This window comes from Polaromonas sp. P1_H6 (genome assembly GCF_056405195.1).
On sequence record NZ_JBFUCN010000033.1, the window covers coordinates 1 to 51,573 of the forward strand.

Genomic DNA, 51,573 nt, shown 5'->3' on the forward strand with positions numbered 1-51,573 from the left:
TGAACCGAGCACCGCAGGTTGCCCGTAGCGCAGCGAAGGGACGCAGCAACCAGGGTCGCCTTTTCTTTTGCTTACTTTTCTTTTGGCGAAGCAAAAGAAAAGTGAGTAGCCGCCGGGCTACCCCCGGCCAGCAACACTCAGCAGAGGGCGAGGGCGCGGAAAGCCGGCACAAGACCCGGCTAGGCATCCCCCAGCCCGATGGGAGCCGGCGCCTCCCTCACGATGCGCGAGAAGAGCCGGTCGTACACCGGGTCGGCCGCCTGCCGGCTGGCCAGCGGATCGCGGTTCTGCAGGAAGTCCGCGTCCAGTTCCTTCCAGTCGGCCTCGCCCAGCACCTTTTCCGCCTCCGGCAGGATGACCGATTCTTCCAGCCGCATGTGTTCCAGGTAGAACTCCACATAGCGTTTGCAGTGCAGCTCAAAAGCTGGCTTGCGCGGCTCGCCCAGCAGTTCCCAGGCCAGCAGCAGATGCTGCAGTTCGCGCACGGCCTTCTCACCGTTCATGTGGTCGCGCTCCAGCCGTTCCACGATGGGCATGACCGCCGGCGCCAGTCGCACCACGCGCGGGAACAGCAGGTTCGATTCTTTGGGGTGGTGCAAGCGCTCGGGAAATTCATCGATGTAGAACAGCATGGCCCGCAGCACGTCGAAGAATCTCTGCGCATGGTCGCCCGGGCCGCGCGCCACCATCATGAGCATGGAGCGGAGCATGGCGGAAAGGGATGCGTGCTCATCGAGGATGATCTGCACGCTGGCATGTTTATGGATGGCGGCCTCCGGCGGGTGGGGTACTCCGCCAAGAATGCCTGAAACACCGCCGTCGGCCTTGACGAAGATCAAGCGCCGCGCATCCGCTCCGCAAATTTCAGGATTCGCCGGAATCTCCGGATCGGTCCGGCCGCGGAATCTTCTTGAACTTGATCAGCCGGTTGGTCTCAATCTTGTCTTTCTTCACCTGCCGCTCGGCATCGAGCAACCGGCCGGCGGCCAGCCATTCCGCGTATTCGGCGGGCGTCTCCAGCGTGATGCGCCCCAAAGTGGCGCCGCGGAATTCGTAAATCACGATCTCGGCGGCTTTTTGCAGGTTGACCCGGCCCTTGGACAGCACCGCGCCGCGCTTGCGGCCTATCTCTTCGAGCAGCTGCTCGTCGGTGATGCCGGGCGTCACCTCCACCTTGTAGCGCGCCTCCAGCAAGCCGGGGTAGTGCTTGATGAGGTAGTCGAGCAGCTCGAGCGCCACCTCTTCCTCATCGAAGGCATTGCGGCCGATCGCGCCGCTGGCGGCCAGGTTGTAGCCGCTCTTGGCAACGATGATGCGCGGCCACAGCATGCCGGGCGTGTCCCATAGGTAAAAACCATCGGCCAGCACCAGGCGCTGCTCGACCTTGGTGATGCCGGCTTCGTCACCGGTCTTGGTGGCGCGCTTGCCGGTCAGGGTGTTGATGAGTGTGGACTTGCCGACGTTGGGAATGCCGCAAATCAGCACCCGCATGGGCTTGACCATGGTGCCGCGCGTGGGCGCGAGCCCGTGGCAGGCGTCGATGAGGCGGCGCGCGGGCGTGGTCTCGCTGGCGTCCAGCTCGATGGCGCGGGTGTTGGGCAGGCTGTTGTAGTGGTCCAGCCACAGCGGCGTGCGCGTGGGGTCGGCCAGGTCGCGTTTGTTGAGCACCTTGAGTGCGGGCTTGCCGCTGGTGAGTTCGGCCAGCATGGGGTTGGCGCTGGAGCCGGGCAGGCGGGCGTCGAGCAGCTCTATGACCACATCAATTTCCTTGATGCGCTCGCTGATGGCTTTTTTGGTCAGGTGCATGTGACCGGGAAACCACTGGATGGCCATCTGGATCGTTTCTTTCTTGGGTTCGGGGGTTGGCGGGCATGAGCGCCGTGGCGATGCCCTATTGTCGCCGCTGCGGCCCCGGTGCCGCCATGCCGCAAAATACGCGGCGTCCTACGCCTGATTTGTTGCCTGAACTGTTAATAAGTGATTAATCGGCCCTCGGCACGATCAGTGCCTGCCGCCCCACGGCCCCGCCCACCCCAAGCAAACCCCGATAGAGGATTTTCCGTGCACCTGCTGCTGGTAGAAGACGACGCGATGCTGGCCGAAGCGGTGTGCGACGCCGCGCGCCAGATCGCCTGGACGGTGGACCACGTCGGCGACGCCACATCCGCCCGCCTGGCGCTGGTCGACCATGTCTATGAAGCCGTGCTGCTGGACCTGGGACTGCCCGGCGATTCGGGCCTGACGGTGCTGCGGGCCCTGCGCGGGCGCTACGACGTGACGCCGGTATTGATCCTGACGGCGCGCGGCCAGCTCAGCGAGCGCATCCTGGGGCTGGACGCGGGCGCCGACGACTACCTCGTCAAGCCCTTCCAGGTCGACGAACTCTGGGCGCGGGTGCGCGCCGTGATACGCCGCAGCCAGGGCAAGGTGGTGCCGGTGCACACTTACGGCGACATCAGCCTGGACCGCAGCAAGCGCGCGGTGACGCGGGCCGGCGCGCGCGTGGCCCTGAGCGCGCACGAATACCGCACGCTGCTGGCGCTGCTGGAGCGCCCCGGCCACGTGGTCACGCGCGACCACCTGGAAGACGTGGTCTACGGCAGCACCTCGGCGATTGAAAGCAATACGATCGCCGTGTTCATCCATCAGCTGCGCCGCAAGCTGGGCGAGCACCTGATCACCACCGTGCACGGCCAGGGTTACATGATCGGCGAGGCCAAGCCGTGAAGTGCCGCTTCGCCGCGTCGCTCAAGGGCCGCGTGCTGGCGGTGCTGGGCCTGGCCATCACGCTGTGCTGGGCGGTCGCGCTCAGCGTGCTGCTGGTGTACACCCTGCGCGGCCAGGGAAGCCATTGGGACAGCAAGCTGCAGGCCATAGGCACCAAGATACTGATGGCCATTCCCAGCGGCGCGAAGCTCAAACCCTCCTTCAGCCACGGCCTGCAATTGCGTGACGAGAACATACCGCGCGACGTCAACCTGACCTTCCAGGTCTGGACGAACCGCAAGGAGCTGATCGTGCGAGCGCCGGATTCACCGCGCGTCCCGCTGCTGCCGTCCTTCCAGGACGGTTTTACCAGCGCCGCCGTCAACGGCGAGCGCTGGCGCATCTTCTCGGTGTCCGACAGCACCGGGGAGGTCAGCGTGCAGGTGGCCGTGCGGCACAGCGTGATCGACCAGGAAATACGCCACAAGATCTTTGCGATGATGGGCCTGACGACGCTGCTGCTGACCGTGGCGGGCCTGCTGATGTGGTTCGCGGTGGGCAAGTCGCTGCGCCCCCTGACGGCGCTGGAAGCGGCCGTGCGCAGCCGCCGCAAGTTCGACCTCACACCGCTGCCGGTGGCGCAGCTGCCCACCGAGATCCGCCCGCTGGTCAAGTCCTTCAACCACCTGCTGGACCAGCTGGACCAGGCCATGCAGGGCGAGCGCCGCTTTATCGGCGACGCGGCCCATGAACTGCGCACACCGCTGTCTGCGCTGCAGGCGCAGGCCCAGGTGGCCTTGCGCGCCTCCACGCTGGCCGACAAGGACGCCGCCCTCGTCAAGCTGCTGGCGGTGGTTGAACGCAGCACGCGCCTGTCCGACCAGTTGCTGGACCTGGCGCGCATGGACGCAGGCGTGAACGCGCCGCAGAAAAGCCTGGCCGACCTCAGCGAGCTCATCCTGTACGTGAGCCAGGAGTTCGACATGCAGGCGCAGCAGCAGCGGCGCGCCATCATCCTGGCGCTCACGCCCTGCCCGATTGAATGCGATGTCGACGAGATCGGCATCCTGCTGCGCAACCTGCTGGACAACGCGCTGCGCTACACACCCGAGGGCGGTCGCGTGAGAATCAGCTGCGGCTACCGCCAAGCGGCCGGCCGGGACCAGGTCTGCCTGGAGGTGGCCGACAACGGCCCGGGCGTTCCCGAAGCCGAGCACCAGGCGATCTTCCGGCGCTTTCACCGCGTCGCGGGCAACGGCGGCCGCGGCAGCGGCATAGGCCTGTCGCTGGTGGCCGGCATCGCGCAGCTGCACGAGGCCGCCATCGAGACCGGGACCGGGCTGGACGGCAGGGGCTTCAGCGTGCGGATTCTGTTTCCGCTGCCGGCAGCAACCGCCGGCTCAGGTGGGGATGGCGTGGCGCCTGCGCAACCGGCTTAGCGTTCGTATCCAGCCACGCCAGGCAATTTTCTTCACAAGGTAGAGCGTGTGGGTTTGCATGCTTCATGACTCCTTCAGATTGCGGGCCGCCGATTGAAGTGCAGGGCCGCGGCCCGGTCTGGGCCCTGCGAGCTCTGCGCTACTTAGAAGCGATAGAGGTAACCGACGCGCACACCCGTCTGGCTGGATTTGTCGACAAGGGGGCTGTCCTTGATGCTGGAACCGAGTTTGGTGGTGCTCAGGTCCAGAAAGACGCTTTGCCGAGGCGCGATCGCATAACCCACACGCAGCCCGGCCTCCAGGTTGACGGCCGAGCTGCCCTGGTAAAAGGGCCGGCCGGCGCGCACTTCGGCTGCATTCACGCCGTAGTAATAAGACACGTATTTGTCGTCGAGCCGGGTCGCGGACAGGCGCGGCGTGATGTCGAAGCTGCCGGCCTGGAAGCGGCGGTCCACGGTCAGCTTGAGCTTCGTGCCCTTGCTGTTGCCCGAGGCATCGCCCAGCAGTTCAGCCGAGAGGTTGGCGACGTCGTTGCGCCAGATCGCCGCGCCGCCCAGCCAGATGCCGTCCTTGCGCTCGTCCATGCCGGCCAGGAAGGGTGAATCGGAAGCCTCATAACCTTCCATCGAGTAACGCGCGCGCAGGCGGAAGGACACCGGGCCGGCCGAGGGCAGCTTCAGGTCGGCGGAGAGGCCGGAGAGGCTGATCCATTTGCTTTCATAGGTGAGCAGCGGGAGCAGTTTGGTCTTGTTGTCAAAGTCGCGGTAGGGCTTGCGCTCCGCGCCGACGCCGACGCCCAGGCCCCAGGAAGAGGCCTCCTCGGCCTGGCCCTGTACGGCTTGCTGCTGGGCTGCGGCTGGTTGCGCGAAGGCCGCCAGCAAGAAAAGCGAGAACAGCGGGAGCGAGGCTTTGGCCGCCGCATCGCCGGGCTTGGCGGCCATTGGCTTCACGGCGGGCTTGGCGCGGGTCGATGCGGACTTTTCGGCGGATCGCGATAGGCGAGAGGTCATCTTCAGTTTCTCCAGGTGGTTAAGCTGGAACGGATCATGCCGACGCGAATTTAAGGACTTCTTAGCGCTATTAAGAAATCGTTAAGCGCGGCTGCTCCAGCACGGGAGCCGGCCGCGCCGCGGGTCATGGGCCTGTTACATCCAGGTCCGGCGTGATGAAGGACAATCGGGGAATCGCGGCGCCAAATCTGGCAGATCCGCCGGAACGCACAGCAGGGCCATCGAGCGCCCCTGCAACCCATCCACTTATCGAGCCCCTCATGCCCCTGCCCGCCGCACCTGACCAGAAACCCGTGATTCCCGCTCGCCGCCTGGCCGCTTCCGCCCTCAAGGCCAACAACGAACTGATGATCAAAGGCGTCCTCTGCGTGCTAATAGGCCTGGGCGTGCTGGTCTCGCCCTACTTCATCAGCTCACCGGGCATGCAGGGCATCGTGGCCAAGTCCTCACTGGTGGGCTGGTTCGCGCTGGTGCTGGGCTGCGCCTTCATCGGCCTTTACGCCCGCCGGCGCATGGCGGCGGCGGCCAAGGCCTGACATTTCCCCGGGCCGATGCCGGACAACACCGACCGCGACGCCGCGATGGCGACGTTCGCTGCCTTGCAACGGCGTGCCGCCGAAGCCGGCATCACGCTGCGTCAACCACCTTCCGAGCCCGACAGCTGCTGCGGCCGCGGCTGCAACGGCTGCGTGTGGGAGGGCTGGTATGAGGCTGTGGACTATTGGCGCGAAGAGGCGCTCCTGAAGCTGGCCGATTAAACGGCCGCGCGGCCCAGCTCGCCGAACATTTCGCCCTGGCGGAACAGCACGGGCGCCGGTTGCACAAGCTCCAGGCGCCGGCCTCGCGCAGCATGACGACCTTCGGCTGCCTGGCTCCGGCGTCGCCCAGCATCGCTTCAGGCGTGCCCTGCTTGTGCTCAACCTGTGGGTGCCGCTGGGCGCTAACGGTATCATGCGAGCCTGCAGAAGTTAAACAAAAACATGACTACAAGGTAATCGGATGGGCGGGCTTCGTCTTTTATTGGCACTCATGGTGGCAATCAAACATCTTGAGTTGCGGCAGCCATTGTTTGACTCGCGATTCGCAGTACAGATGTTTTTCTTGATCTCTGGCTTTTATATGGCCATGGTCTGGAATGAGCGTTACCGCCACTATAAAAATCCCGTGCGTTCGTTCTACATATCCAGAGCACTGCGGATCTACCCCGTCTATCTCCTTGTCCTGTTAACGACGATTCCAATCGCCTGGTACGGCCTCATCCAAGGTTACGAATCCCCTTTAGTCGCCCCCATAGATGCACCTTTGACCGGATGGGCGTGGGCTTTTGTTTATGTCCCCCAAATCACATTGTTTGGGATGGACTTTCAGATGTTTGCATACCGAATTGCGGATGGAACTTTGCAACTAACCAGTGATGTTCGTAGCCACCCCTTACCTTGGCTTCTTCACTATCAATTTGTCCCACAGGCCTGGACGCTGGCCTGCGAACTGACTTTCTATCTGATTGTCCCGTTCGCTATCCTCCGTTGGAGAGTAGCCGCTGCATTATTTGTCCTGTCTATTTTGTCGCGGGTAATCTTCTGGACTTATCACTCATCGCAAGAGGCATGGGGCACGGGATTTTTTCCATTCGAGCTTGCACTTTTTTTGGCTGGATCGCTGTCTTACACCATCTGGACCCATTTAAAGGAAAAAGTACTGAAAGCGTTCAGTTCCAGATTTTCCGTAGCGCTGGTGGCCATGTCTCCGATTTTGATGGCTCTATCTTTCAATGTCATTCACAACAAGTTGGGCGAAGCCGCGTATTGGGTTTGCTACGCTTATGCGGCCCTGACTATCCCTCTGCTGTTTGAGTGGTCGAAGCATTCGGTACTTGACAAGCAACTTGGGGAGTTCTCTTTCCCCGTCTACATCTCCCATTTTTTAGTGATTGATGCTCTTTTGTCAGTTGGGATTAACCGCCCCCCACTACAGGTGTTGCTTTTCACTTTCCTGCTCAGTATTTTGCTTGTTGCGGTCCAAAGGAAGATCGATGCTTATCGCACATCGTTAAATCGAAAAGCTGCAGTTTGTTGAAACGGCACCGCATACCAATAAATCATCCGTCCTTTTCAATAGGCGTCCGAGGTTTCGATCTTCTTTTGCGCCTGGACGGACTCCTCGGTCAGCACGGCAAAGCGGGCAAGCTCGTCCGCGCCCAGGGGCTGGGCCTGCAGAAGGGCCTGCGTTTGCAGGGACTGCGCGCGCGAACTTGACGAAGGAGTTGTCGTGCTTGCCGGCCATGGCCGCCAGCACGCGGGCCGAGGGCAAGGTGGAGGGGTCGAGCAAGGCGGCGCTGGCGGCGGTCAATGTGTCGCTGTATTGCGTGCCGCCGTGCGCGGCGTCCAGGGCGGCGGCAGGCAGTGCAGCAGGAACACATCGAGGAAACGCATGGTCTGCGCGTTGATGCCGACCGGCTCGAAMGGGTCCAGGTCCACGCGGGGCCGTCGCCGGCGTCGCGCTGCGTCAACCACCTTCCGAGCCCGACAGCTGCTGTGGCCGCGGCTGCAACGGCTGCGTGTGGGAGAACTGGTATGGGGCCGTGGACTATTGGCGCGAAGAGGCGCTGTTAAAGCTGGCGGACCAGGCTGAAGCCTGCCAGCTCCCGGCGGGCCCTTCGCGAGCGCCTCTGCAAAGTCCCCCGCATAGGAGATTCCAATACCCTCATCGAAACTTCCTGCTTGAGCCGGCTGCGGATCGCCCGCACCATCGGCATCCTGTTCAACCACCTTTTACAGGATCAAAGTGGATACATCATTGAGGGGCAGTCATGTTGTGGTCGTCGGGGGCAACTCGGGCATGGGCCTGGCCCTGGCGCAGGAACTCCTGACCCAGGGCGCGGCGGTCACGGTAGTCGGAAGATCGCTTGCCAAGCTGGAAGCGGCGCGCGAGCAGCTGCGGGCCCACGGAACACCGCAGCTTCAACAGGCCGACGTAACCTCCGAGCAGGAAGTGCAGACCCTGTTCGAGCGTATCGGCCGCCTGGACCACCTGGTCTGCACCGCCGCCGATATCGGCGGCTCTTACGTCATGCTGCAATCGCTGGAGCGTAGTGCGCTGGAGCGCGCCATGAATTCAAAAATCCTGGCCCCTATCCTGCTGGCCAAATACGCGTCACCCCGGTTGCCGGCGCGGGGATCGATGACTTTCGTGTCCGGTATCGCGGCGTACCGCCCCAGGCCCAAAGGCGTTGCGGTCGCGGCGATCAACGCGGCCCTTGAAGGCGTTGTGCGCGCGATGGCGGTTGAACTCGCGCCCATCCGGGTCAATGCGGTTTCGCCGGGGTGGGTTAGAACGCCGATCTGGGAAGACGTTGCCGGCCCTGACGCCGACCAGATGCTGGCCGCTATGGCGCAGCGCCTACCTGTGGGGCGTGTCGGCACACCCGAGGACATCGCCCACGCCATGGTCTTCCTGCTGGGTAACGGCTACACCACGGGGACCGTGCTGCATGTCGACGGTGGGCATCGCCTGGTCTAACCCCGGTATCCGCGCCCGCAACATCCCAACGAAGGCCGACACGTGAAGAGGCTCGCGCCGATGCGTCCTGGCGGGCCTGACCAGACACACCGGCAGGTCCCGAATGGCGCCGTCCAGGCGCACAGCCCTGACACCGGCGCCGGGCAAGGCGCTTCTGAAGGCCAGCCGCGGCAGCACGCAAACGCCGAGCCCGGCGGCCACCATGCCAATCAGGCTCCGAACGCTTTCCGCTTCAAAGCTGATACCGGGCATGTCCCGGTCTGATGGCAAAAGCGCATCCAGGTAAGCGCGGTAGCTGCAACCCGGCGTTGTCGCACCCAGCCTCTCTTCAGCGAAATCGTGGATGGAGACGCTTTGGCGCCGGGACAAGGGGTTCCCCGACGGCACGACCAGCACGGGCTCGTCACGGCTGAGAATTTCGCTGGTCAACGAGGCGGTGTGCGCGGGCAACCCATGCAGCAGGCCGAGATCCGCCGAACCGTCCTTGACTGTTGACAGGGTGTCCGTCGAGTTCCGGGTCAGGAGCGTCAAGCTGACATTGGGGTAGCGTTGGGCGTAATCGGCCATGACCGGCGTAAAAACCGTGAGGGTGAGCGTCTCAGGCGCAACCAGTGTGAGGCTCGCCGCGGTGGCCGCTGCATCGCCCTTCACCGCGTGAAGGGTGTCATCCGCCATGGCCAGCAGTTCGCGCGCCCGCGTCAGGAGCTTGCCGCCGGCGTCCGTCAGCGCCAGCGCGTTGCGTTGCCTGGCGAAAAGGGGGCGGCCGACGGCATCTTCCAGCGCGCGGATCTGCTCGGTCACGCTGGGCTGCGTTAGATGCACTCGCTCCGCCGCGCGGGTGAAGCTCAGCGTTTCGGCCGCGGCGACGAATGTCCTTAACTGTCTAAGCTGGAACATGGCAACTTCCGTCGCAGAGGCGGTTTCTCAGCAGTCATATGGACGCCATCCGGCTGCGCCGCTCCGAAGCGTAATCAGATGGCCACGGCCTCGCGGCCCGGCATGCCCAGGCGCTCGGCCGAGACATACTGCTGCCGGTAAATCTCGAAGGGCATGGTGTCCGAGGCTTCGATCTTCTTTTGCGCCTGGATGGACTCCTCGGTCACTACGGCAAAGCGGGCAAGCTCCTCCGCGCCCAGGGGCTGGGCCTGCAGAAGGGCTTGCGTTTGCAGGGACTGCGCACGCGCAAACTTGACGAAGGAGTTGTCGTGCTTGCCGGCCATGGCCGCCAGCACGCGGGCCGAGGGCAAGGTGGAGGGGTCGAGCAAGGCGGCGCTGGCGGCGGTCAATGTGTCGCTGTATTGCGTGCCGCCGTGCGCGGCGTCCAGGGCGGCGGCGCCGACCGGCTCGAACGGGTCCAGGTCCATCAGGCGCACTTCGATGTATTCGACGCCGCGCTCGCGCAGCGCATGCAGCGGGCGCTCGCCGGGATGGATGACGCGCTTGGGGCGGATGGTGCCGTAGAACTCGTTTTCGATCTGCAGCAGCGTGGTGGCCAGCTGGTTGTAGTCGCCGCCCGGGTTGCGGATGCCGACAGCCTCGTAGGCCGGGTAAGGCCGGGTCAGCGCGTCCTGCAGCGAGGCGCCGTAGCCGTCCAGGCTGTTGTAGCTGACGGCCAGAGAGGCCTGCGCATCGCTCTGGTAGCCCAGCCGACCCATGCGCAGCGAAGTGCCGTGCGGCATGTACATGGTGCTGTCGCTCAGGGTCTGCAGCTCATGCTGGCGGCCGGCGACAAAGGTCGAACACACGGCGGGCGAGGCGCCGAACAGGTAGAGCAGCAAAAACGCCTGGCGGCGGAAGTTGCGGATCAGCGCGAAGTACTGCTCGCTGCTCACGTCGGGCAGCGACCAGTTGTAGTGGATGCCCGAAATCGTCTGCATGCGCCGCCCGTAGCGGTGCGACAGGCCCATGCGGTAGACGCTCTTGGCGCGCCCGACGTTGGACGAGCCGAAACGCGCGATCGGGATGGTTTCGTCGGTCGGCAGGCCGCAGGGCATGCTGGAAACCCACAGCATCTCGTCGCCCAGCGCCTTCATGGTGCTGTAGGTGAACTGGTGCAGTTGCGTGAGTTCCTGCAGTGTGGCTTCGGGGCTTTTGTGGGCGCCTGTGACCAGTTCCACCTGCGACTCGCTGAAGTCGGTGGTGATGGTCGGGTGCGTGAGGGCCGAACCCAGGGCGGCGGGATGCGGCGTGAGGGCCAGGCCGCCGCCGGGCTGGGCGCGCAAGCTTTCCTTCTCGATGCCGCGGCGCATGCCCTTGAGCCGGGCGGGGGTGAGCGCTTTCAGGCGGCCCTGTAGCGCGCCCGCAGGCGCCTGCAACTTGGTCATATCGTCATTCCCCCAGGTTCTTGAATTGGCGTGGAAGTTATCACAGCCCGCCGCTTTACGCTGGCACGGGCGGGCTTGCCAGCACAGGCCGGGTGGGGTCTGGCGACCCCGCCGGCAGGCCGGCCGGATTTCGGCCATGCATCTCCGTTTCGGGCACAAATCCACACTTTAGCCATTTGGATGTGGAAAGCGAGCGACGCCTTCCCGCCAACTTGTTGAAACTTCCTTGACTTGTCAGTCAAGCTGGACGACGATAAAAAACATTCAGTAACACCTCTGTTTTCACTTCATACGCTTCCAGACTCACCGGTTTTTCGAGGGAAGAGTTGGGGTCAAACTGCGAGGAGCCGCACCAAAAATGAAAAATTTGATAACCAAACTGTTTGGCGGGTCACCTCATGGGACCTCGGCCAAACGCCCGCCCGCTTCCAGCCGGGACAACCCGCTGACCATTGAAGACGGTTCGGACAACGCCACGCGCCGCCAGCTGGTGCAGGTGCTGCTGCGCGACGCGCTGCGCAAATACGGCATTCCGCCGCGCTGGATCGACTGCCAGATGCTGCTGGTAAACAGCCGCAGCAGGGGACCGGGCATGTATGTGCGCCTGGTCGTGCGGGAATGGGACGCCCGCCTGATGGACTACGCCTTCGCGTTCCAGAATGCGCTCATGGTCGAGATCACCCGCTTTGAGCCGCAGGCCAGCCAGTGGCTGCACGGCATTTCATGGCAGCTGGACGTGGCGCAAACCTGCCCGCACCGCAGCATGCCCGACAAATCCTTTTGGGCCGACCCGGTCGTCCCCCCAGTCCGGCCGGTCCGCCCCGCCCAGCCCCTTGTCCAGCCCATCGCTCCATTGTTCGAACCCATGAGCGCGGCCACTGCGGCAGCCGCCGCAGCCCCCATCCTCGCGTCGCTGGGCCAGGCGCAGGCGCCACAGGCTGAGCACACCACGGCGGCCGCATCCGCCGAAGCGGCCGCCCAGCGCGCACCCGCGGCGCCTGATGGCGACGCCATGAAGGATCTTGAGCGCCTCTTCCGCATCCGTGACCAGGAACTGGGCATGCGGGCTGATGGCAACCCTGCACCCGTCGGCTACGAAGCCACGCAGCCTTCGCCGCTGTAGGAACGGCCAGCCCGCCGCATCCATGCGGCGCGCCGGCAAAATTCGCGCAAAACCGTCGCCGCTCCACGGCGCCATGACGTCGCGCACTATTTTCAGCAATCAAAGTCCAGCGGCGGACAATTGACCCGCGCATACGCGGCGGCCTCCAGTACGGTCCAGATGTTCCCAAAAAACATCCAGACCCGCCGCCATGAATTTGCAGCACCAGGCTGTGGCCGCCCCCGTCGCGACCCCATCCAAAATCCCCCGCAGACCCCCTTCACGAACCAAGCCACCGGGCACCGGCGCGCACCGCTTTGCAGCGCACCCGCTTCCGCGCGGTATTACCCTGATCGAACTGCTGGTGGTCCTGGCCATCATCGCGATTGTTGCGGGCTTTGCGATTCCCTCTTTCCTTGGATTGGTCGCCAGCACCCGGATCTCCTGGACTGTCAACGCCTTCGTCTCTGACACCCGCTATGCACGCGGCGAAGCCATGCGGCGCGGGAAAACCGTCACCCTCTGCAGAAGCGCCGATCCGGCGGCCAAGCCACCCAAGTGCTCCACCGGAACCGGCCTTGCCGCCGGCGGCTGGAAGGAAGGCTGGGTCGTTTTTTGGGACGAAGACGGCGACGGCGCATTCGACAGCGCCATCGACACCGTGGTTCGGGTGCAGGAGGCTTTCGCGAACACCGGCAATTTTCTGGCGGTCAACAATGCGGGTAGCCCCGTCAACAACCGCAACCACATCAGCTACGACGCCACCGGCCGAGCCGTGGGCCTGCAAAGTCGCTGGCTGGTGCAGGCGCCAGGCTCGCTGGGCAAGAACAGCAGCTACACCCGCACCCTGTGCATGAATATAGTGGGCCGGGTGCGCGTGCAGGCCGGCGAAGCCGCCTGCGCATAGGTATCGGGCTGCAGCGCTGCCTCGCCCCTGCGGCGCGGCAGCGACTGGTGTACGCTAGGCCGATGAGCCCTCCCTCTCCATCCACCGCCCCCACAAGCAACGCCCCCGAGGCCGCCTCTTCCCTCATCGATTCCCGCTATGCCGTGATGCGGCTGATGGTCACGCTGGCCATCATGACGGTGGGCGCCTGCGGCATGTATGTGGTGGCCGTGGTGCTGCCCGCGGTGCAGGCCGAGTTCGGCGTCTCGCGCGCCGATGCGTCCATTCCCTATACCTTGCTGATGATCGGTTTCGGCGTGGGCGGCGTGATGATGGGGCGCCTGGCCGACCGCTTCGGCGTGATGGTGCCCCTGCTGATTGGCGCGTGCGGGCTGGGCCTGGGTTTTGCGCTGGCGGCCATGGCCACCAATGTGTGGATGTTCTCGCTGGCGCATGGCCTGCTGATCGGCTTTCTCGGTTCGGCCGCCACCTTCGCGCCGCTGCTGGCCGACACCTCCCTGTGGTTTGTGCGCCGCCGCGGCTTCGCGGTGGCGGTCTGCGCCAGCGGCAACTACCTGGGTGGTGCAATCTGGCCGCCCATCGTGCAGCACTTCGTGGAAAGCGTGGGCTGGCGGCAGACCTACCTGGGCCTGGGCATTTTCAGCTTTGTGGCCATGGCCTCGCTGGCCCTGCTGATGCGCAAGCGACCGCCGGTGGCCGTGGCCTCCAGCGTTGGCAACAGCGCCCTGGCGGCCACGACCAGCAGCATGCCTTTCGGCCTGACGCCGGGCTCGGCGCAAACACTGCTGTGCGTGGCCGGCGTGGCCTGCTGCGTGGCCATGGCCATGCCGCAGGTGCACATCGTGTCGTACTGCACCGACCTGGGCTACGGCGCGGCGCGCGGCGCCGAGATGCTGTCGCTGATGCTGGCGTGCGGCGTGGTCAGCCGCCTGGTGTCCGGCGCGATCTGCGACCGCATAGGCGGGCTGCGCACGCTGATGCTGGGCTCGGTGCTGCAAGGCATCGCGCTGCTGCTGTTTTTGCCCTTTGACGGGCTGGTGTCTCTTTACGTCATTGCCGCGCTGTTCGGCCTGTTCCAGGGCGGCCTCGTGCCGGCTTACGCCATCATCGTGCGCGAATACTTCGAGCCCGCCGAGGCCGGCGCGCGCGTGGGCACGGTGATCATGGCGTCCTTGCTGGGCATGGCGCTGGGCGGCTGGATGTCGGGCAAGGTGTTCGACCTGACCGGCTCCTACCACGCGGCTTTTCTGAACGGCGTGGCCTGGAACCTGCTGAACTTCAGCATCGCATTTTTCCTGCTGTGGCGCGTGCGGCGCATGGCGCGGGATGCGCGAGGCGCGCAGCCGGCCTGAGCGTTTGTCCTTTTTAGGCCAAGACCTTTAACAGCCACTTCTCGAGGTCGACGATCTCCTGCGGGCACACCGAGTGCTCCATGGCGTACTCATGCCATTCGACGGGATAGCCCATGGCCGTGAGCGCATCGCGCGTGGCGGTGGCGCGCGGCAGTACGACCACGCCGTCGCGCGTGCCGTGGGCCAGGAAAATCGGCACATCCTGGTTGACGGCGCTGCGCTCGGCGGCGGTCTTGTCGGCCAGCGGCAGGTAACCTGACAGCCCTGCGATGCCGGCCAGCCGTTCGCCGTGGCGCAGGCCCGTCATCAAGGCCATGGCACAGCCTTGCGAGAAGCCCGCGATCACGATGCGGCTGGCAGGAATGCCGCGCGATGTTTCATGGGCAATCAGTGCCTCGATGTCGGCCTGCGACTTGCGCAGCCCGGCCTCGTCCTGCCGGCTCACCAGGTCGGCGCCCAGCAGGTCGTACCAGGCCGGCATGACGTAGCCGCCGTTGATGGTAACGGGGATGGACGGCGCGCTCGGGAACAGGAAACGCACATCACCCACGCTGGAGAGATTGAGCTGCTCGGCGATCGGCAGGAAGTCGCGCCCGTCGGCCCCCAGGCCGTGCATGATCAGGATGGTGGCGGTGGGCTTGTCGCCGGTCTGGGCTTCAATGACTTCGAGGGACATGGGTGGCGGGTCCAGGTGATTTAAGGAGCATGGGGTTTGAACACGGCGGGCTTGCGGCTGCAAGCAAACCAGTCGGGATTTTAGGCGCGTCTTCCCGAGCCCTTTCTACGCTTAAGGCCGGCCTAAGCCGACCCGCGAACAATGGTTTCCAGCGGCATGGAACACCCGGCGCGCAAAGCCTGATACGGTGTGACGACCCTTTTTGCGGAAGGAGCCTGTTGAAATGAAAACCTTGACACGCAAGGCCACCTCTGTGGCCGTCCTCGGTGCGCTGGTGACCCTCGTAACGGGCGCTGTGCTGGCCCAGGCCAGCGCGCCCTTGCCGCCGGTGCAGACCAGCGGCCCGGTTGAATACCTGAGCGGCGGCATAGGCGCCGACGAATCCGCGGCGATGCGCCAGGCCAGCGCGCAGTGGCCGCTAGCGCTCGAATTCGCCATCCAGGACAAGCAGCGCGCCGACTTCGCCGCTGACGTGAAGGTGCGGATACGCGACGCCCGGGGCCAGGAAGTTCTTCAAGCCACGTCCGAAGGCCCCTTCCTGTTGGCGCGGCTGGCACCAGGCAGTTATGCCGTGGAGGCCACACTGGCCGGCCAGACCCTGCACCGGAAAGTGGACGTGAAGGCGGGTCAATCCTCCAGGGAAGTGTTTCTCTGGGCCGCGGGCGCGGATAAAACCAGGCCGTGACACGCCGGACCTGATCATTCTGAAAAGGCAAACCATGCGCACCCTCACCGAACTGGTACGCGCAATAGACGACGGCACGCTGCAGGATGCCGAAAAGCGGCACCTGCTGGCGGCGGCAACCGGTATCGCCGCCGGCGCCGGCCTGCTGGCCGCGGCCTACCCCTTCGCGGCCAGCCTTGCGCCCTCTGAAGCGGCGCGCGCCGAAGGCGGGCCGGTGCTGGTGGATATTTCCACCTTGGCGACGGGCGAACTGCGCACCGTCGCCTGGCGCGGCAAACCCGTCTGGCTGATGCGCCGCAGCGATGACATGGTGCGCGCGCTGCAACAGCCCAACCCGGCGTTGGCGGACCCGCAGTCCAAGCGCTCCGAGCAACCGAAATCATGCGCCAACCCGACCCGCTCCGAGCGCCCGGAACTCCTGGTGGCGATCGGGGTGTGCACGCACCTGGGCTGCTCCCCGAGCCTGCGCCTGGACGACAGCGCGCTGAACGCCGAGTTGCATGCGCCCGGCGGTTTTTTTTGCCCCTGCCACGGCTCCCGCTTCGATCTGGCCGGCCGCGTGGTGAAAAACGTGCCGGCACCGACCAACCTGGAGATCCCCGACTACCGCTTCATCGGTGATTCCCAGCTGCAGATTGGCTAGCCGGCGCTGCGGGCAACCGCCCTTGTGAGCAGTCTCGCGGCTTGCTAGTATCTGGCGTCAGCATCTTCTGACGCAGCCTGGAGATTCGCATGAAACTCATCATTGCCGCCGTGGCACTTGCCACTTCCTCACTGGCTTTTGCCCATAACTGCCCCAACGAGATGAAGGCCATAGACGCCAAGCTGATGACCAACCCCAAGCTGTCGCCCGCCGACATGAGCAAGGTCAAGGAACTGCGCGCCGATGGCGAGAAGTTCCACAAGGAAGGCAAGCACGACGACTCGATGAAGGCGCTGGGCGGCGCCAAGAAGATTCTCGGGATCTGAGCCACACGGGCGTTCATCACAGCGCCCCCGATAATTCCCCTGCCGACCGCCATCGCCGGGCGGTCCCCAGGAGAAACCAGCATGACATCTTTCCCGGGCCTGGGCTACTACCAGGTCGACGTGTTCACCCATGAGGCACTGGCCGGCAACGGCCTGTCGGTCTTCCTGCCCGAAAGCCCGCTGCCGGCGCGCGCGATGCAGCGACTGGCGGTGGAGATGCGGCAGTTCGAAAGCATTTTCATCACGCCCGACGGTCCCGGCAGCCGCTTCGAAGCGCGCATCTTCACGATGGAGGAAGAGCTCGACTTCGCCGGCCACCCGCTGCTGGGCGCGGCCGGCCTGCTGCATCACCTGCATGCCGCCGGGCAACCGGCCGCCGACTGGACCCTGATGCTGGGCACGCGCGCGGTCGCCCTCAGCACCACGCGGCTGGAGGGCACTGCTGCCACCTACAACGCCCGCATGAACCAGGGCAAGGCCACGCTACAGGCCCCGCTGGGCCGCGCCGAAAGCCAGGCCTTTCTGGCCGCGCTCAACCTCGAGGCCTCGCAGCTGGACATCCGCTTTCCGCTGCAGGTCGTGTCGACCGGCCTGCCCTACCTGCTGGTGCCCGCCGCGGGCGGACTGGACCGCGCGCGCGTCGTGCACCCGGCCTTCGAGGCATTGCTGGCCACCGTGGGCGCCAAGTTTGCCTACGTGCTGGACGTGGCGGCGCGCGAAGGCCGCACCTGGGACAACGCCGGGCTGGTGGAAGACATCGCCACCGGCAGCGCGGCCGGCCCTGTGGGCGCCTACCTGCTGCAGCACGGCGCGGCGGCGGCGGGCGAGCTCATCACGCTCAAGCAGGGACGCTTTGTCGGGCGCCCCAGCAAGATCACCGTGCAGGCCAATGCGACCGGTGAAATCCTCGTCAGCGGTGGCGTCGTGGTGCTGGCGCGCGGGCAACTCCTTTAAGAGCGGCTCCAGGTCGAAGAGGTACATCTGCGGCGCCGCGGACTGCGTACTTCCAGGCAAGTTGCGGCATGATGGCGCTGCCGGCACCGCGACAAAGGCTGCCCCAGGAGGAAAACCATGAACATCTGCATACACCTTGCTTCGGCGCAGCTGCGCGGTCTGCTCACCGCCGGGGCTGCGGCCCTGGCGCTGCTGCTTGGCGCCGCGCCGACGCAGGCCGCACCGTTTACGGCGGCGGACGAAAAAAGCGTGCGCGGCGTGATCGAAAGCCAGCTCGCCGCGTTTGCCAAAGACAACGCGGCCAAGGCATTTTCATTCGCCGCACCCAATGTGCGTGAAGCCGTCGGCAACGCCGCCGGTTTCATGGCGATGGTGCGCAGGGACTACCCGGTCGTGTACCGCCCAGGCTCGGTGGCATTCCTGAAAGCCGAGGGCAAGGACGACCAGGCCATCCAGCGTGTGCAGATGACGGATGCCGGCGGCGCTTCGTGGCTGGCGGTCTACAGCCTGGAGCGGCAACGAAACAAAGCGTGGCGCATCACCGGTTGCGCGGTGGTCGAAAACCGGAACCGCATGACCTGATGCACGGACGCCGGCTCAGTGTCGGCGCCCCCGTTGGTAGAGCGCCGGCATGGGTCAGCGCCCAGGCAGGCGCCGCCGCGCCGTCGAAACTGCCGCTGCAGGATGGCTTCCTCGCGACAGGGAGTCGATACACGGTTTACAGCGGGTTACCCGCGCGGACCCCGCCAGCGGCTAAGGTGGCCGGTACTGCTGCGTTGCGGCACTTCGGAAGCCACCATGAACATGCCTGCCAGCTCACTTGAACTCCCACGCCTGCCGGTTGAACCGGCTTCACCGTCCCGCAGGGAAGGCCTGCCAACGCCGCGCCAGGCGCCGCTTCAGGGCGCCACGCTGCCCGGAGAATCGCCACTCAAAGTCAGGACCCGCTGCCCCGGCTGCCTTTCAGGCTCCCTGTCCCTTGTCTACCAGGAGCCGTACACCGGCGCGGGTATCCAGGCGTATCTCGCAAGACACTATGAAGGCCATGCGTCCGCCACAGCCGACGCGGGCGTCTATGCCCTCGCCCGCTGCGACCATTGCGGCCTGGTCTTCCAGCAACAGGTGCCCAACGACCCCTTGCTCGGCGAAATCTACAACGACTGGGTTCCGGGCACCGAGCTGGAGCGCGAACACCGCAACTACAGCCTGGACGAATACCGCTACCTCGCCGAGCAGGTCCAGTTCATCATCCAGCACTTCGGGCTGCCGCCGGGTGATCTCGACATGCTGGACTTCGGCTTCGGCTGGGCACACTGGTCGAAGATGGCCATGGGCTTCGGCTGCAATGTGTGGGGTGTTGAATTGTCCGAGGAGCGCGCCCGCCATGGCCGGTCCGTCGGGCTGCGGGTCGTCGGCCTGGGCGACCTGCCGGCCAGGAGGTTCCGTTTCATCAATACCGAGCAGGTCTTCGAACACCTGACGGAACCCCGGCTGGTGCTCGAAAAACTGCGCGACGCGCTGTCGGGCGACGGCGTCATCAAGATCAGCGTTCCCGATGCGGCGGCCGCGTTGAAAAAAATCAGCCAGGGGAAAAATTTCGGCGCGCTTTCAGCCGGCGACCAGATGCCGATCGCCCCGCTGGAGCACATCAACGCGTTCAGCCACGATTCTCTGGTGGCCTTCGGCAAGGAGTTCGGCCTCAAGCCGCTGCACCCCAGCTTTTACCGGCTCTACAACAGCGCCTCTGGGATGCTGCAACCCAAAAACCTGGCACGGGTGCTTGCCCGCCCCCTCTACCGGCACGTCTTCCCGCAGACAACCTTCGTCTACTTTGTGCGGGCTTAGAGCTCATTTTAGTTACATATAGAAACAATTAGCGGAGCAAGCGTTCCACGCAGCGCAAACGCGGTATGAGTCCTTCGGGCAGGACGTGACGTTGAGACTGACGCGCGACGATGAGGCAGCTTCCCCTCTGAGACTTCCCATTTTGACGCGTACAAAAAGACAGCGTTCAATTCATGTTTTCATGAAAAAGTTCCGGTTTTAAAAGTTCATCCGCTTGACTTGGGGACGGGGTTCGCGGACATTGTTAACACCTTGTAACATATGACGCCGACCCTCTGGCCCAGCGTGAAACACGCCCTGCCAGCCGGCCGGCGCCACAACACGATGCCCGCACATCATGAAACTCAACCAGCTCTTTGGAACAAAAAGCGAACCTGCAAGGACCGTCGGCGCCAGCCTCCCTGAATCGGAGGGTTCTCTCCCCGGCGAAGAGAATTCCGCCCTTGCCTTGCGGCGGCAGCTCATCCAGGTGCTGTTGCGCGATACCGCCCGGCGGGCGGGCATCCCGTCGCAGTGGCTGGACTGCCAGATGTTGCTGACCTCCAGCCGCCACGGTGAAGGCATGCACGTGCGCATCATCATGAAACACTGGGACCAGCGCCTGCTGACCTACGCGGTGGCGTTCGAGAAAGCCCTGATGGCCGACCTCAAGCGTTTTGAGCCGCATGCCGATGACTGGTTGCATGGCATTTCATGGCAGCTGGACGGAGGCGCCAGTTGCCCCCACCAGAAGCTGCCCGACCCCAGCGTGTGGACGCAAGCCCACTGACGCAAGGCCGTCGGCAGGCGCCCATCCGCGGGCGCCTGCGATAAATTTCAATAGCTTCCGATGTAGTCCTTCTTGCCCACTTCCACGCCGTTGTGGCGCAGGATGGCGTACGCCGTGGTGGTGTGGAAGAAGAAATGCGGCAGGCCGTAGTTGAGCAGGTAAGACTGGCCCGTGAAGCGCTTTTCCTTGGGCGTGCCGGCCTGCGTGACGATCTCGCGCGTGGCGGCTTCGTCAAACTTCGCCGCACCCAGTCCCTCGATGAAGGCCAGTATGCTGTCTATGCGCGCCTGCAGTTCGGCAAACGTGGTTTCCTTGTCTTCGATTTTTGGCACTTCCACGCCGGCCAGCCGGGCCGACACGCTCTTGGCGAAGTCGCTGGCCACCTGCACCTGGCGCAGCAAGGGAAACATGTCGGGGAAAAGGCGCGCCTGCAACAGCGCGTTGGGGTCGATGTTCCTCGCGGCCGCGTGGGCCTCGGCCTTGGCCAGGACGCCCTTGAGGCCGCCCAGCATCTGCTTGAAAACGGGAATGGAGGTGGTGTAGATGCTGCTGGTCATGGGGAAATGCTTTCTGTGAGGAGTAAATGGCCGGGGCGGCGCATGCCGCGAGACGCATTCTCGCCGGGTTCAGCCGCAGCCGCTTTCCGGGCGCCGGGTACCCGCAAATGCCGCCAACGTTTTGCGCGTACTTTTACATCCGGGTACCGGACAGCGCTTTTATGCTCATAAAGACGTAGGACGCCATCGCGACACGCACTCTGCGTACGCAGAAACTCCTAATATCAATATCAGTAAGCCATGGCTGCACCCCGCAGCCGGCGCTACCAGCGTGAGGTACCCATCATGTTCACCCTCCCCAAAACCCTTGTTGCCCTGGCGGCCAGCAGCGCCATCCTGCTGTGCGGCGGCCCCGCCTTCGCGCAAACCACCAGCAACCCCGAAGGCGCCCGGCTGGCCGCCAACTACAGCGCCTTCGCCGGCTCACCGGAAAACGCCCGCTCCATGGTCAACGGGCTGCGCACCGGCACCGCCATCACCCTGGGGCCCAGCCTGACCGGCCCCAACGCCACGGCGCCCGCCGCCAGCCTGTCGCCGTCCACCGGCAAGATGGGCTACGGCAACGTCAACATCGCCATCTCGCTCGCCAAGACCTCGCTGGCGCAGCAAGGCATCAGCAATCCGACGCCGGGGCAGCTCTCGGCCGCACTGGGCGGCGTGCTCGGGCAAAGAAGCGAGGGCATGGGCTGGGGGCAGATCGCCAAAGGCATGGGCGTGACGCTGGGCTCGGTCGTCAGCGCTTCACACACCGACAAGAGCGGCAAGGCATCCAGCCATTCCGCCAAGGCAGACAGCGTTGCCAAAGCCGACATCGCGGGCAAGGGCCTGGGCACCGGCAAAGACGCCGGCCATGGTGGCGGCAAGGGCAACGGTAACGGCGGCGGCAATGGCGGAGGCAACGCGGGCGGCAACGGAGGTGGAAACGGCGGTGGTGGTGGCGGTGGCGGTGGTGGCGGCGGGAAAAAATAAGACTGCCGGCAAGCGCCCACACCTTCCCAGCCACTCCTGGCTGCACAACACCGCTGCATCACCCGATCCGGCGGTTTTTTTTTGCCCGGGCGTAGCCAGCGGCCCGGACAGGATGGCGTGCGCGCAAAATAGTATGCTGTCATACAATTTTCCGGCAATGCCCTCGCCCTCGCTATTCCTCCGGCCGCCGCCGTTCTGAAACCACGGCATCGCGCCGCACCACAAAGGCCCACCATGAATGCCCCCCTTCCCAACGCCACCCGCAGCGCCGTGCAGGCCGCCGACCTTGCCGCCCTGCCGCTGATTGAAAAATGGGTGTCTTTTGCCTCCGTCTCCCGCGACAGCAACCTGCCCCTGCTCGACTGGACGCAGGCGAAGCTTGAAGCCCTGGGCATTGAATGCCGCCGCACCTATGACGACAGCGGCAAGAAGGCCAACCTCTGGGCCACACTGCCCGCCGAAAACGGCGAAACCAGGCTGGGCGGCCTGGTGCTGTCGGGCCACACCGACGTGGTGCCGGTCGACGGCCAGCCCTGGGACACCGACCCCTTCGCGGCGCAAATCATCGGCGACAAGCTCTACGGCCGCGGCGTGACCGACATGAAGAGTTACGGCGCGACCGCGCTCATGATGGTGCCCGAGCTGCTCAAGCGCAAACTCAAGCGCCCGGTGCACCTGGCCTTCAGCTACGACGAGGAGGTTGGTTGCATAGGCGTGCGCCGCATGATTGCCGACATGGTGGACCAGGGCTACAAACCCGCCGGCTGCATCGTCGGCGAGCCCACCGGCATGCAGGTGGTGATCGCGCACAAGGGCAAGCACGCCTACAAGACCTCGGTGCGCGGCTTCGAGGCGCACTCCTCGCTCACGCCGCTGGGCGTCAACGCGGTGGAGATCGCCTGTGAATTCGTCGCCCACCTGAGATCCATGCACCGCCGCCTGGTGGCCGAAGGCCCCTTCGACCCGATCTACGACGTGCCGCACACCACCATTCATACCGGCGTGATCGCCGGCGGCACCGCCCTCAACATCATCCCGCGCGACTGCGACGTGACCTGGGAGATTCGCCACCACCACATGAATTCGCCGGTCGAACTGTTCAACGAGGCCAAGGCCTTCGCCGACAGCCTGGTCCCGGCCATGCAGGCCGTGGCGGCCGATACCGGCATCACACACAAGCTCAACTCCGTGCTGCCCGGCTTCGCGACGGAAGCCGACAGCGAGATCGCCCGGCTGTGCTTCAAGTGCGCCGACGTTGATTCGAGCTCGGGCGCTGGCAAGGTGTCGTTTGGCACGGAAGCTGCATTGTTCCATCAGGTCGGTGTGCCGACCATCGTGTGCGGCCCCGGCCACATCGCGCAGGCACACCAGCCCAACGAATGGGTCACACTCGACCAACTCGCCTGGTGCGAGCGCTTCATGCGCCGCCTGGCCGATGAAATCTGCGTGAACTGAAAACCTGATCCGAACCGCAACCACCCTTCACCCGAAAGAAACCATTCCATGATGCAACGCCGAGATTTCCTGGGCACCGGCCTGGCCCTTGCCGCAGGCGGCGCCCTCGCCCAGTCCAATGCCAAGATCGCGCGCATCGTGGTGCCTTTTGCGCCGGGCGGCGTGCAGGACTTGCTGGCGCGCGCCATGTCCACCGAGCTCGGCCTGGCGCTGGGCCAGACCGTCATCATTGAAAACCGGCCCGGCGCCGGCGGCACCGTGGGCACGGCCTTTGTCGCCAAGTCGGCGCCCGACAGCGGCGCCATGGTGCTGGGCGCGGCCAGCCACAACATCGCCGGCACGCTGTACACCAAGCTCAGCTACGACCCGCAAAAAGACTTCGCCCCCATGGCGCACATCGGCACCGCCGACTACGTGCTGATGATCCACCCCGACGTACCGGCCAGAACCGCCGCCGAGTACATCCGTTACGCCAAGGCCAATCCCGGCAAGCTCAACTACGCCACCGCCGGCGTCGGCAGCGCCACGCACCTTTCAATGGCCTACTTCAACGGCCTGGCCGGCATCGATGTGGTGCACGTGCCGCTCAAGGCCACGGGCGAGGCGATCAACGAAGTGATCTCCGGCCGCGCCCATGCCGTGATCGCCGCCAGCATAGGCGCGCTGGCCTTTGCCAAAGACAGCCGCATACGCCTGATCGGCGTGACTTCGCCCAAGCGCTCCAAATATTTGCCCGATGTCCCCACCATCGCTGAAAGCGGCCTGCCCGGCTACCAGTTCGATTCATGGTTCGGACTGCTGGGCCCCGCCGCCACACCGGTGGGCGAGGTCAACCGCGTCAACGCGGCCATGGCCAAGGTCCTCAAAGACCCGGTGGTGCTGGAGCGCCTGGACAAGCAGGGCATCGAGCCACTGGCCATGAGCAACGCCGACTTCGCGAAGCTGCTGGCGGTCGACTACAAGCGCATGGCGGAAGTCGTCAGGGCCTCGGGCGCCAAGGTCGAATAAACGGCGAAGCGGCGCCCTGGTCGGCGGGCGCAGCCCGCCGAAGCATGGCATGATAAATGCGTCATCCATTAGCTATTTGAAAGTCGCTTCATGCGGCTTTTTGTTTGCGGGGAGCACGAGACGCCTGGTCAAGGGCGCAGTTGCGATGAAAGTCTGATACATGACCTGGTCCCTCATCGCGCGCGATTCATCGGGCGCGTTCGGCGTGGCGGTTGCCAGCAAATTTTTTGCCGTGGGCGCACTGTGCCCGCACGCACGCAGCGGCGTGGGCGCGGTGGCCACGCAGGCGCTGGTCAATCCGCTGTATGCCGCGCCGGCGCTGGACGGCCTGGCCTTCGGCCAGTCTCCCGACTACATCATCAAGCGACTGACCTCGGCCGACGAAGGCCGTGACCACCGCCAGGTGCACCTGATAGCCGCAAACGGCCAAACCGCCGGCTACACCGGCAGCGCCTGCATAGACTGGTGCGGCCATACGGCAGGTGTTGGCTACTCCGTCGCCGGCAACATGCTGGCCGGCCCGCAGGTGGTTGAAGTCACGGCGCTGGCCTATGAGGCCAATGCTCAACTCCCTTTTGCCGAACGCCTGATCACCGCCCTCGCTGCCGGCGAAGCCGCGGGCGGCGACAAGCGCGGCAAGCAGGCCGCCGCACTTTTGATTTACACCACAGAAGACTACTGCGCACTGGACATCCGCGTGGACGACCATGCCGAGCCCCTGCAGGAACTGCGCCGCCTCTATGACAAAAGCCTGGAGCGCTACCAGCCCTTCAGCACCTGCCTGCCTTCGCGCCGCAGCCCCGCAGGCATCACCGACCGTGCCGTGATCGAGGCCGAGATCACACGTTTTCACGCACTGCGCAGCGGAGCCGCCGAATGACGGTTTTGCTCGAGGTGAGCGGCCTGCGCACCAGCTTCAAGCTCGAAGGCGGCGGCGAATTCGCCGCGGTGGACGGCATCAGTTTTTCCGTCTCCTCCGGCCGCACGCTGGGCATCGTCGGGGAATCAGGCTGCGGCAAAAGCGTGACCTCGCTGTCCATCATGGGCCTGCTGCCCAAGGGCCAGGGGCGTGTCTCCGCGGGCTCCATCCGCTTTGAGGGCACCGACCTGGCCACGCTGGGCCCGGACGCGATGCGCGCATTGCGCGGCAACCGCATGGCCATGATCTTCCAGGAGCCCATGACCTCGCTGAACCCGGCCTTCACCATCGGCGACCAGCTGATTGAAGGCATACGCTGCCACCGCGACATCAGCGCGGACGAGGCCAGGGAGCATGCCATCGCCATGCTGCGCCGCGTGCGCATTCCCTCGCCCGAACAACGCATCGACGAATACCCGCACAAGCTCTCGGGCGGCATGCGCCAGCGCGTGATGATCGCCATGGCGCTGGCCTGCGAACCGCAGTTGCTGATCGCCGACGAACCCACCACCGCCCTGGACGTCACCATCCAGGCCCAGGTGCTGGACCTGATGCGCACGTTGCGCGAGGAAACCGGCACCGCCATCATCCTGATCACGCACGACCTGGGCGTGATCGCCGAGCTGGCCGATGAGGTCGTCGTGATGTATTCCGGCAAGATCGTGGAGCGCGCGCCCGTAGCCCGCCTGTTCGCCGAGCCGCAGCACCCTTACACCATCGGCCTGCTGGGCTCCATCCCGAAACTGCACCTGGCGCAGGACCGCCTTAACGCCATCGAGGGCCAGGTGCCCACCCCCATGACGCGCATGGACGGCTGCCGCTTCGCGCCGCGCTGCCCGTTTGCCATCGACAAATGCAGCCAGGAAGTGCCGCCGCTGATGGACATGGGCGACGGCCACGAAGCAGCTTGCTGGCGCGCGCCGCTGGATGCAGGCATGGCAACCCGCCGCGCCGCCGCCGCCGTCACCAGCGAGGTGATGCCGTGAGCGCGCTGCTGAAGGTCGAAAACCTGATCAAGCATTTCCCGGTGCGCCCGCACCTGTTCAGCCGCTCCAAGGCGGTCGTGCATGCGGTCGACGGGCTCAACTTTGAACTGAACACCGGCGAGACCATGGCGCTGGTCGGTGAATCCGGTTGCGGCAAATCCACCGTGGGACGGCTGGTGCTGCGCCTGCTGGACGCGACCTCGGGCCAGGTCTGGTTTGACGGCGAGGACCTGATGGCCCTGCCGGCCGGCCGCCTGCGCGCCAAACGCCGCGAACTGCAGATGATCTTCCAGGACCCGTATTCCTCGCTGAACCCGCGCATGACGGTGGAGCAGGCGCTGACCGAGCCGCTGGCCCTGCACGGCCTGGCGCGCGGCCGGCACCGCGAACGCGCCGCCGAGCTGCTGGACCTGGTGGGCCTGGCGCCGCAATACCTGCAGCGCTATCCGCATGAATTCTCGGGCGGCCAGCGCCAGCGCATCGGCATTGCGCGCGCGCTGGCGGTGGAGCCGCGGCTCATCGTCTGCGACGAGGCGGTGTCGGCGCTGGACGTGTCCATCCAGGCGCAGGTCGTCAACCTGCTGCAGGATTTGCAGCGCCGCCTGGGCCTGGCCTATGTCTTCATCGCGCACGACCTCGCGGTGGTCAAACACATCGCCTCGCACGTGGCGGTGATGTACCTCGGCCAGATCGTCGAATACGCCGACAAACAAAGCCTGTTCGCGCAGCCCCGCCATCCGTATACGCAGGCGCTGCTTTCCGCGATCCCGGTGCCCGAGCCGGGTCTCAAGCGCGAGCGCACGCTGCTGCAGGGCGACGTGCCCAACCCGATCACGCCGCCTTCGGGCTGCCGCTTCAGGACGCGCTGCCCCCACGCTCGAGACCGTTGCGCCGAGGAAGTGCCCGCCCTGCGTTCGCAAGGCGGCCACGCCGTGGCCTGCCATTTCTGGGAAGAGATCAAGGCGCCGGCCGGCATTACCGGCGGCGCCGTCGTGAACGAGAGGCTGCTCCGGCTCCAGGCGGCCTTTCATGCGCAAGCGGCCTGATGGAGACCCATGATGTTCATCCCAACCCCAGATATCTCCGGCGCAAGGCAGCCGTCCAAGCCATCCATCATCGCAATCGACAACCGTGAAGGAAGAACCATGAGCACCAAAATCCTGCTGGCCCTGACATTGGCCGCCACCGCCTGCGCCACGCAAGCCCAAACCCTGCGCATAGGCCTGGCCGAAGATCCGGACGTGCTGGACCCGACGCTGGCGCGCAGCTTCGTGAGCCGCATTGTGTTTTCCTCACTGTGCGACAAGCTGGTCGACATCGATGAAAAACTCAACATCGTGCCGCAGCTGGCCACCTCTTACACCTGGTCGGCCGACAACAAGGCGCTGACCCTGAAGCTGCGCAGCGGCGTGACTTTCCATGATGGCGAAAAATTCGACGCCGCCGCGGTGAAGTTCAACATCGACCGCCACAAAACCCTCGCGGGCTCGAATCGCCGCGGCGAGCTGGCGCCCGTCACCACGGTAGACGTCATCGACGACCTCACCGTGAAGATCAATCTGAGCGCGCCCTTCTCTCCGCTGCTCAGCGTGCTGGCCGACCGCGCCGGCATGATGGTTTCGCCCAAGGCCGCGCAGGCCGCGCCCACCAACTTCGGCACCAGGCCGGTGTGCTCGGGCCCCTTCAAATTCACCGAACGCGTGGCGCAGGACCGCATCGTGCTGGAACGCTATACCGGCTACTGGGACAAGGCCAACATCCACTTCGACAAAGTCGTCTTCCAGCCTATCGTCGACGCCACCGTGCGCCTGGCCAACCTGCGCTCCGGCCAGCTCGACTTCATCGAGCGCGTGGCACCCTCCGACATCGCCTCCATCAAGGCCGACAAAAAGCTCTCCTTCTCGCGCATCACCGAGCTGGGCTACCAGGGTATCACCATCAACACCGGCAAGAGCGACCAGGCGCAGAAGAATCCGCTGGGCCGCGACCCGCGCGTGCGCGAGGCTTTTGAGCTCTCGCTGGACCGCGCCGGCATCGTGCAGGTCGCCATGGACGGCGAAGCCACGCCGGGCAACCAGTGGGTGCCACCCGCCAACAGCTTCTATGCCAAGAACGTCCCCATTCCCAAGCGCGACATCGCACGCGCCAAACAGCTGCTGAAAGAAGCGGGTGTGCCCAACCCCGTTTTCACGCTGATGACGCCCACCACCTCTGATGCCCAGCGCGTGGCCCAGGTGGTGCAGGCCATGGCCAAGGAGGCTGGCTTTGACGTGAAGATCCAGTCCACCGAATTCGCCACCTCGCTGAACCTGGCCGACAAGGGCCAGTTCGACGCCTATGTGCTGGCCTGGAGCGGCCGCGCCGACCCGGACGGCAACCTGTTCAGCTTCTACGGCTGCAAGCAGCCGCTGAACTACAGCGGCGAATGCAGGCCGCAATGGGACGAGTTGCTAAACCGCTCGCGCAACACGCTGGACACCGCCGGGCGCATCAAGGTGTTTGCCACGCTGGCCGCGGAAGCCGACAAGGTCAAGCCTGTTGTTTACCTGTTCCACCGCAACTGGCTGTGGGCCTACAACAAGAAAATCACCGGCATGCGCACCGTGCCTGACGGGCTGGTCCGCATCCAGGGTTTGAAGATGTAAAAGCAGGCCGCGCCCGACTCACATGCTCCAGTACCTCCTCAAGCGGCTTGCCGCGATCATCCCGACCGTGTTCTTTGTCACGGTCATCATCTTCGGGCTGCAGCAACTGCTGCCCGGTGATGCCGCGTCGGTTCTGGCCGGGGAAAACCAGGACCCCGAGGTGATCGCCTACCTGCAAAAGAAAATGCACCTCGACGAGCCGCTGCCCATGCGTTACGCCTACTGGATTTCCGGCGTGTTCCACGGCGACCTGGGCGAATCCATGCGCATCCAGCAGCCGGTGCTGGGCCTGATCAAGGAGAAGCTGCCGGTCACGCTGCAACTGGCGGCCATGGCCATGGTGATCGCGCTGCTGATCGGCATCCCGGCCGGCATCGTCTCGGCCGTCGGCAAGGACTCGGCCTGGGATTACCTGGCCAATGTGATCGCGCTGTGGGGCTTGTCCACGCCCAACTTCTGGCTGGGCATTTTGATGATCCTGGTGTTCTCGGTGCAGCTGGGCTGGTTGCCGGCCTCGGGCTATGTCAGCCCCTTTGAAGACCTCGGGGCCAACCTGGCGGCCATGATCATGCCGGCCTTTGTGCTGGGCAACGCGATTGCCGCCGTGCTGATGCGCCACACGCGCAGCGCCATGCTGCAGGTGCTCAATGCCGACTACGTGCGCACCGCGCGCGCCAAGGGCCTGACCGAGCGGCGCGTGGTGCTCAAGCATGCGCTGCGCAATGCGCTCACGCCCATCATCACGCTGGGCGCGCTGGAGTTCGGCACGCTGCTGTCGGGCGCGGTGCTGACCGAGCAGGTGTTTTCGATTCCCGGTTTCGGCAAGCTGATCGTGGACGCGGTGTTCAACCGCGACTACGCTGTCGTGCAGGGCGTGGTGCTGTTCACCTCCAGCGTCTACATTTTGCTGAACCTGCTGGCCGACCTCGCGTATTTTGTGGTCAATCCACGGCTGAGGGGTTGAGGCATGAGCGCTGTCCTGCCCGCCGCCATTCCGCGTGAGGCCACACCGGCCCGCCGTGCGCTGCGCCGCCTGATGCGGCGCCGCGGCGCCATGCTGGGCCTGGCGATCGTGCTGATTTTTGTGACACTTGCGCTGTTTTCGCCATGGATCGCACCCTACGACCCGATTGCCACCAGCTGGAGCGCCGTGCGCAAGCCGCCCAGCCTGCAATACCTGTTCGGCACCGACGAAATCGGCCGCGATGTGCTCTCACGCGTGGTGTGGGGCGCGCGCGCCTCGCTGATGGCGGGCCTGGTGTCGGTTTGCATATCGATGGTGCTGGGCGTACCCATAGGCCTGCTGGCGGCTTACGTCGGCGGCTGGACGGACGGCCTGATCTCGCGCTTCACCGACGCCATGCTGGCCGTTCCCTTCCTGATCCTGGCCATCGCGCTGGCTGCCTTCCTGGGCCCCAGCCTCAGCAACGCGATGATCGCCATCGGCGTGTCGGCCACCCCCATCTTCATACGCCTCACGCGCGCGCAGGTGCTGGCCATGAAGGTGGAAGACTTCGTCGAGGCGGCGCGCGCCGTCGGCAACCCGCACTGGCGCATCGCGCTGCGCCACATCCTGCCCAATGTGCTGCCGCCGCTGATCGTGCAGGCCTCGCTGGCGATTGCCGCCGCCATCATCGCCGAGGCCAGCCTGTCCTTCCTGGGCCTGGGCCAGCAGCCACCGGCGCCCAGCTGGGGCAGCATGCTCAACACCGCCAAGAATTACGTCGACAATGCCCCCTGGATGGCGATCTGGCCCGGCCTCTCCATCTTTTTGCTGGTCCTGTCCTTCAACCTGCTGGGAGACGGCCTGCGCGATGCGCTGGACCCCAAGCACAAATAAAATAGACCTGCACCAATACGGCGCGCTTTTCCCTCATCCATCATGCCTACCTTCGACGCCCTCCACTACCCCTATGCCTCCCGCCGCAACGTGGTCTATGCCAACAAGGGCATGGTCGCCACCTCGCAGCCGTTGGCCGCGCAGGCGGGCCTGCAGGTGCTGCAGGCCGGCGGCAACGCGATTGACGCGGCGATTGCCACGGCCGCAGCGCTCACGGTAGTTGAGCCCAATGCCAACGGCATAGGCGGCGATGCCTTCGCGCTGGTCTGGCACGGCGGCAAGCTGCATGGGCTGAACGCCAGCGGCCCGGCGCCGCGCGGCATCACGCTCGACAAACTGACCAGCCAGGGCTTGACCGAAGTGCCCAAGTACGGGCCACTGCCGGTCACGGTGCCGGGCACGCCCGCCGCCTGGGCCGCATTGGCGCAGCGCTTCGGCAAATTGCCGCTCAAGACCTCGATGGCACGCGCCGTCGAACTGGCACGCGAGGGCTTTCCGGTCTCGCCCACCGTGGCGTCGGCTTGGCAGCAGGCCACGGCGCTGTTCCGTGAAAAGTTCAAGGAACCGTATTTCAAGTCCTGGTTCGACACCTTCGCGCCGGAACGCGCGCCGCAGCCGGGTGAGATCTGGCGCTCCGCCGCGCATGCCGACACCCTGCAATCGATTGCCGACACGGCCGCCGAAAGCTTTTACCGCGGTCCGCTGGCCGAGCGCATCGCGGCCTTTGTGCAGTCCGCCGGCGGCTACCTGGCCCAGGAAGACCTGGCCGCCTTCCAGGTCGACTGGTGCGACCCGATCAGCGCCAACTACCGTGGTTATGACGTCTGGGAGATCCCACCCAACGGTCACGGCCTGGTCGCGCTGATGGCGCTCAACATCCTCAAGGGCTATGACTTCATCGAGCGTGACAGCCTGCGCACCCACCACCTGCAGATCGAAGCCATGAAACTGGCTTTTGCCGACGGCCTGGCGCACATCGCCGACCCGGCGCACATGCGCGTGTCCGTGGCCGACCTGCTGTCGGACGCCTACGCGGCTGAGCGCCGCGCGCTCATAGGTGAGCGCGCTCTGCAGCCCATGCCGGGTGAGCCTTCGCGCGGCGGCACGGTCTACCTGAGCACGGCCGACGGCGAAGGCAATATGGTCTCGCTGATCCAGAGCAACTACATGGGCTTCGGCTCGGGCATGGTGGTGCCGGGCACCGGCATTGCGCTGCACAACCGCGGCAACAATTTTTCACTCGACGCCAAGCACCCCAACTGCCTGGCACCCGGCAAGCGGCCGTACCACACCATCATCCCGGGCTTCCTGACCCAGGGTGGCCGGGCCATAGGCCCCTTCGGCGTGATGGGCGGCTTCATGCAGCCGCAAGGCCATGTGCAGATGGTGATGAACACCGTGGACTTCGGCCTGAACCCGCAAGCTTCGCTGGACGCGCCGCGCTGGGAATGGGAAAGCGGCAAGCGCGTGAGCATAGAACGCTCCACACCCGAGCACCTCTTCCACGGCCTCGCCGGCCTGGGCCATCAGGTGGCATGGTCCGGCAACCGCATGGGCTTCGGCCGCGGGCAGATCATCTGGCGCAATGCCGAGGGCGTGCTTTGCGGCGGGACGGAGCCGCGCGCAGACGGCTCTATCGCCGCCTGGTAAAACTCCCGGCGCTCACCTGAGCGCAAGGCCGGCCGTGCTGGCCAGGTATTGCTCCATCACCGCCAGTTCGGCCACGGTGGGCGCACCCTTGCCTGCGATAACCGCGTACAGGTTTCCCCGGAAACCTTCACGCGGGTAATAGCTGATGTAGCCGCAGCCCATCAGCATCTGGGTGAAGGCGCTGGGCGCGAAGGTCGCTGCGCTGCTGCCGACTTCGGCGGAATTAAGGCGCAGCTTTTGCGCGCCGGCCACCGATGCCAGCGCCAGCACTGCCGGTGTGTTGACGGCGAGCCTGGCCGGCGCCAGCAACTGCACCGTCTGGCCCTTGGAGTCAATCCACCGGGCGCGCGGCTGGCCGTTCAGAAAACCCAGCTCCGAGGTCTGCGGGTCTTCCGTCTTGGAGGCCTGGAACACCACACCGGTGTTGGTAGCCACGGGAACGCTGAGGGCCGCGATGGCGAAATGCGCGTCTTCCAGGTTGTAGGGCACGCGGTTGCGCGGGTTGGGCTGCACGCCGGCCATGCGGCTGGATTTTTTGCACCAGAATCCGAAAGACTCGGGCACGCTGTGGTCGGAGTTCTTTTTGCCGTTGGTCACGCGCATCACGGGCACCGACATCGGCCCCGCAGCGCCGTTGTCCTTGTTCATCCAGTTGATCATCTCCAGGGCATTGCCCGGGCTGGATCCATAACCTGAATCCGACACGGCGCGCACCACCTGGCCCGCCGCGGCCGGCGCGCCCAGCAGGTAGTCGGTGTAACCGTCGGCCAGTTCCCATTTGCAGGCGCCGTACTTGGCGACGATGGCCAGCGCTGCGTCGGCAAGATTGGTTGCGGCATAGCCTGCCGGGTCCGTCAGCGAAAACACCTTGCGCGGCGGCGGCACCTGGCCGCCCAGTTGCCCATCGCTGGTGTAGCTCAGGGTCGCGATCTGGTTGGCGGCGGGTGTGTAAGTGAAGCTGTCCTGCCCATTGGCGCCCGCGGGAATCGTCAGGCGCGATTTGCTCAAGGTTCCGCCCTTGTTGGACGCCACCGTGAGCACCACCGGCTGGGCCAGGTTGCCGCGCGCATAAACGGTGATCGTGATCGGTGTTCCCGCCGGCGCATAGCCGGGCCCGTCGTCGAACAGGGTCGCCTGCACAATGCCGGCCGCGGCCTTGAGCACGCCCGAGACCGACGACTCCAGCGTCTTGCTCTGGTGCCAGCCGGGCACATGGTTGATGGCGTAGTTGCGGATCGGCCAGTGGTTGCCGCCCATCCAGGTGTAGACCTCGCAACCCGATTGCGCGGCGTAGACCGCCGTTTGCGCGAACATCGCCTCCCAGCGCGGGTCGTCGATCGGCATGCCGACCTCGGTGAGCGCCAGCTTCACGCCTTTGGCCGCAGCCCAGTCGACCGCGATCTTGAGCCGGTCCGCGCCGGTGGAGACCTTGATGGGACCGGTGCCGAAACCGGCGCTGTAGTTCTTGGCGACCTCGGTGTCGTAGTCAAAAAAGGCTCCGTTGCTGAAGGCGTCAAGGTACACGTGCACTTCATAAATCAGGTTGGTCCCCGTTAGCGGAAAGCCGGGATTCTTGGTGCCTATGGACATGGCCGAGTCGTACTGGTTGCCCGCCACATAGATAGGGTTGACGGTGTCGACCGCGCGTATCGCCTGGATGGCCGCCTGCGCGAACGTGGGCCAGATCGTGAGGTCTTCGCCGCCCTTCACGGCTTCCTCATTCGACGCGATGACGCCGCCCGGCTTGGGCATGTCGTGCGGCTCGTTCATGAGGCCGTAACCGCCGAAGCCCGGGTGGTTCTTCCACTTGGTCGCCGCGCGCGTCCAGAAATCGCTGAAGTGCGCGATCTTGAGCGTCGCGCCTGGCGCCAATGAAAAAATCCGCGACTGGATCTGCACCGCATCGGTGGTGTAGGGTCTGAGCACGCCGCCTGGCGGCACGGTCAGGCCTATCACCGAGCCGTCGGGCTGGAAACGAAAATCCTGGTAGCGGCCGTAGTTGTGGTTGTCGATGATGCAGCGCGTGCCGGCGGCCGCATGGGCGTCGAGCACGCCGGTGATGAAGGCCTCATAACCCGCATGGAAGGCGCCCGGGTTGCCGATGGCCGCCTTCGCGGCCGCATTGGCCACCGTGTCGTGCAGCATGGGCTGCAACAGCTCCCACTGGATGGGCAGCCGGTTCTTCATGAAGCCGCAGGCGGCCAGGTAGGCCACGTCGGCCTTGCGCGGCACGGTGAAATGCAGGTTGGGCGCCGAGCTGGTGTTGGCCCGCAGGCCGGGCTTGGCCCATTCCATGCCCGAAAGATTGGTGCCCATGGCGGGCATGCCGGCCGCGGCGCGCGCGACGGCGGCTTGCGCCTGCCGGCTCACGCCGAGGGGAAGGGCCGCCAGGGCGCCGGCCGCCAAAGCGGTTTTGGAAAATTCGCGTCTTTGCATCGGAAGGCTTCTCCTGTTGCTGCATGTCTTTGAAAGACTCAGGTTAAGCCCGGTATTTCCGCTTCATTACAGTTTGAAGCAACACAATGCCTCGCTTACATTTGGCCCCTGTCAAGGCTGACAGGTTTGGACAGTGCGAGCGCGAAAACGCGAGGTCGGTGACAATAGCGCCAGGTATTTTTTGCCGCCACGGCCCTACCCTGGCAGCTTTCACAACACCGGTTTCGTGCAGGGGCCAAGAGCCCGCTGTCAATAGCACGAACGGCCTGATCTTTTTCCTTTCATGACCAAAAGTTTCTTCCGGGCAGCCCTGGTGCTGGGTTTGCTGTCCGCCATCGGCCCTTTCGCCATCGACATGTACCTGCCCGCCCTGCCCTCCATCGGGCAGAGCCTGGGCGCCTCCATGGGCGCGGTGCAGGCCAGCCTGATGGCCTTCTTCATCTCGCTGGGCATAGGCCAGATTGTTTACGGCCCGGTGTCCGACATGGTCGGCCGCAAGGCGCCGCTCTACTTCGGCCTGCTGCTGTTCGCCGCGGGCAGCATAGGCTGCGCGCTGGCCCCGGACATCCACACGCTGGTGGTGCTGCGTTTCATACAAGGCCTGGGCGCCTGCGCCGGCATGGTCGTGCCGCGCGCCATCGTGCGCGACCTGCACACCGGCCATGACGCGGCGCGGCTGATGTCGCTGCTGATGCTGGTCTTCAGCGTGTCGCCCATCCTGGCGCCGCTGGCCGGCAGCATTTTGATTGAGACCTTCGGCTGGCGCAGCGTGTTCTGGGCCGTCACGGTAGCCGCCGCCGCCGGGCTGCTGCTGGTGGGCTTCACCCTGCCCGAAACACGCCCGCCCGAGCAGCGGGTGGACAGCAGCTTCGGCAGCGCGATCAAGGCCTACGGCGTGCTGCTGCGCGACCGCCACTTCATGGGCCTGGTCTTCATAGGCGCCTTCGGCATATCGAGCTTCTTCGCCTACCTGGCCAACTCCTCCTTTGTGCTGATAGACCACTACGGCCTCACGCCACGCCAATACAGCATCGCCTTCGCCGTCAACGCGGCCTCCTTTATCGGCGTCTCGCAATTCACCGGCAAGCTGGCCGCGCGCTTCGGCCTGGTGCCCATCGTGAAGGTGGCGGTCACCGGCTACGCCGCTGTGATGGCGCTGCTGCTAATCGTCAACCTGGCCGGCATTGAACGCCTGGACGTGATGATCGCCCTGCTGCTGCTGGGCTACGGCTTCCTGGGCCTGGTGGTGCCGACCACCGCCGTGCTCGCGCTCGAAGAGCACGGCGCGATCGCCGGCACGGCCTCGGCCCTGATGGGCACCTTGCAGTTCGTGACCGGCGCGGTGGTGATGGCGACGGTCGGCGTGTTTGCCGACGGAACCGCCCTGCCCATGGTGGCCGGCATCGCGGGCTGCGCGCTGCTGGCGTATGCGATGTCGCGCGGCACGCTGGGTGGCGTACGCACCGCACCCGCCCCGGCGCGCCAAGAGCAGCTCTAGGCCTGCATGCGCAGGCGCCTGGCTGCTTCCTCAGCGCGTGCATCGTCGATTTCACCCATCACCGCACCCAGGTTGACCGGGCCGGTCTTGTGCGTGAAGCGGCCTGTCAACGCCGTCTCGGGCTGCAGCACGCCGCGCTGGTACAGGTCCCAGATCTCGCTGCCGTAGTCCGTCTGCAGCAACTCGGGCGCGAAACGGCCAAAAAAGCCGCGCATGTTGGCCACGTCGCGCAGCAGCATGCGGCCCGCGTGGTTGTTGCCGGCGGCGTCCACCGCCTGCGGCAGGTCGATGATCACCGGGCCGGGCCGGCCATCGGTCACGCCCAGCAGGATGTTGAACTCCGACAGATCACCGTGCACCACACCGGCGCACAGCATGCGCACCACCTCCGTGAGCAGGGTCGCGTGGTGCAGGCGCGCGTCTTCGGCCGTAAATTCGACGTCGTTCAAACGCGGGGCGGCGTCACCGTGCTCGTCGGTCACCAGTTCCATCAGCAACACGCCGTCGCAAAAGTTGTGCGGTTTGGGCACACGCACACCGGCCGCGGCCAGCCGGTAGAGCGCATCGACCTCGGCGCTTTGCCAGGCTGCCTCGGTCGCCTGCCGGCCGAAGCGCGTGCCCTTGGCCATGGCGCGCGCCTGGCGCGTGTTCTTGACCTTGCGGTTTTCGGTGTAGTCCACCGCCTGGCGAAAGCTGCGCTCGGTCGCGTCCTTGTAGACCTTGGCGCAGCGCGTGTCGTCACCACAGCGCACCACGTAAACCATGGCCTCCTTGCCGCTCATGAGCTGGCGCACGACGCTGTCGATCAGGCCTTCTTCGAGCAGGGACTGCAATCTCTGGGGTGTTTTCATGAAGGCCTTTTCAGCGAGCGGATTTCGAAATATTCAGGCCAATTCTGGCAAAGGCCGGCGCACAGCGGCTGGTTCAAGCACGCAGTCCTGCAGCGCCCCCGCCAGCCAGGCTTCGACCAGCACCGGGTCGTTGATCGTCTTGATCGCCTGGTAGGCCGTTTCCGCCTCGGGGAAACGCCGCCGCAAAAAATTGAGCCATTGCTTGAGCCGCCCAGCCCGGGCGCGCGTGTCAATCCGCGAACACACGATGCGCCAGAAATCTTCAATCAACGGCAGCAAGGCGGGCCAGCTGACATCCGCCTGCGCGCCCCGCCTGTCGGCCTTGATCGCCAGGCCCAATCCCGGGTCGCGCACCGCGCCGCGGCCAATCATCAAGGTATCGCAGCCTGAGAGTTCGCGGCAGCGCCGCGCGTCCTCCACCGTCCAGATCTCGCCGTTGGCGACGACCGGGATTTTCACCGCCGCGCGTATGTCGGCAATGCGCTCCCAGTAAGCCGGCGGCCTGTAGGCCTGGGCTTTGGTGCGGCCGTGCACCACCAGTTCGCCGGCACCGCCCGCTTCAATCGCGAGCGCGCATTCGACGGCACGCGCATCGTCGTCATAACCCAGCCGCATCTTGGCCGACACGGGCATGGAAGCCGGCACCGCGCGGCGCACGGCACCGACCACGGCGGTCAGGGTGTCAGGCTCCCTGAGCAGTGAGGCCCCGCCGCCGTGGCGGTTGACGACAGCCGCCGGGCAGCCGAAGTTGAGGTCTATGCCGTCCGGCCCCAAGCCCGCGAGCCGCGCGGCGTTCTCTGCCATGCAGTGGGGATCCGAGCCCAGCAGTTGCGCGCGCACCGGCACGCCGGCCAGTGTGCGGCCGCCATGGTGCAGCTCGGGCACGATGCGATAGAACACGCGCTCGGGCAGCAGCTGGTCGGTGATGCGGATGAACTCGGAGACGCAGCGGTCTATGCCGCCGACCCGCGTGAGGATGTCGCGCAGCACAAAGTCCAGCAGCCCTTCCATGGGGGCCAGCAGGACAGTGGCGTGTGCTTCAGCTTTCATCGCGCCCTCCATCGCATCCAAAGGCTACTTGGCGCCCAATCGCCACAGCGAGGTCACTTCGGCCGCGCGCGCCGCATGCAGCGCGTCGCCGGCGTCCGAGGCTTTGGGATGCTGCGGCTGCGCGTCAAGCCGGTCTATGACCTTGAGGCCTGCGGCATCGATGGCGGCCAGCAGCCAGGCGCGCGTGCGCAGGCCCAGGTGCTCGGCAAAGTCCGACAGGATCAGCCATCCTTCGCCCTTGGGCTCGAGGTGCGCGGCCAGGCTGTTGAGAAAACCCAGCAGCATGCGGCTGTCTTCGTCATACACCGCATGCTCGACCGGCGAGCCGGGGCGCGCGGGCAGCCAGGGCGGGTTGCAGACAATGATGTGGGCGCGGCCTTCAGGAAACAGATTGGCCTCGCGCACCTCAATCTGCGGAAAACCCAGCCGTTTGAGGTTGTCGCGCGCACAGGCCAGCGCGCGCGGATCCTGGTCGGTCGCAATGACACGCTGCACGCCGCTGCGCAGCGCCAGCACGGCGGCCAGCACGCCGGTGCCGGTGCCGATGTCAAAGCCCAGCAGGTCGGCCGTGCCTTCAGGCACAGGCGCCTGGGCCACCAGGTCTATGTACTCGCCGCGTACCGGCGAGAACACGCCGTAATGCGGGTGGATGCGGTTGTGCGGCCCGTCTTCGCCCAGCGCGGGAATCGGCACGCCTTTGCGGCGCCATTCGTGGGCGCTGATGAAGCCCATCAGTTCACGCAGCGAAGCGACTGAAGAACCGTTACCTTCTTTCGCCGGCCCCCAGGCTTCGGCGCAAGCCTTTTTTGCGTCGGGTGCACGGCGCAGCGGGATGCTGTAGTCCGCATCAAATGGGATGAGCACCATGGACAGCACACGGGCACGCTGCGCCTGGGCCTGGCGGTGCAGGTGAAAAGCTTCGGGAAACACCGGCGCCGGCGCTTCAATCGGGACACTGGCCTGCGCGGCCTCACCAGCCTTCTGGGCCTTGACGCGTTTGTCGCGCTTGGGTTTGGCCGGTTTGTCGACACGTCGCGCCAGGGCTTGCACCAGCATGCGGGCATTCTGGAAGTCGCCGCGCCACAGCAGGCCCGTGCCCTCGCAAGCCAGGCGATAGGCGGCATCGGCGCTCAGGCTGTCGTCGGCGATGACCACACGCTTGGGCGGCGCGGCGCCGCGCTCGGAACGCCAGCGCGCGGAACGGGCTTCGCCGCCTTCCGTCCAGTGAATGAGCGCGGGCGCGGTAGATGAAGAGGCGGGAACGGCAGGGGAGGCAGGTGAAACAGGCATCGGGGACAAACACAGCAAAGGGAGCCAAGTGTTTTAACAGATGCGGCCTCCTGTTTGGGCTGAATGCCCTTAAAACGGCCTGCCAAAGCTGGAAATCGCCGCTTTTCCGGTGAAACACCGGTCAAGGCCCAGAGATTGGCGCTTGCGCGGAAAGGTCATCACGACCTGCCCGGGTTGCCTGGATTCCTTGGCCTGATCGCAGTGCTTCACAGCATTCGCTCCTATTTTCAGAAATCCACCTTCAATGTTCCGTGAGCGGACATTCGGCGTGAATGGCTGCCGTCAAAGCTCCTAAGGTGCGGCTTCTGGAGGGAATACGCCGCTGTCAGGCGTATCAAAAAACCATGCCATTTGAAATCAAACCGATTGACCAGCAGACTTTTGACGCGGTCTTCACGCCAAGGCTCACGAACCAGCTGAGCGGCCTTATTCACCCGACACGGGACTGGTTTGACTTGAGCCGCCGGCGGTGGATGGTGGAACAGGCCCGGGATATCTACTTCCTGGAAGCCAGCCTTGCCGGCCACTTGGACTGGGCCTTCAGCTATGTGCTGATCCAGAACGGCGATTTTGCCTTGGTCCGGACGGAAGACCACTTCCATTACTCTTTCGTGAAAGTCTCCGCGGGCTTTTTTCTCCGGATCGACGAGATCAAAGACCTGGTCGCGCAAGCGCTGCGCGTGGGCGGGATCTTCCTGGACGGCTGCTACGACCTGCCTCCCGGCTTCGGCATGAACCTGCCCAACATCAATGCCGTACCCCGCACACAATTCGTCCCTCACAGAACACGCAAAGCGAAATAAGCGCGTCGCCCGCCCCCTCTTCCAAAGCGGGGGGGCGCGGAACTGTCTTTGCCAAACCACCAGCGGTGCACTCTCTTCTCAAGCGGGGGCCGGGGTCCGGCTTTGCCGGCCCAAAGGCGCCCGTCCCCTGCAAGGGGAGAGGAAGCTACACGAAGTGAGCTTCAACAGGGGTGTACCTATCCCCCGTCCCCTGCAAGGGGAAAAGGCACTACACGAAGTGAGCGCCGATAGGGGTGTTCAGCCCGTCCAGCCGCCGCCCAAAGCCCGTATCAAGCCCACCGTGGCCAAATACTGCGCGGCCTTCACCTGCAAAGCCTGGCGGCGGTTGCGCAGTTCGCTGCGCTGGGCGTCCAGCAGCTCGAGCTGGCTGACAAAGCCGTTGCGGTAGCGTGAGTCCGACAGCACCGTGGCGCGCGTGGCCGAGGCCACCGAGCGCGACTGCGCTTCGGACTGTTCGGCCAGCAGGCGCAGGGCCGAAAGCTGGTCTTCCACGTCCTTGAAGGCGACGAGGATCTGCTCGCGGTAGTTGGCCAGCGCGATGTCGAGCTCGGCATTCGCGTTCTGCACGCCGGCCTGGCGGCGGCCGCCGTCAAAAATCGGCAGCGACAGCAGCGCGCCCACACCCCAGGCCTGGCTCGAGACCTTGAACAGGTCCTTGATCTCGGGCGCGGCATAACCGCCGTTGGCCGTCAGCGAGAAGGTCGGGAACCAGGCGGCCTTGGCCACACCCACGCGGGCCTGCGCGGCCTGCATGCTGCTCTGCGCGGCCGAGACGTCGGGGCGGCGTTCCAGCACCGTGCTGGGCACGCCGGCCGGGATGACGGGCAGTGCGGTCGACCACTCGGCCGGCGCGACGGCAAAATTCGAAGCCACCTCGCCGACCAGCACGGCCAGCGCATGTTCCAGCGCGGCGCGGCGCTGGTCCAGCGCCAGCGCGTCGGATTCGGTCGAGGCAACCTCGGCGCGCACGCGGGCGACGTCGAGCTCGGCCACGTCGCCCTCGCGGAAGCGCACTTCCGTCAGGCGCAGCGTGTTGCCGTACGCCTTCAGGGTGTCGCGCACCAGCGTGCGCTCGGTGTCCAGCGCGCGCAGGTTGAGGTAGGCCTGCGCCACGTCGGCCTGCACCAGCAACTGGGTGCTGCGCAGCAGGGCTTCGCGTGACTGGGCGTCGAGCGAGGCGGCATCCGAGTTCAGCGAGAGCTTGCCGATCAGGTCGACTTCATACGAAAAATTCGCGGCGGCCGTGACCGTGGTCTGCGCCACGCGGTTGGTCGTGATATTGCTCTGGCGCACGGCGCCGCCGCTCAGGCCGACCTGCGGCAGGCGGTCGGCATCGGTATTGCGCAGGATGGCGCGCGCCTGGGCCAGCCGGCCCGCTGCCACCTTGACGCTGTTGTTGTTGGTGGCCGCCCGCTCGACCAGCTGGTCGAGCACCGGGTCGGAAAATACCTTCCACCAGGCGCCCTGCGATTGCGGGGCGGTGGTGGTTGTGGCGCTTGCGGTGCTTGCCGTGGCGGCATTCTCTTTATAGGCCGCGGGTGCGGCGGGAATGCTGGCGGGGTCAACCGACGCGCTGGTGGCGCAGCCGGCCAGCACCAGGGCAGCCAGCAGAGGCAGCAGCGCGGTGCGCAGTTTTGACGATGTGTGGTTCATGATGAACTCCTTGACGTGATGCTTGTTGTTATTCGTGAAGCTTGACGGGTGCCGCCGGCTGCGCATGCGTACCCGCGCCGCCGCTGCCCGCGAAGGCCTCGATATGCGGCACTTCGCCGTGCAGCTTGAGCGGGCGGTTGCCCGTGAGGCGGCGCAGGGTGACGTAGAACACCGGCGTGAGGAACAGGCCGAAAGCCGTCACGCCAATCATTCCCGAGAACACCGCCACACCCATGGCATGGCGCATTTCGGCGCCGGCGCCGGTCGACAGCACCAGGGGCAGCACGCCCATGATGAAGGCCAGCGAGGTCATCAGGATGGGGCGCAGGCGCAGGCGGCTGGCTTCGATCGCGGCCTGCAGCGGCGTGCGCCCGGCAAACTCGAGCTCGCGCGCGAACTCCACGATCAGGATGGCGTTCTTCGCCGACAACCCCACCAGGACGATCAAGCCGATCTGCGTGAAGATGTTGTTGTCGCCGCCGGTAAGTTTCACGCCCAGCATGGCGGCCAACAGGCCCATGGGCACGATCAGCACGATGGCGATCGGCAGGGTCAGGCTTTCATACTGCGCGGCCAGCACCAGGAAGACCAGCAGCAGCGCCAGCGGGAACACCCACATGGCCGAGTTGCCGGCAATGATTTCCTGGTAAGTCAGGTCCGTCCACTCATAGCTGATGCCGGGCGGCAGGGTTTCGGCCGCGATGCGGGCGACCGCGTCCTGCGCCTGGCCCGACGAATAGCCGGGCGCTGCGCCGCCGTTGATGTCGGCGGACAGGAAGCCGTTGTAACGCATGGCGCGTTCCGGGCCGAAGCTGGGCGTGACCTTCATCAGCGCCGACAGCGGCACCATCTCGCCGGTGGCCGAACGCACCTTGAGCAGGCCGACATCCTCGGCGCGTGCGCGATAAGGCGCGTCGGCCTGGACCCGCACCGAGTAGGTGCGGCCGAACTTGTTGAAGTCGTTGGCGTACAGGCTGCCCAGGTAGATCTGCATGGTGTCGAACACGTCGGTTACCGGCACGCCGAGCTGGCGCGCCTTGGTACGGTCGATGTCGGCATACAGCTGCGGCACGTTGACCTGGAAGCTCGAGAACAGCCCCGCCAGTTCAGGCGTCTGGTAGGCCTTGGCCATGAAGGCCTTGGTGGCGGCGTCGAGCGCGGCATAACCCAGCGAGCCGCGGTCTTCCAGCTGTAGCTTGAAGCCGCCGGTGGTGCCCAGGCCCTGCACGGGCGGCGGCGGGAACATCGCGATAAAGGCTTCCTGGATGCCGCCGAATTTTCCGTTCAGCTGGCCGGCGATGGCACCCGCGCTCAGGTCCGCGCTCCTGCGCTGGTCGAAGGGCTTGAGCGACAGAAACACGATGCCCGAGTTGGAGCTGTTGGTGAAACCATTGATCGACAGGCCCGGGAAGGCAATCGCGTGTTCCACGCCGGGTTGCTTCATGGCGATGTCGCTGATCTTGCGGATCACGTCTTCGGTGCGGTCCAGCGTGGCGCCGTCCGGCAGCTGCGCGAAACCGATCAGGTACTGCTTGTCCTGGCCGGGCACGAAGCCACTGGGCACAGCCTTGAACAGGCCCGTAGTGGCCAGCACCAGCACCAGGTAGACGCCCAGCATCACGGCCTTGCGCGAGATCGCGCCCTTGACGCCGCGGCTGTAGTTCTCGGAGCCGCGGCTGAAAGCCTTGTTGAAGGCGCCGAAGAAGCGGCCGAAGATTTTGTCCATGCCGCGGGTCAGCGCGTCCTTGGGTGCATCGTGGCCCTTGAGCAGCAGGGCAGCCAGCGCGGGCGACAGCGTCAGCGAGTTGATCGCCGAGATCACGGTCGAGATGGCGATGGTCAGCGCGAACTGCTTGTAGAACTGGCCCGACAGGCCGGTGATGAAGGCCAGCGGCACGAACACGGCGATCAGCACCAGGGCGATCGCGATGATGGGCCCGGACACCTCGCGCATGGCGCGGTAGGTGGCGTCGCGCGGACTCAGGCCCGCCTCGATGTTGCGCTCGACGTTCTCCACCACCACGATGGCGTCGTCGACCACGATGCCGATGGCCAGCACCAGCCCGAACAGGCTGAGCGCGTTGATCGAAAAGCCGAAGAGGTGCATCACCGCGAAAGTGCCGATGACGGAAATGGGCACGGCCAGCAGCGGGATGACCGAAGCGCGCCAGGTCTGCAGGAAGATGATCACGACCAGCACCACCAGGGCCACGGCCTCGAGCAGCGTGTGCACCACGGCCTCGATGGACGAGCGCACGAACTGCGTGGTGTCGTAGACGATCTCGTAGTCCACGCCTTCGGGCATGCTCTTCTTGAGCTCTTTCATCACGGCCTGCACGTCATCCGAAATCTGGATGGCGTTGGAGCCCGGCGCGGCGAACACCGGCACCGCCACGGCCTGCTTGTTGTCCAGCAGCGAGCGCAACGCGTAGTCCGATGCGCCCAGTTCCAGGCGCGAGATGTCGCGCAGGCGCGTCACGGCGCCGCCCCTGTCGGTCTTGACGATGATGTCGCCAAACTCTTCCTCGCTCTGCAGGCGGCCTTGGGCGTTGATGGACAACTGCATGTCCACGCCGGGCAAGCCGGGCGAAGCGCCCACCACGCCGGCGGCGGCCTGGATGTTCTGCTCGCGGATGGCCCGCACCACGTCGCCGGCGGACAAGCCGCGCTCAGCCACTTTCTGCGGATCCAGCCAGACGCGCATCGAGTAGTCGCCCGAACCGAAGAGCTGCACCTGACCCACGCCGTTGATGCGCGCCAGGCGGTCCTTGACATTGAGCACCGCGTAGTTGCGCAGGTAGGTCATGTCGTAGCGATCGTTGGGCGAGAGCAAATGCACCACCATGGTGAGGTCGGGCGAGCTCTTGATGGTGGTGATGCCCAGGCGGCGCACTTCCTCGGGCAGGCGCGGCTCGGCTTGCGAGACGCGGTTCTGCACCAGCTGCTGCGCCTTGTCGGGGTCGGTGCCCAGCTTGAAGGTCACGTTGAGCGTCATCAGGCCATCGGTGGTGGCCTGGCTGCTCATGTAGAGCATGCCGTCGACGCCGTTGATGGCTTCCTCGAGCGGCGTGGCCACGGTTTCGGCGATCACCTTGGGGTTGGCCCCCGGGTAATTGGCGCGCACTACCACGGTGGGCGGCACCACGTCGGGGTACTCGGCGATCGGCAGCGAGCGCAGCGCGATCAGTCCGGCGATGAACATCAGCAGCGACAACACGCCGGCAAAGATGGGCCGGTCGATAAAAAACTTGGATAGATTCATGGCGATTCTTCTTGTTCAGGTGAAGGGGCGGCTCAGGACTTGGCCGCGACCTTCACGGCTTTTTCGGTGAGTTCGGCCTTGGCGGACATTTCCACCGCTTGCGGCGCGACCAGCGCGCCGGGGCGTATGCGCTGCAGGCCGTTGACGACGATGCGTTCGTTGGCGGCCAGGCCGCCCTTGACCACGCGCAGGCCGTTGACGGAGGCGCCCAGCGTGACTTCGCGGTAGACCGCCTTGTTGTCGGCGCCCACCACCAGCACGAACTTCTTGTTCTGGTCGGTGCCGACGGCGCGTTCGTTGATCAGCAGCGCCGTGCCCTTGGTGGCCTGGCCCATGCGGATGCGCGCGAACTGGCCGGGCATCAGCTGGCCGTCCTTGTTGTCGAACACGGCGCGGGCGCGCACGGTGCCGCTGCGTGCATCGACCTGGTTGTCGACGAGTTGCAGCTTGCCTTCAAACGGCGTGTCGGTGCTGGCGGCGGTTCCCATCTGCACGGGGATGCGCTCCAGGCTGCGGCTGGCGGGGCCGCCGTTGCCGCCCACGTCTTTCAGGGCCTTGGCCACGACCTGCTCGTCAGCATCGAAGCTCGCGTAGATGGGGCTCACCGACACCAGCGTGGTCAGCACCGGCGCGCCGGGGCCGGCGGCAACCAGGTTGCCCACCGTCACTTCGAGCTTGCCGACGCGGCCGGAGACCGGCGCGCGCACCTGGGTGTAGCCCAGGCTCAACTGGGCCGTCTGCAGGGCCGCATGCGCTGCGCGCAGGTTGGCGTCGGCTTCGCCCTTGCCGTTGGTGCGCTCGTCGAACTCACGCTTGGAGATGGCCTGCTCGCTCCACAGGCGCTGCGAGCGCTCCTGCTCGCCCTTGGCCTGGGTGACCCGGGCCTGGGCGGCCGCGACCTGCGCATCGGCGCGTTCCACGTCGGCGGCGTACGGCGCCGGGTCTATGGTCAGCAGCAGGTCGCCCTTCTTCACGAGCGCGCCTTCACGAAAGTGCACGGACTGGATGGTGCCGGCCACGCGCGAGCGGATGTCCACGCGTTCGACCGCTTCCAGCCGGCCCGAGAACTCGTCCCAGGCGGACACGTCGCTCTGCACGACGGTGGCCACCGACACGGGTGTGGCCTGAGGCTGGGCGGGACCGGATTGGGCGCTGGTGCTGGAGACGCCGAACACGGCGGCGGCGATGCCGGTCACGGCGAGCACGGCGAGGGCCACGGCCAGCAGGCGGCGTTTGGGGGTATGCAGTTGTATGGATGGCATGTCAATTCTCTCGATGATTGGATTTATGAAACTGATGAACTAATGAACTGAAAACGGATGAGGTGAAGGAAGCAAATCGGCGACTGTAGAACCTCAACCTAAGTTGAGGTCAAGCGCGCGGCACGCAAACACGGTGCGCCGCAGGGGCTATCAACCCGCCGCTGCTTTGCCGCGCGGCGCTTGTCGGTATCCGGATGAATCAGTGGCATGGTGAACTCCCTCAAAGAAAAAATTGAACGTCTAAAACTCAGGACACCGCGCTGTGCGCGGCGGTCCGCGCATCCAGCGCAGTGGCGAAGAAACGGCCGAAGCGCTCATGGATCAACGGCGCCCAGGCTTCCTGATGGTTCGCCGGCTCCAGGTAGCTGCAGGGCCAGCCGGTGGGAACGGGCAGCACCGTGTCGATCGCGACCAGGCCGGCGGCGCGCAGGCGCGCGGCATAGGCCAGCGTCTCGTCACGCAGCGGGTCGTCTTGCGCCGTGATCAGCAGCGTGGGCGGCAGGCCGGCCAGGCGAAAGGCCGAGCCGGGCGCGGCGTAAGGATGGCTGGCGTCTTCCAGGCGCGGCAGGTAGTTGTGCCAGCCGTCGGCCCAGGTGCAGCCCACCGGGCCGGCTTCGGCGTCGCGCAGCGAAGCCGTCGCCAGGCAAGGGTCCAGCATGGGCGACAACAGGATTTGCCCGGCCAAGGCCGGCTCCTGCAGGTCGCGCGCCATCAGCGCCACGGCTGCGGCGATGTTGCCGCCGGCTTCCTCGCCGGCCACAAACACCGGCGCACCCGCGCCGGCCAGCTTGTGGCGGGCCTTGAAAGCCCACTCCAGGGCGGCGTAGCCCATTTCCACGGCGCTTGGGAACGGGTGCTCCGGCGCCAGCGGATAGTCCAGCGACATCACCACCGCGCCGGCGTCGGCCAGCAGCCCGGCAACGCAGGAGCCGCCTTCCAGCGAGCCGCCCACAAAGGCGCCCGCATGAAAGTGCACGACCAGCGGCGACACGCCCGTGCCGCTGCGGCGGCCGTAGAAACGCACATCCAGCGGCTTTTTCAGCGCCAGCTGGATCTGCTTCTCGACCCACGGGGGGCTGGTTTTGTCGGCGCCTGTGAGGGCGGGCTGCTGGCTTTTCATCGTCGTGACCGCGTAGGGCCTCCGGTTTGTTGCAATGCAGCAGAAGATACGCGCGGGGCATCACTTAATAAATAGCCATTCCGTTTATTCTTTATTTCACCAATGCAACAATCGGGGGGATGGTCAAGCCGCTCACACCCCGGTACCGGGCAAATTGCCACGCAAGCCCCTGCCTGCCTCATTGCCTGCTTTTGTGCATAAGGGCGCGAAGTGTGGGCCTTGCCCCCAGGGCAAGGTCAAAGAAGCAAGGGAAAACCCGGACACCGCCAAGGGCTATTTGGGGCCGTCCGCAGGAAGCCGCCATGATGGTCACAATCGCCCCTCGCAGCCCCCACATAAGCCGCCGTTCGCGGATCTCCCCGACTTTCCCCAGGACCCCAGCGGCCACCCGCCGCCGGGGAACGAGGCAGCAGGCCCACCCGCCCGCGGCGCCTCAAGTGCATTGACAGCCCCTTACCAGGACCACAGGACAGGACTTTCTCATGGACAAGTTTTCCGCAATGCAGGCTTTTGTTCGGGTCGTGGAAGCCGGCACCTTCACCAAGGCCGCCGATTCCATGGGCATGCCCAAGCCGACCGTGACGCGGCTGATCCAGACGCTGGAGCAGTCGCTGGACACCAAGCTGCTCAACCGCACCACGCGCAAGGTCACGGTCACGGCCGATGGCGCGGCCTATTACGAACGCGCCGGCCGCCTGCTGGGCGAAATGGAAGAACTCGAGTCGAGCATGTCGCGCGCCAAGGCCAGCCCGCGCGGCCGGCTCAAGGTCGACATTCCTTCTTCCCTGGGCATGGCGGTGGTGATCCCGGCCCTGCCGGATTTTTATGCGCGCTATCCCGACATCCAGCTGGAGCTGGGCGTCAGCGACCGGCCCATCGACATCCTGGCCGAGAACGTGGACTGCGTGATCCGCGGCGGCGAGATCACCGACCAGTCGTTGGTGGCGCGCCGCATCGGCGAGTTTTATTTGATGTCCTGCGCGTCGCCGGCCTACCTCAAACGCCACGGCGTGCCCCAGCATCCGCAGGAACTGGCGCACGGACACAGGCTGATCCGCTATGTGTCACCGCGCGACGGCAAGCTCTACAGCGTCACGCTGCACAAGGACGGGCAGGCGGTGGAGGTCGAGGGCCATCACCAGCTCTCGGTCAACGACTCGAATGCCGGCGTGGCGGCGGCGCTGGCCGGCCTGGGCGTGCTGCAGACCTTGACCTTCCTGGTCCAGCACCACATCAGCAGCGGCGCGCTGGAGCCGCTGTTCAACGGCTGGTGCTCCGAGGCCAAGCCCATCCACGTGGTCTACCCGCCGAACCGCCACCTGAGCAACAAGGTGCGTGTCTTTGTCGACTGGATCGCGGAGCTGTTCGCCAAGCACGACCTGATCCAGCGCAAGAGCACGCTGCCGGGACGCATCACGCGCGCGAAGCCCGCTGCCGAAGCGCTCGCCGAGTAACAGCGTCCCCGGCATCTCCTACAGGCGGCGTCACTGACAGCCTACAGGGCGCGCGGCGCGAGAGCGTTAAGGTCGGGATCTGCCTGATGCCGTCCTTCATCCTGTTTGCGAAAGAGCCTCCATGCCAAGATTGAAAGCACCCGCGCCCGACGCCGAAAGCCGCAGGGCACTGGAGCAGCGGGCCAGGGAGGCCGCCCTGCCCGCCCCGCCTCAGCAAAAGGGGCGCTGGCCGTTTCCCGTGCCGGACGACCAGCCCGCCGGGGAAGCCCGGGAGCACAAGGATGAATCACCGGAAAAACCGGCCCGCCCGGGCAAGTCGGACGCTTCTTAAGCGCGCGGCCGTAGCCGCATGGCCAGGCTGACCAGCAGCAGCACCAGCGCGCCCGCCACCAGGCCCACCACCGCATCCATCAACAGCGGCGTGAGCGCGGCCAGGAAAGCGCCCGCACCGGCCGCCACCTGCTGCGTGAGCGATTCAATGAAGTGGTGCAGGGGCGCGAAACCGTGCGTGAGTATGCCCCCGCCCACCAGGAACATCGCGGCCGTGCCGGCCACCGACAGCCCCTTCATAAGCCAGGGCGCGGCCCACAAAATAGCCTGCCCCGTGCTTCGCTGAAGGCGCGGCCAGGCGCCCTCGCCCACGCGCTGGTTCAGGTAAAGCCCGCCGTCGTCGAGCTTGACGATGCCCGCCACCAGGCCGTACACCCCCACCGTCATGAGCAGCGCGATGCCGCAAAGCACCGCGACCTGCGTGATGAAGGGGCTGGCCTGCACCGTCCCCAGCGTGATCGCGATGATCTCGGCCGAGAGAATGAAATCGGTGCGCACCGCGCCCTTGATCTTGTCTTTTTCCAGCGCCACCAGGTCCACCGCGGGATTGGACAGTGCGGCCGTCAGCGCCTCGTGTTCGGCGGCCTGTTCGTGCGCGCTGTGCATGAATTTGTGCGCGAGTTTTTCAAAACCCTCGTAGCAGAGAAAGGCGCCGCCCACCATCAGCAGCGGCGTCACCGCCCAGGGTACGAAAGCGCTGATGGCCAGCGCCGCCGGCACCAGAATGGCCTTGTTGATGAAAGAGCCCCGGGCCACGGCCCAGACCACCGGCAGTTCGCGGTCGGCCTTGACGCCCGAGACCTGCTGGGCATTGAGCGCCAGGTCGTCGCCCAGCACGCCGGCGGTCTTTTTGGCGGCGACTTTGGAAAGCAGCGCCACGTCATCCAGCACGGTGGCGATGTCGTCAATCAGTGCGAGCAGGCTGCTGGCCATGGGTATTCTTTTTCGTCAGGGCCGCGGCGATGAGCCGCAGCGGGGTGGAACAGGCATCCGGCGCATGGCGTTGTACTTGTGGCGCAACCAGGAAGAGCCGCCTACTGTACCCAAATTCCGTGGCACCAAAAAGAAAAGCCGCCCCAGGGGCGGCTTGGCGGGAAGGCGCGCAAACTCAGCGCGCGGTCAACCGCCCCAGGATAAAACCAATGGCCAGAGCCGCGCCCACGGCTTCAAGCGGCCTTTCCTGCACCCAGGATTTCGAAACTTCCAATGCATGGGCCGGCGCTTCGCCGATGCGGCGCGTCTGGTCAGCAAAGCGGTCGGCTACGCTGCTGGCGGTGCCCGCGAGCTTGTCGACACCTTGGTGCGCCGCCGAGGAAGCACGGTCCACCGCGCTGCGCGCCGGGTCGGCCACCTTGTCGATGCCGCTGTGGAGTGCCGCGCCGGCGGACTCGACGCCGCGCTGGATGGGATTGCCGTTGGCGGAGGATGCTGTGGTTTTGTCCATGATGCTTCTTTCAAAAAAATTCCACACAATAGGCAGAAGGCGCAAGAGAGAACCAAGAGAGAACCGCTTGATTGATAGGCCATGCACTCGGGCCATCGCCGTGTCTTTCGACTGTAGGCAGGCGCGCGGCAACAAGTTGTGCGCCGGAAGACAGGCCGGGTGTAGGACAACAGAGTGTTACAGCAGTGCACGGCTTGTCGGCCTGCACTGACAGTGAAACAGCCGCTTGGCTTGGCGGGCCGCGCGGCCCGGTCACGCATCATCGCCCCAAGCGTCTAGAGGCGTCGCCCAACCAGAGCCAAAGGAGAAGATCATGCCCACAAGGATAGCCAGACCCGCATTGAGAACCGGCTCGGCCAATAACGGCCAGCCGCGCCACGGCCCGCCTGAAGAGGCGCCGGACGATGACGATGCGCTGGAGTTGCCGGTGGAGCCTGATGAGGGGACGCCCCTCATCCCGGACGACGAACGGGTAGTGAATGTTCCTTCTTGAGGCCGGGTCTTGGGGCCGGGTCTTGCGCCGGCTTGCGCGCCTGTGCCCTCCTCTAAGACCTGCTGGCCGGGGTCGCCCGGCATGCGACTCACTTTCTTTTGCTTCGCCAAAAGAAAGTAAGCAAAGAAAAGGCGACCCTGGTTGCTGCGTCCCTCCGCTTCGCTACGGGCAACCTGCGGTGCTCGGTCCAGCCGGGGTCTCGCTAAACTCGCTACGCTGCGCTTCGCTTGTATGTTTAGGGTGCTGGGGTGGAGAGTCACGCTTCGCAATCGGCCGTTAGCGCGGACCGACCGTTTGAGACTTCTCCCACCCCGCCTTTGAACGTCGATAAGGAACTGAGC

Annotated in this window: 49 protein-coding genes and 1 pseudogene; 32 read left to right on the top strand and 18 right to left on the bottom strand. The window is 65.4% G+C overall.

Going from position 1 to position 51,573, the window contains the following annotated elements:
* Window positions 1-179: 179 nt before the first annotated feature.
* Window positions 180-767, bottom strand: a complete 588-nt coding sequence (locus tag AC1D1F_RS21830) for a hemerythrin domain-containing protein (RefSeq protein WP_477697428.1) — start codon at window positions 765-767, stop codon at window positions 180-182.
* Between the two features lie 97 nt (window positions 768-864).
* Window positions 865-1,833 carry a ribosome biogenesis GTPase YlqF gene (ylqF, locus tag AC1D1F_RS21835; RefSeq protein ID WP_477697427.1) on the bottom strand — a complete coding sequence of 323 codons (969 nt, stop codon included), beginning with the start codon at window positions 1,831-1,833 and terminating at the stop codon, window positions 865-867.
* Between the two features lie 228 nt (window positions 1,834-2,061).
* Between ylqF and AC1D1F_RS21840 the strand changes: the two genes are divergently transcribed.
* On the top strand, window positions 2,062-2,727 hold the full coding sequence (locus tag AC1D1F_RS21840) for a response regulator transcription factor (RefSeq protein ID WP_477678091.1): 666 nt from the start codon (window positions 2,062-2,064) through the stop codon (window positions 2,725-2,727).
* Window positions 2,724-4,145, top strand: a complete 1,422-nt coding sequence (locus tag AC1D1F_RS21845) for an ATP-binding protein (protein ID WP_477697426.1) — start codon at window positions 2,724-2,726, stop codon at window positions 4,143-4,145. Before AC1D1F_RS21840 ends, AC1D1F_RS21845 begins: the two co-directional genes overlap by 4 nt.
* Window positions 4,146-4,288: 143 nt before the next feature.
* Here the strand turns inward: AC1D1F_RS21845 and AC1D1F_RS21850 are convergent, their stop codons facing one another.
* Window positions 4,289-5,155: a MipA/OmpV family protein gene (locus AC1D1F_RS21850; protein WP_477700831.1), complete on the bottom strand. Its 867-nt coding sequence runs from the start codon at window positions 5,153-5,155 to the stop codon at window positions 4,289-4,291.
* A gap of 260 nt (window positions 5,156-5,415) precedes the next feature.
* On the opposite strand from AC1D1F_RS21850, the gene AC1D1F_RS21855 reads away from it, so the two are divergent.
* The 3 genes from AC1D1F_RS21855 (at window position 5,416) to AC1D1F_RS21865 (ending at window position 7,231) form a co-directional block, all read left to right on the top strand.
* Window positions 5,416-5,691: a hypothetical protein gene (locus AC1D1F_RS21855; protein ID WP_477678088.1), complete on the top strand. Its 276-nt coding sequence runs from the start codon at window positions 5,416-5,418 to the stop codon at window positions 5,689-5,691.
* 15 nt (window positions 5,692-5,706) lie between these two features.
* Window positions 5,707-5,913 (top strand): oxidoreductase-like domain-containing protein, encoded by a 207-nt coding sequence (locus AC1D1F_RS21860; protein WP_477678087.1) that lies wholly within the window; start codon window positions 5,707-5,709, stop codon window positions 5,911-5,913.
* 241 nt (window positions 5,914-6,154) lie between these two features.
* Entirely contained in the window at window positions 6,155-7,231 is a 1,077-nt protein-coding gene (locus tag AC1D1F_RS21865; protein ID WP_477678086.1) for an acyltransferase family protein, read from the top strand.
* Between the two features lie 269 nt (window positions 7,232-7,500).
* Here the strand turns inward: AC1D1F_RS21865 and AC1D1F_RS21870 are convergent, their stop codons facing one another.
* Window positions 7,501-7,632 carry a hypothetical protein gene (locus tag AC1D1F_RS21870; RefSeq protein WP_477700832.1) on the bottom strand — a complete coding sequence of 44 codons (132 nt, stop codon included), beginning with the start codon at window positions 7,630-7,632 and terminating at the stop codon, window positions 7,501-7,503.
* Window positions 7,633-7,643: 11 nt separating this feature from the next.
* On the opposite strand from AC1D1F_RS21870, the pseudogene AC1D1F_RS21875 reads away from it, so the two are divergent.
* Window positions 7,644-7,775: pseudogene (locus tag AC1D1F_RS21875) on the top strand (oxidoreductase-like domain-containing protein); the annotation flags it as partial.
* Between the two features lie 176 nt (window positions 7,776-7,951).
* Entirely contained in the window at window positions 7,952-8,674 is a 723-nt protein-coding gene (locus AC1D1F_RS21880) for an SDR family oxidoreductase (protein WP_477700833.1), read from the top strand.
* On the opposite strand, the gene AC1D1F_RS21885 is transcribed toward AC1D1F_RS21880, so the two are convergent.
* Window positions 8,555-9,571, bottom strand: coding sequence for a LysR family transcriptional regulator (locus tag AC1D1F_RS21885; protein WP_477679055.1), 1,017 nt, complete (start codon window positions 9,569-9,571; stop codon window positions 8,555-8,557). The two genes, AC1D1F_RS21880 and AC1D1F_RS21885, sit on opposite strands and share 120 nt — an antisense overlap.
* A 74-nt stretch (window positions 9,572-9,645) precedes the next feature.
* Complete coding sequence (locus AC1D1F_RS21890) at window positions 9,646-10,998, bottom strand: glutamate--cysteine ligase (RefSeq protein WP_477700834.1); 1,353 nt, start codon at window positions 10,996-10,998, stop codon at window positions 9,646-9,648.
* A 358-nt stretch (window positions 10,999-11,356) separates the two neighbouring features.
* Between AC1D1F_RS21890 and AC1D1F_RS21895 the strand changes: the two genes are divergently transcribed.
* The 3 genes from AC1D1F_RS21895 to AC1D1F_RS21905 all read left to right on the top strand — a co-directional run bounded on the left by AC1D1F_RS21895 (window position 11,357) and on the right by AC1D1F_RS21905 (window position 14,359).
* The gene (locus AC1D1F_RS21895; protein WP_477696878.1) at window positions 11,357-12,121 is read left to right on the top strand and encodes a hypothetical protein; all 765 of its coding nucleotides are present in this window, start codon (window positions 11,357-11,359) and stop codon (window positions 12,119-12,121) included.
* Window positions 12,122-12,311: 190 nt separating this feature from the next.
* Window positions 12,312-13,007, top strand: coding sequence for a GspH/FimT family pseudopilin (locus tag AC1D1F_RS21900; protein WP_477678067.1), 696 nt, complete (start codon window positions 12,312-12,314; stop codon window positions 13,005-13,007).
* A 62-nt stretch (window positions 13,008-13,069) separates the two neighbouring features.
* Entirely contained in the window at window positions 13,070-14,359 is a 1,290-nt protein-coding gene (locus tag AC1D1F_RS21905) for an MFS transporter (protein WP_477678066.1), read from the top strand.
* Between the two features lie 13 nt (window positions 14,360-14,372).
* Here AC1D1F_RS21905 and AC1D1F_RS21910 read toward each other — a convergent pair whose 3' ends face one another.
* Window positions 14,373-15,035, bottom strand: coding sequence for an alpha/beta hydrolase (locus AC1D1F_RS21910; protein WP_477700835.1), 663 nt, complete (start codon window positions 15,033-15,035; stop codon window positions 14,373-14,375).
* A gap of 223 nt (window positions 15,036-15,258) precedes the next feature.
* On the opposite strand from AC1D1F_RS21910, the gene AC1D1F_RS21915 reads away from it, so the two are divergent.
* The 7 genes from AC1D1F_RS21915 (at window position 15,259) to AC1D1F_RS21945 (ending at window position 20,257) form a co-directional block, all read left to right on the top strand.
* Window positions 15,259-15,720 carry a carboxypeptidase regulatory-like domain-containing protein gene (locus AC1D1F_RS21915; protein WP_477678064.1) on the top strand — a complete coding sequence of 154 codons (462 nt, stop codon included), beginning with the start codon at window positions 15,259-15,261 and terminating at the stop codon, window positions 15,718-15,720.
* A 34-nt stretch (window positions 15,721-15,754) separates the two neighbouring features.
* Window positions 15,755-16,363 carry a ubiquinol-cytochrome c reductase iron-sulfur subunit gene (gene petA, locus AC1D1F_RS21920; protein ID WP_477678063.1) on the top strand — a complete coding sequence of 203 codons (609 nt, stop codon included), beginning with the start codon at window positions 15,755-15,757 and terminating at the stop codon, window positions 16,361-16,363.
* Between the two features lie 89 nt (window positions 16,364-16,452).
* Window positions 16,453-16,689: a hypothetical protein gene (locus AC1D1F_RS21925; protein WP_436153857.1), complete on the top strand. Its 237-nt coding sequence runs from the start codon at window positions 16,453-16,455 to the stop codon at window positions 16,687-16,689.
* 81 nt (window positions 16,690-16,770) lie between these two features.
* Entirely contained in the window at window positions 16,771-17,643 is an 873-nt protein-coding gene (locus AC1D1F_RS21930; protein WP_477696880.1) for a PhzF family phenazine biosynthesis protein, read from the top strand.
* A gap of 117 nt (window positions 17,644-17,760) precedes the next feature.
* Entirely contained in the window at window positions 17,761-18,225 is a 465-nt protein-coding gene (locus tag AC1D1F_RS21935; protein ID WP_477675814.1) for a DUF4864 domain-containing protein, read from the top strand.
* Window positions 18,226-18,441: 216 nt separating this feature from the next.
* Window positions 18,442-19,488, top strand: a complete 1,047-nt coding sequence (locus AC1D1F_RS21940; protein WP_477675815.1) for a class I SAM-dependent methyltransferase — start codon at window positions 18,442-18,444, stop codon at window positions 19,486-19,488.
* Between the two features lie 337 nt (window positions 19,489-19,825).
* Window positions 19,826-20,257 carry a hypothetical protein gene (locus AC1D1F_RS21945; protein WP_477675816.1) on the top strand — a complete coding sequence of 144 codons (432 nt, stop codon included), beginning with the start codon at window positions 19,826-19,828 and terminating at the stop codon, window positions 20,255-20,257.
* A gap of 47 nt (window positions 20,258-20,304) precedes the next feature.
* Here AC1D1F_RS21945 and AC1D1F_RS21950 read toward each other — a convergent pair whose 3' ends face one another.
* Window positions 20,305-20,814: a DUF1993 domain-containing protein gene (locus AC1D1F_RS21950; RefSeq protein WP_477675817.1), complete on the bottom strand. Its 510-nt coding sequence runs from the start codon at window positions 20,812-20,814 to the stop codon at window positions 20,305-20,307.
* 285 nt (window positions 20,815-21,099) lie between these two features.
* Between AC1D1F_RS21950 and AC1D1F_RS21955 the strand changes: the two genes are divergently transcribed.
* The 10 genes from AC1D1F_RS21955 (at window position 21,100) to AC1D1F_RS22000 (ending at window position 32,286) form a co-directional block, all read left to right on the top strand.
* Entirely contained in the window at window positions 21,100-21,783 is a 684-nt protein-coding gene (locus AC1D1F_RS21955; RefSeq protein WP_477675818.1) for a hypothetical protein, read from the top strand.
* A gap of 234 nt (window positions 21,784-22,017) precedes the next feature.
* Window positions 22,018-23,238: an acetylornithine deacetylase gene (gene argE, locus AC1D1F_RS21960; protein ID WP_477675819.1), complete on the top strand. Its 1,221-nt coding sequence runs from the start codon at window positions 22,018-22,020 to the stop codon at window positions 23,236-23,238.
* Window positions 23,239-23,286: 48 nt separating this feature from the next.
* Entirely contained in the window at window positions 23,287-24,246 is a 960-nt protein-coding gene (locus AC1D1F_RS21965) for a tripartite tricarboxylate transporter substrate binding protein (protein WP_477675820.1), read from the top strand.
* A gap of 160 nt (window positions 24,247-24,406) precedes the next feature.
* The gene (locus tag AC1D1F_RS21970; protein ID WP_477675821.1) at window positions 24,407-25,126 is read left to right on the top strand and encodes a DUF1028 domain-containing protein; all 720 of its coding nucleotides are present in this window, start codon (window positions 24,407-24,409) and stop codon (window positions 25,124-25,126) included.
* Window positions 25,123-26,151, top strand: a complete 1,029-nt coding sequence (locus tag AC1D1F_RS21975) for an ABC transporter ATP-binding protein (RefSeq protein ID WP_477675822.1) — start codon at window positions 25,123-25,125, stop codon at window positions 26,149-26,151. Before AC1D1F_RS21970 ends, AC1D1F_RS21975 begins: the two co-directional genes overlap by 4 nt.
* Window positions 26,148-27,197: an ABC transporter ATP-binding protein gene (locus AC1D1F_RS21980; RefSeq protein WP_477675823.1), complete on the top strand. Its 1,050-nt coding sequence runs from the start codon at window positions 26,148-26,150 to the stop codon at window positions 27,195-27,197. Before AC1D1F_RS21975 ends, AC1D1F_RS21980 begins: the two co-directional genes overlap by 4 nt.
* 99 nt (window positions 27,198-27,296) lie before the next feature.
* Window positions 27,297-28,796, top strand: a complete 1,500-nt coding sequence (locus tag AC1D1F_RS21985; RefSeq protein ID WP_477675824.1) for an ABC transporter substrate-binding protein — start codon at window positions 27,297-27,299, stop codon at window positions 28,794-28,796.
* A 22-nt stretch (window positions 28,797-28,818) separates the two neighbouring features.
* On the top strand, window positions 28,819-29,760 hold the full coding sequence (locus AC1D1F_RS21990; RefSeq protein WP_477696884.1) for an ABC transporter permease: 942 nt from the start codon (window positions 28,819-28,821) through the stop codon (window positions 29,758-29,760).
* A gap of 3 nt (window positions 29,761-29,763) precedes the next feature.
* Window positions 29,764-30,636, top strand: coding sequence for an ABC transporter permease (locus AC1D1F_RS21995; protein ID WP_477675826.1), 873 nt, complete (start codon window positions 29,764-29,766; stop codon window positions 30,634-30,636).
* A 42-nt stretch (window positions 30,637-30,678) separates the two neighbouring features.
* The gene (locus AC1D1F_RS22000) at window positions 30,679-32,286 is read left to right on the top strand and encodes a gamma-glutamyltransferase family protein (protein WP_477696885.1); all 1,608 of its coding nucleotides are present in this window, start codon (window positions 30,679-30,681) and stop codon (window positions 32,284-32,286) included.
* 12 nt (window positions 32,287-32,298) lie between these two features.
* Here the strand turns inward: AC1D1F_RS22000 and AC1D1F_RS22005 are convergent, their stop codons facing one another.
* Complete coding sequence (locus AC1D1F_RS22005) at window positions 32,299-34,722, bottom strand: cellulase family glycosylhydrolase (protein WP_477696886.1); 2,424 nt, start codon at window positions 34,720-34,722, stop codon at window positions 32,299-32,301.
* A gap of 283 nt (window positions 34,723-35,005) precedes the next feature.
* Between AC1D1F_RS22005 and AC1D1F_RS22010 the strand changes: the two genes are divergently transcribed.
* Window positions 35,006-36,220 carry a multidrug effflux MFS transporter gene (locus AC1D1F_RS22010; protein WP_477675829.1) on the top strand — a complete coding sequence of 405 codons (1,215 nt, stop codon included), beginning with the start codon at window positions 35,006-35,008 and terminating at the stop codon, window positions 36,218-36,220.
* Here AC1D1F_RS22010 and AC1D1F_RS22015 read toward each other — a convergent pair.
* The 3 genes from AC1D1F_RS22015 to AC1D1F_RS22025 are packed head-to-tail and all read right to left on the bottom strand — an operon-like array spanning window position 36,217 to window position 39,411.
* Window positions 36,217-37,071, bottom strand: a complete 855-nt coding sequence (locus tag AC1D1F_RS22015; RefSeq protein ID WP_477675830.1) for a PA4780 family RIO1-like protein kinase — start codon at window positions 37,069-37,071, stop codon at window positions 36,217-36,219. The genes AC1D1F_RS22010 and AC1D1F_RS22015 overlap by 4 nt on opposite strands.
* 33 nt (window positions 37,072-37,104) lie before the next feature.
* Entirely contained in the window at window positions 37,105-38,121 is a 1,017-nt protein-coding gene (locus AC1D1F_RS22020; protein WP_477675831.1) for a tRNA dihydrouridine synthase, read from the bottom strand.
* A gap of 24 nt (window positions 38,122-38,145) precedes the next feature.
* Complete coding sequence (locus AC1D1F_RS22025; RefSeq protein ID WP_477696887.1) at window positions 38,146-39,411, bottom strand: methyltransferase; 1,266 nt, start codon at window positions 39,409-39,411, stop codon at window positions 38,146-38,148.
* A 272-nt stretch (window positions 39,412-39,683) separates the two neighbouring features.
* Here AC1D1F_RS22025 and AC1D1F_RS22030 point away from each other — a divergent pair, with 272 nt between their 5' ends.
* Complete coding sequence (locus AC1D1F_RS22030) at window positions 39,684-40,214, top strand: hypothetical protein (RefSeq protein ID WP_477675832.1); 531 nt, start codon at window positions 39,684-39,686, stop codon at window positions 40,212-40,214.
* 237 nt (window positions 40,215-40,451) lie between these two features.
* Here the strand turns inward: AC1D1F_RS22030 and AC1D1F_RS22035 are convergent, their stop codons facing one another.
* The 4 genes from AC1D1F_RS22035 to AC1D1F_RS22050 all read right to left on the bottom strand — a co-directional run bounded on the left by AC1D1F_RS22035 (window position 40,452) and on the right by AC1D1F_RS22050 (window position 47,511).
* Complete coding sequence (locus tag AC1D1F_RS22035; RefSeq protein ID WP_477700836.1) at window positions 40,452-41,867, bottom strand: efflux transporter outer membrane subunit; 1,416 nt, start codon at window positions 41,865-41,867, stop codon at window positions 40,452-40,454.
* 28 nt (window positions 41,868-41,895) lie between these two features.
* Window positions 41,896-45,129, bottom strand: coding sequence for an efflux RND transporter permease subunit (locus AC1D1F_RS22040; RefSeq protein ID WP_477700837.1), 3,234 nt, complete (start codon window positions 45,127-45,129; stop codon window positions 41,896-41,898).
* Window positions 45,130-45,161: 32 nt separating this feature from the next.
* Window positions 45,162-46,391, bottom strand: coding sequence for an efflux RND transporter periplasmic adaptor subunit (locus tag AC1D1F_RS22045; RefSeq protein ID WP_477697475.1), 1,230 nt, complete (start codon window positions 46,389-46,391; stop codon window positions 45,162-45,164).
* A 247-nt stretch (window positions 46,392-46,638) separates the two neighbouring features.
* Entirely contained in the window at window positions 46,639-47,511 is an 873-nt protein-coding gene (locus AC1D1F_RS22050; protein WP_477678465.1) for an alpha/beta hydrolase, read from the bottom strand.
* 482 nt (window positions 47,512-47,993) lie between these two features.
* Here AC1D1F_RS22050 and AC1D1F_RS22055 point away from each other — a divergent pair, with 482 nt between their 5' ends.
* Together AC1D1F_RS22055 and AC1D1F_RS22060 are read left to right on the top strand one after the other, a co-directional pair.
* On the top strand, window positions 47,994-48,965 hold the full coding sequence (locus tag AC1D1F_RS22055; RefSeq protein ID WP_477678464.1) for a LysR family transcriptional regulator: 972 nt from the start codon (window positions 47,994-47,996) through the stop codon (window positions 48,963-48,965).
* A 121-nt stretch (window positions 48,966-49,086) separates the two neighbouring features.
* Window positions 49,087-49,296, top strand: a complete 210-nt coding sequence (locus AC1D1F_RS22060) for a hypothetical protein (RefSeq protein ID WP_477678463.1) — start codon at window positions 49,087-49,089, stop codon at window positions 49,294-49,296.
* Here AC1D1F_RS22060 and AC1D1F_RS22065 read toward each other — a convergent pair.
* Together AC1D1F_RS22065 and AC1D1F_RS22070 are read right to left on the bottom strand one after the other, a co-directional pair.
* Window positions 49,293-50,228: a DUF808 domain-containing protein gene (locus tag AC1D1F_RS22065; RefSeq protein ID WP_477678462.1), complete on the bottom strand. Its 936-nt coding sequence runs from the start codon at window positions 50,226-50,228 to the stop codon at window positions 49,293-49,295. The two genes, AC1D1F_RS22060 and AC1D1F_RS22065, sit on opposite strands and share 4 nt — an antisense overlap.
* 175 nt (window positions 50,229-50,403) lie before the next feature.
* Complete coding sequence (locus AC1D1F_RS22070) at window positions 50,404-50,739, bottom strand: ElaB/YgaM/YqjD family protein (protein WP_477678461.1); 336 nt, start codon at window positions 50,737-50,739, stop codon at window positions 50,404-50,406.
* 313 nt (window positions 50,740-51,052) lie between these two features.
* Between AC1D1F_RS22070 and AC1D1F_RS22075 the strand changes: the two genes are divergently transcribed.
* Window positions 51,053-51,232, top strand: coding sequence for a hypothetical protein (locus tag AC1D1F_RS22075; RefSeq protein WP_436153823.1), 180 nt, complete (start codon window positions 51,053-51,055; stop codon window positions 51,230-51,232).
* The last annotated feature ends 341 nt before the right edge of the window (window positions 51,233-51,573 follow it).

What these genes read in the sequence shown, in the direction of transcription:
- AC1D1F_RS22025 (WP_477696887.1), bottom strand. Translation starts at nt 39,411, where the DNA reads ATGCCTGTTTCACCTGCCTCCCCTGCCGTTCCCGCCTCTTCATCTACC.
- AC1D1F_RS21940 (WP_477675815.1), top strand. Translation starts at nt 18,442, where the DNA reads ATGAACATGCCTGCCAGCTCACTTGAACTCCCACGCCTGCCGGTTGAA.
- AC1D1F_RS21905 (WP_477678066.1), top strand. Translation starts at nt 13,070, where the DNA reads ATGAGCCCTCCCTCTCCATCCACCGCCCCCACAAGCAACGCCCCCGAG.
- AC1D1F_RS21855 (WP_477678088.1), top strand. Translation starts at nt 5,416, where the DNA reads ATGCCCCTGCCCGCCGCACCTGACCAGAAACCCGTGATTCCCGCTCGC.
- AC1D1F_RS22065 (WP_477678462.1), bottom strand. Translation starts at nt 50,228, where the DNA reads ATGGCCAGCAGCCTGCTCGCACTGATTGACGACATCGCCACCGTGCTG.
- AC1D1F_RS21895 (WP_477696878.1), top strand. Translation starts at nt 11,357, where the DNA reads ATGAAAAATTTGATAACCAAACTGTTTGGCGGGTCACCTCATGGGACC.
- AC1D1F_RS22040 (WP_477700837.1), bottom strand. Translation starts at nt 45,129, where the DNA reads ATGAATCTATCCAAGTTTTTTATCGACCGGCCCATCTTTGCCGGCGTG.
- AC1D1F_RS22075 (WP_436153823.1), top strand. Translation starts at nt 51,053, where the DNA reads ATGCCCACAAGGATAGCCAGACCCGCATTGAGAACCGGCTCGGCCAAT.
- AC1D1F_RS21900 (WP_477678067.1), top strand. Translation starts at nt 12,312, where the DNA reads ATGAATTTGCAGCACCAGGCTGTGGCCGCCCCCGTCGCGACCCCATCC.
- AC1D1F_RS22020 (WP_477675831.1), bottom strand. Translation starts at nt 38,121, where the DNA reads ATGAAAGCTGAAGCACACGCCACTGTCCTGCTGGCCCCCATGGAAGGG.
- AC1D1F_RS21965 (WP_477675820.1), top strand. Translation starts at nt 23,287, where the DNA reads ATGATGCAACGCCGAGATTTCCTGGGCACCGGCCTGGCCCTTGCCGCA.
- AC1D1F_RS22005 (WP_477696886.1), bottom strand. Translation starts at nt 34,722, where the DNA reads ATGCAAAGACGCGAATTTTCCAAAACCGCTTTGGCGGCCGGCGCCCTG.
- argE (WP_477675819.1), top strand. Translation starts at nt 22,018, where the DNA reads ATGAATGCCCCCCTTCCCAACGCCACCCGCAGCGCCGTGCAGGCCGCC.
- AC1D1F_RS21950 (WP_477675817.1), bottom strand. Translation starts at nt 20,814, where the DNA reads ATGACCAGCAGCATCTACACCACCTCCATTCCCGTTTTCAAGCAGATG.
- petA (WP_477678063.1), top strand. Translation starts at nt 15,755, where the DNA reads ATGCGCACCCTCACCGAACTGGTACGCGCAATAGACGACGGCACGCTG.
- AC1D1F_RS22010 (WP_477675829.1), top strand. Translation starts at nt 35,006, where the DNA reads ATGACCAAAAGTTTCTTCCGGGCAGCCCTGGTGCTGGGTTTGCTGTCC.
- AC1D1F_RS21915 (WP_477678064.1), top strand. Translation starts at nt 15,259, where the DNA reads ATGAAAACCTTGACACGCAAGGCCACCTCTGTGGCCGTCCTCGGTGCG.
- AC1D1F_RS22070 (WP_477678461.1), bottom strand. Translation starts at nt 50,739, where the DNA reads ATGGACAAAACCACAGCATCCTCCGCCAACGGCAATCCCATCCAGCGC.
- AC1D1F_RS22035 (WP_477700836.1), bottom strand. Translation starts at nt 41,867, where the DNA reads ATGAACCACACATCGTCAAAACTGCGCACCGCGCTGCTGCCTCTGCTG.
- AC1D1F_RS22060 (WP_477678463.1), top strand. Translation starts at nt 49,087, where the DNA reads ATGCCAAGATTGAAAGCACCCGCGCCCGACGCCGAAAGCCGCAGGGCA.
- AC1D1F_RS21970 (WP_477675821.1), top strand. Translation starts at nt 24,407, where the DNA reads ATGACCTGGTCCCTCATCGCGCGCGATTCATCGGGCGCGTTCGGCGTG.
- AC1D1F_RS22050 (WP_477678465.1), bottom strand. Translation starts at nt 47,511, where the DNA reads ATGAAAAGCCAGCAGCCCGCCCTCACAGGCGCCGACAAAACCAGCCCC.
- AC1D1F_RS22045 (WP_477697475.1), bottom strand. Translation starts at nt 46,391, where the DNA reads ATGCCATCCATACAACTGCATACCCCCAAACGCCGCCTGCTGGCCGTG.
- AC1D1F_RS21890 (WP_477700834.1), bottom strand. Translation starts at nt 10,998, where the DNA reads ATGACCAAGTTGCAGGCGCCTGCGGGCGCGCTACAGGGCCGCCTGAAA.
- AC1D1F_RS22015 (WP_477675830.1), bottom strand. Translation starts at nt 37,071, where the DNA reads ATGAAAACACCCCAGAGATTGCAGTCCCTGCTCGAAGAAGGCCTGATC.
- AC1D1F_RS21860 (WP_477678087.1), top strand. Translation starts at nt 5,707, where the DNA reads ATGCCGGACAACACCGACCGCGACGCCGCGATGGCGACGTTCGCTGCC.
- AC1D1F_RS22055 (WP_477678464.1), top strand. Translation starts at nt 47,994, where the DNA reads ATGGACAAGTTTTCCGCAATGCAGGCTTTTGTTCGGGTCGTGGAAGCC.
- AC1D1F_RS21865 (WP_477678086.1), top strand. Translation starts at nt 6,155, where the DNA reads ATGGGCGGGCTTCGTCTTTTATTGGCACTCATGGTGGCAATCAAACAT.
- AC1D1F_RS21885 (WP_477679055.1), bottom strand. Translation starts at nt 9,571, where the DNA reads ATGTTCCAGCTTAGACAGTTAAGGACATTCGTCGCCGCGGCCGAAACG.
- ylqF (WP_477697427.1), bottom strand. Translation starts at nt 1,833, where the DNA reads ATGGCCATCCAGTGGTTTCCCGGTCACATGCACCTGACCAAAAAAGCC.
- AC1D1F_RS21985 (WP_477675824.1), top strand. Translation starts at nt 27,297, where the DNA reads ATGAGCACCAAAATCCTGCTGGCCCTGACATTGGCCGCCACCGCCTGC.
- AC1D1F_RS22000 (WP_477696885.1), top strand. Translation starts at nt 30,679, where the DNA reads ATGCCTACCTTCGACGCCCTCCACTACCCCTATGCCTCCCGCCGCAAC.
- AC1D1F_RS21935 (WP_477675814.1), top strand. Translation starts at nt 17,761, where the DNA reads ATGAACATCTGCATACACCTTGCTTCGGCGCAGCTGCGCGGTCTGCTC.
- AC1D1F_RS21995 (WP_477675826.1), top strand. Translation starts at nt 29,764, where the DNA reads ATGAGCGCTGTCCTGCCCGCCGCCATTCCGCGTGAGGCCACACCGGCC.
- AC1D1F_RS22030 (WP_477675832.1), top strand. Translation starts at nt 39,684, where the DNA reads ATGGCTGCCGTCAAAGCTCCTAAGGTGCGGCTTCTGGAGGGAATACGC.
- AC1D1F_RS21975 (WP_477675822.1), top strand. Translation starts at nt 25,123, where the DNA reads ATGACGGTTTTGCTCGAGGTGAGCGGCCTGCGCACCAGCTTCAAGCTC.
- AC1D1F_RS21990 (WP_477696884.1), top strand. Translation starts at nt 28,819, where the DNA reads ATGCTCCAGTACCTCCTCAAGCGGCTTGCCGCGATCATCCCGACCGTG.
- AC1D1F_RS21930 (WP_477696880.1), top strand. Translation starts at nt 16,771, where the DNA reads ATGACATCTTTCCCGGGCCTGGGCTACTACCAGGTCGACGTGTTCACC.
- AC1D1F_RS21945 (WP_477675816.1), top strand. Translation starts at nt 19,826, where the DNA reads ATGAAACTCAACCAGCTCTTTGGAACAAAAAGCGAACCTGCAAGGACC.
- AC1D1F_RS21910 (WP_477700835.1), bottom strand. Translation starts at nt 15,035, where the DNA reads ATGTCCCTCGAAGTCATTGAAGCCCAGACCGGCGACAAGCCCACCGCC.
- AC1D1F_RS21955 (WP_477675818.1), top strand. Translation starts at nt 21,100, where the DNA reads ATGTTCACCCTCCCCAAAACCCTTGTTGCCCTGGCGGCCAGCAGCGCC.
- AC1D1F_RS21850 (WP_477700831.1), bottom strand. Translation starts at nt 5,155, where the DNA reads ATGACCTCTCGCCTATCGCGATCCGCCGAAAAGTCCGCATCGACCCGC.
- AC1D1F_RS21925 (WP_436153857.1), top strand. Translation starts at nt 16,453, where the DNA reads ATGAAACTCATCATTGCCGCCGTGGCACTTGCCACTTCCTCACTGGCT.